At 72.0% G+C, this 57,671-nt stretch carries 9 protein-coding genes and 2 pseudogenes (2 of these 11 running past the window's edge); 7 read left to right on the plus strand and 4 right to left on the minus strand.

The genetic code is table 11. The annotated features are described in order from the left end of the window. Together KQY30_RS34595 and KQY30_RS34600 are read left to right on the plus strand one after the other, a co-directional pair. Positions 1–5,428: the 3' portion of a type I polyketide synthase gene (locus KQY30_RS34595; protein WP_217310438.1), read on the plus strand. It extends 758 nt beyond the left edge of the window; 5,428 of the gene's 6,186 nt are visible here — the last part of the coding sequence; the start codon falls outside the window, past its left edge; the stop codon is at positions 5,426–5,428. A 148-nt stretch (positions 5,429–5,576) separates the two neighbouring features. Beyond that, a complete protein-coding gene (locus KQY30_RS34600) occupies positions 5,577–6,761 on the plus strand; it encodes a cytochrome P450 (protein WP_217310439.1) in 1,185 nt (394 codons plus the stop codon). A 199-nt stretch (positions 6,762–6,960) separates the two neighbouring features. Here KQY30_RS34600 and KQY30_RS34605 read toward each other — a convergent pair whose 3' ends face one another. The 4 genes from KQY30_RS34605 to KQY30_RS34620 form a co-directional block, all read right to left on the minus strand. After that, positions 6,961–7,155 (minus strand): ferredoxin, encoded by a 195-nt coding sequence (locus KQY30_RS34605; RefSeq protein ID WP_198533712.1) that lies wholly within the window; start codon positions 7,153–7,155, stop codon positions 6,961–6,963. Positions 7,156–7,157: 2 nt separating this feature from the next. Next, positions 7,158–8,348, minus strand: coding sequence for a cytochrome P450 (locus KQY30_RS34610; protein ID WP_217310440.1), 1,191 nt, complete (start codon positions 8,346–8,348; stop codon positions 7,158–7,160). Between the two features lie 112 nt (positions 8,349–8,460). Continuing rightward, positions 8,461–9,519: a DegT/DnrJ/EryC1/StrS aminotransferase family protein gene (locus KQY30_RS34615; protein WP_217310441.1), complete on the minus strand. Its 1,059-nt coding sequence runs from the start codon at positions 9,517–9,519 to the stop codon at positions 8,461–8,463. Positions 9,520–9,531: 12 nt separating this feature from the next. Continuing rightward, positions 9,532–10,923 (minus strand): glycosyltransferase, encoded by a 1,392-nt coding sequence (locus tag KQY30_RS34620; RefSeq protein ID WP_217310442.1) that lies wholly within the window; start codon positions 10,921–10,923, stop codon positions 9,532–9,534. A gap of 300 nt (positions 10,924–11,223) precedes the next feature. Between KQY30_RS34620 and KQY30_RS34625 the strand changes: the two are divergent. The 5 genes and pseudogenes from KQY30_RS34625 to KQY30_RS34635 form a co-directional block, all read left to right on the plus strand. Beyond that, a pseudogene (locus KQY30_RS34625) lies at positions 11,224–14,976 on the plus strand (beta-ketoacyl synthase N-terminal-like domain-containing protein); the annotation flags it as partial. Between the two features lie 216 nt (positions 14,977–15,192). After that, positions 15,193–15,645, plus strand: a pseudogene (locus tag KQY30_RS36910) (phosphopantetheine-binding protein); the annotation flags it as partial. 64 nt (positions 15,646–15,709) lie between these two features. Then, positions 15,710–23,860 carry a type I polyketide synthase gene (locus KQY30_RS34630; protein ID WP_254407470.1) on the plus strand — a complete coding sequence of 2,717 codons (8,151 nt, stop codon included), beginning with the start codon at positions 15,710–15,712 and terminating at the stop codon, positions 23,858–23,860. 74 nt (positions 23,861–23,934) lie between these two features. Then, positions 23,935–25,368 (plus strand): beta-ketoacyl reductase, encoded by a 1,434-nt coding sequence (locus tag KQY30_RS36915; protein ID WP_254407741.1) that lies wholly within the window; start codon positions 23,935–23,937, stop codon positions 25,366–25,368. Positions 25,369–25,422: 54 nt separating this feature from the next. Beyond that, a protein-coding gene (locus tag KQY30_RS34635; RefSeq protein WP_217310445.1) for a type I polyketide synthase crosses the window boundary here: on the plus strand, positions 25,423–57,671 show its 5' portion. It continues 844 nt past the right edge of the window; the window shows 32,249 of its 33,093 coding nt (coding positions 1–32,249); it begins with the start codon at positions 25,423–25,425; the stop codon falls past the right edge of the window.

Below are 57,671 nucleotides of genomic sequence, written 5' to 3' on the forward strand. Positions count from 1 at the left end.
CTGCAAGGCGTTCTCCGACGCCGCCGACGGCACCGCCTGGTCCGAGGGCGTCGGCATGCTGGTGGTCGAGCGCCTCTCGGACGCCCAGCGCAACGGACACCCGGTCCTCGCGGTGCTGCGCGGCAGCGCGGTCAACCAGGACGGCGCCTCCAACGGTCTGAGCGCGCCCAACGGCCCCTCCCAGCAGCGGGTGATCCGCCAGGCCCTGGCCGGTGCCGGACTCACCCCGGCCGATGTGGACGCGGTCGAGGCGCACGGTACGGGCACCACCCTGGGCGACCCCATCGAGGCGGGCGCCCTGCTCGCCGCCTACGGCCAGGACCGCGAACCCGGCCGCCCCCTGTGGCTCGGCACGGTCAAGTCGAACATCGGGCACACCCAGGCCGCGGCCGGTGCCGCCGGCGTGATGAAGATCGTGATGGCGCTCCGCAACGGCGTCCTCCCGCCGACCCTCCATGTGGACGCGCCCTCCTCGCACGTGGACTGGTCGTCCGGTGACGTACGGCTGCTCACCAAGGCCGTGGAGTGGCCCGGGGGCGAGCGGGTGCGCCGCGCCGGAGTGTCGTCCTTCGGGATCAGCGGCACCAACGCGCATGTGATCATCGAGCAGGCCCCGCCGACGGCGCCCGAGTTGGAGGACGAGACAGCCCCACGGGTGGCGCTCACCGCCGTACCGTGGCCCGTGTCGGCCAGAAGCGCCGCGGCGCTGGATGCCCAGCTCGACCGGATCCGCTCCTTCGCCGATGCCCCGGCGGCCCCCGGCCCCCTCGACATCGGCCACTCGCTGGCCACCACCCGCTCCGCCTTCGAGCACCGCGCCGTACTCCTCGCCCACACCGACGGCGCGCCGCCCGCCGAGGCGGCCCGCGGGGTGACCGGCAAGGGCCCGCTGGCCGTCCTGTTCACCGGCCAGGGATCCCAGCGCCTCGGAATGGGCCGGGAGCTGTACGCGCGCTTCCCCGTCTTCGCGGAGGCACTGGACTCCGTACTGGCGGAGCTGGACAAGCGGTTGGACCGTCCGCTGCGCGAGGTGATCTGGGGCGACGACGAAAGCCTGCTGAACGAGACCGGGTTCACCCAGCCGGCCCTGTTCGCTGTCGAGGTGGCGCTCTTCCGGCTGGTCGGTTCGTGGGGCGTCAAGGCCGACTTCGTGGCCGGTCACTCCATCGGCGAGATCACCGCCGCCCATGTGGCCGGGGTGTTCTCCCTCGCCGACGCCTGCCGGCTGGTGGCCGCGCGGGCGAAGCTGATGCGTGCGCTGCCGGCCGGTGGCGCCATGGTGGCCGTACGTGCCACCGAGGACGAGGTGACCCCGCTGCTGACCGGCCGGGTCTCCCTCGCCGCTGTCAACGGCCCGGATTCCGTGGTGATCTCGGGAGCCGAGGACGAGGTGAACGGGGTCGCGGAGCGGCTCACGGCCCAGGGGCGCAAGACCACCCGGCTCTCGGTGAGCCATGCCTTCCACTCGCCGCTGATGGAGCCGATGCTCGACGAGTTCCGCGCCGTCGCGGCCTCCCTCGACTACCGGCGCCCGGCGGTACCCGTCGTCTCCAATCTGACCGGGGAGTTCGCCTCGCCGGACGGACTCGGCTCCGCCGACTACTGGGTACGCCATGTCCGCGAGGCCGTGCGGTTCAGTGACGGGGTACGGACGCTCGCCGCGCGCGGCGTGCAGACCTTCCTCGAACTCGGCCCGGACGGCGTGCTCTCCGCCTTCGTGGCGGAATCCCTTCAGGACCCGGCCGTCACCGCCGTGCCCGTACTGCGCAAGGACCGGCCCGAGGAGACCGCGGCCGTCACCGCGCTCGCCGGGCTGTATGTCCGGGGCGCCGCGGTCGACTGGGCGGAATTCTTCTCCGGTACGGGCGCGCGCCGGACGGATCTGCCGACGTACGCGTTCCAGCGCGAGCGGTTCTGGCCCACCCTCGCCGCCGGCAGCGGGGACGCCGCCGGGCTGGGCCTGGCCGCCACCGGGCATCCGCTGCTGGGCGCGGCCATGACGATCGCCGACTCGGACGAGACCGTACTGACCGGCAGCCTGTCCCTGCGCTCGCACCCCTGGCTCGCCCACCACCGGATCGAGGGCCGGACCGTGCTGCCCGGCACCGCCTACGCCGAACTCGCGATCCGCGCGGGCGACCAGACCGGACAGGACCGGGTGGCGGACCTCACGCTGCTCGCCCCGCTCGCACTGCCCGAACGCGGCGCGGTCACCGTACAGGTACGGGTCGGCGCGGCCGACGAACAGGGGCGGCGCCCCGTGACGGTCCACTCGCGGCCCGCCGTCGAGGAGGGCCAGGACGAGCGGCCCTGGACCGCGCACGCACGCGGGGTGCTCTCCCCGGCCGACGACGGATCCACCGCGGACGCGACGGCCTTTGACACCGGCGAGTGGCCGCCGCGCGACGCGAAGCCGGTCGCGTCGGCCGCGCTGCACGAGCGGCTCACCGCCGCCGGACTCGCCCACGGCCCCGCCTTCCAGGGCCTCACCGGACTGTGGCGGCGCGAGGACGAGGTGTTCGCCGAGGCGGCCCTGCCCGCCGAAGCCGGTGACACCGCCGGGTTCGGCATCCACCCCGCGCTGCTGGACGCCGCGCTCCGCGCCGCCGGAGCCCTGGACGCGGAGGGCGCGCCCGCCGCCCCGGTCCCGCTGGCCTGGACCGGACTGACCCTGCACGCCGGGGCGGCCACCGCGCTGCGCGTACGGATCACCCCGGCCGACGAGGACTCGGTGGCCCTGACCGCCGTCGACACGGGCGGCGCCCCCGTCCTCACCGTGGACTCGCTGCGCCTCGGCACGCTCTCCGGACAGCAGCGGCCCGAGTCCGCCGGGGGCGGCGCCGACCAGGGCACGCTCTACGCTCTCGACTGGGTGCCCGCCGCCCTCGCGGCGCCCGCCACCGGCACCCGCTGGGCGGTCGTCGGCGCCGACGAACTCGACCTCGGGTACGCCATGCACCGCGCCGACGAGACCGTCAGCGCCTACGCGGAGTCCCTGACCGGCGCGGTCGGCGACAGCGGAGTCGCGCCCGACGTCTTCCTGGTGCCCGTGGTCGGCGACCCCGCGCTCGACGGGCCCGAGGCGGTGCGGGCACTGACCGCCTCGGTACTGAGCCTGCTTCAGGAGTGGCTCGGCGAACCCCGGCTCGCGGGCTCCCGGATGGTCTTCGTCACGCGTGGTGCCGTCGCCGTCGACGGTGAGCAGATCCAGGACCTGGCCGCGGCCGCCGTATGGGGCCTCGTACGGTCCGCGCAGACCGAGAACCCGGGCAGCTTCCTCCTCGTCGACATGGACGACACGTTCCTGTCGGCCGGGGTCCTGCCCGGTCTGCTCGCCCTCGACGAGCAGCAGATGGTCGTACGTGCCAACACCGTCCGCGTCGGGCGCCTCACCAGGGCGCCCGAGAGCGACCGTGCCGCCACGGCCCCGGGCGCCCCGGCCGCCTGGAACCGCGAGGGCACCGTACTGATCACCGGTGGTACGGGCGGGCTCGGCGGACAGCTCGCCCGGCATCTCGCCGCCCGCCACGGCGTACGGCGTCTGCTGCTGGCGAGCCGTCGCGGCCCCGGCGCGCCCGGCGCGGCGGAACTCCTCGCGGACCTGGCCGAATCGGGCGCCGAGGCCTCCGCCGTCGCCTGCGACCTGGGCGATCCGGACGCGGTCGCCGCGCTGCTCGCCGCCGTGCCCGCCGCGCATCCGCTGACCGCCGTGGTGCACACCGCCGGTGTGCTGGACGACGCGATGACCGGCTCACTGACCGCCGGGGCACTGGAGCGCGTCCTGCGGCCCAAGGCCGACGCCGCCTGGTATCTGCACGAGGCCACTCGCGAACTGGATCTGTCCGCGTTCGTGCTGTACTCCTCGGTCTCCGGTGTCCTGGGCAGCCCCGGACAGGCCAACTACGCCGCCGCCAATGCCTACTTGGACGCCCTGGCCAGGCACCGCAGGGACGAGGGGCTGCCCGCGGTCTCCCTCGACTGGGGTCCCTGGGGCCGGGGCAGCGGGATGACCAGCCATGTCAGCGAGGCCGATCTGGAGCGGATGGCGCGCGGCGGCATGCCGGCCCTCGCCCTCGACGAGGGCCTGGCCCTCTTCGACGCCGCCACCGGGCACGGCGCCGAGGCGCTCGTTCCGGCCAGGATCAATGTCGCGGGGCTCCGCACCCAGCAGGCCCTGCCCGCGCTCTGGCGCGAGCTGGTACCCCGTACCCGGCGCGCCGCGTCGGCCGGTGACCGGTCGCCGGTCACCCTGCGGGAGCGGCTGCGGAATCTCGTACCCGCCGAACAGGAGAGCCTCCTCGTCGAGCTGGTCACCGGCTACACCGCCGGGCTGCTCGGTCACCGTGACGCGAGCGGGGTCGACCCCGAACGCAGCTTCCTGGAGCTGGGGTTCGACTCGCTGGTCTCCGTCTCGCTGCGCAACCAGCTCGCGGAGGCGCTCGGGCTGCGGCTGCCGACCTCGGTGGTGTTCGACAACGAGACGCCCGTCAAGCTCGCCCGGTGGCTGCACGGCGAGATCGCCGGGCAGCTCGCCCCGGTCCCCGGCCCCGGCGCGGGTTCCTCCGGCGCCTCCGCGGCGGCCCGGTCGGCCCAGGACCCGGGCGAGACCCTGGAGGGTCTCTTCCACAGCGCGGTCCAGGGCGGCAAGCTGGTCGAGGCGATGCGGATGCTGGTGGCGGTCGCCAAGACCCGGCCGACCTTCGAGACCCCGGCCGATCTGGAGGAGCTGTCGGTCCCCGTCACCCTCGCCGAGGGCCCGAGCAGCCCCCGTCTGGTCTTCGTCAGCGCGCCCGGTGCCACCGGCGGTGTCCACCAGTACGCCCGTATCGCCGCCCACTTCCGCGGCAAGCGGCATGTCTCCGCCCTGCCGCTCATGGGCTTCGCGCCCGGTGAGCTGCTGCCCGCCACCAGCGAGGCCGCGGCGCGAGTGGTGGCGGAGAGCGTCCTGCACGCCAGCGACGGCGAACCCTTCGTCCTGGCCGGCCACTCGACGGGCGGCTCGCTCGCCTATCTCGCCGCCGGGGTGCTGGAGGAGACCTGGGGGATCAGGCCCGAGGCCGTCGTCCTGCTGGACACCGCGAGCATCCGCTACCGGGTGGGCGAGGGCAACGACCTGGACAGGACCACCCAGTACTACCTCGCCGACATCGACTCGCCGTCGGTCACGCTGAACAGCGCCCGGCTGTCGGCGATGGCGCACTGGTTCATGGCCATGACCGACATCGAGACGGTGCCCACCACCGCCCCGACCCTGCTGGTGCGGTGCACCCGGTCCTTCGGCGGGTTCCTCTTCGACACCGCCTCGGTGCCCGCGGACGAGATCCGGGACATCGACGCGAACCATCTCTCCCTCGCCAAGGAACACTCCGCGCTGACCGCGCGGGCCATGGAGGAGTGGCTCGGCGCCCTCCCCGCCGGCGGCGCGTAGACCCCGGCTCCGCACCGACTCGCCGCGCCGGCTCCACCCGTACACCCCGGGGCGGCCCCCGTACCGTCGTACACGACCACGGCGGGGGCCGCCCCGGGCCCGGGCGCGGCGAGCACCCACAGGCACCCACTGTCCGAGGAGACACCCGATGACCACATCCCCCGAGCTGCCCGCCCTCACCGCACGGCCGCCGTCCGTCCTGCGGCTCAGCCCGCTGCTGCGCGACCTCCAGACCAGGAGCCCCATCTGCAAGGTGCGCACCCCCGCCGGCGACGAAGGCTGGCTGGTGACCCGGCACGCCGAACTCAAGGAACTGCTCCACGACGAGCGTCTCGGCCGCGCCCACCCCACCCCCGCCACCGCTCCCCGCTATGTGCAGAACCCTTTCCTTGACATGCTCGTCACGGACGACTTCGCGCTGGCCCACAAACTGCACACCGAGACCCGCGCGCTGCTCACCCCCAACTTCTCCGCCCGCCGTGTCCTCAACCTGATGCCCAAGGTCGAGGCCATCGCGGAAGGCGTGCTGGAGAGCTTCATCGCCCAGGGGCCGCCCGCCGATCTGCACGGCGGCTTCTCGCTGCCGTTCTCCCTGGCCGTCCTCTGCGAGCTGATCGGCATCCCCGCCGAGGACCAGGGCCTGCTGGTCATGCTGCTCTCCCGGATGGGCGGACTCGACGACCCGGCCGCCGTCCAGGGCGGACAGCAGGACCTCTTCCGCTATCTGGTGGAGCTGGCGGGCCGCAAGCGGGCCGAGCCCGGCGACGACGTCATCTCCCGGCTCTGCGAGAGCGACCCCTCCGACGAGCGCATCGGTCCCATCGCGGCCGGGGTGCTCTTCGCCGGGCTGGAGGCCGTCGCCAGCCATGTCGACCTCGGAATCATCCTGTTCACGCTCCACCCCGACCAGCGCGACGCCGCGCTGGGGGACCCGAAGATGATGGCCGGCGCCGTCGAGGAGATCCTCCGCTCGGCGAAGGGCGGCGGCTCGGTGCTGCCGCGGTACGCGGGCGAGGACGTCGAGATCGGCGGTGTGACGATACGCGCCGGGGACCTGGTGCTGCTGGACTTCACCCTCTCCAACTTCGACCGGCAGGTCTTCGACGAGCCCGAACTCTTCGACATCAACCGCTCGCCCAACCCGCATCTCACCTTCGGCCACGGGATGTGGCACTGCATCGGCGCCCCGCTGGCCCGGATGCAGCTCAGGACCGCGTACACCCTGCTCTTCACCCGTCTGCCCGAACTGCGCCTCGCGCTCCCGGTGGAGCAGCTCCAGGTGCTGGGCGGCCAGCTCTCCGCCGGTCTCACCGAACTGCCGGTCACCTGGTAGCGAGACACCTCCGGCCGGCGGGCACCTCCCGCCAGGAGGGACTCTTCCGCCAGGAGGGACTTCCTCCGGCCGACAGGGACTTCCGGAAACGCGAACGGGCCCTGCTCCCCGAGGCTTCGGGGGCAGGGCCCGTTCCGTGTTCCCGGGCGCCGTACGACGCTGTACGGCGCCCGGTGTCAGGGGCCGGTGCGGAGAACCGTCAGCTCTCCGCGACCGTGATCGCCTGCGACGGGCAGACCAGGCCGGCCTGCCGCGCCGCGTCCCTCGCCGGCTCGTCCGCCGGCTCCTCCAGCACCGTCACGATGCCGTGGTCGTCCTGGTCGAAGACATCGGGAGCCGACAGCACACACTGCCCCGCCCCCACACAGCGTTCGGTGTCCACGCTGATGCGCACCATCACTCCTCCGTCGATGACCAGCGGACGGGCAGCTCGTGCAGCCCGAACAGCACTCCGTCGTACTTCAGCCTCAGCTCCTCGACCGGCACCGCCAGCTCCAGCGTGGGGATACGGGAGAACAGCGTCCGGTACGCGATGTCCATCTCGACCCGGACCAGGTTCTGCCCGAGGCACTGGTGCACCCCGTAGCCGAACGCCACATGCGACCGGGCGGACCGCTCCGGGTCGAACTCGTCGGGCCGGTCGAAGACGGTCCCGTCGTGGTTGGCCGCGGCGACCAGCGGCACGATGCCCTCGCCCGCGGCGATGAGCTGCCCGCCGATCTCCACATCCTCGACGGCCACCCGGAACGCCACCAGATCCGCCACCGAGTAGTAGCGCAGCAGCTCCTCCACCGCGCGCTCGTCACCGATCCACCGCGGATTGCTCAGCAGTGTGACCACACCGAGCCCGATGTTGTTCGCCGTCGTCTCGTGGCCCGCGATCAGCAGCAGCATCGACACCCCGGTCAGCTCCTGCCGGGAGATGGTGCCGTCGGCCAGCAGCCGGCTGATCAGATCGTCGCCGGGCCGCCGCTGCTTGATGGTGATCAGCCGGTTGAGATAGCGCATCAGCGCCTTGGTCGCCGACTCGCGCTCCTCGTCCGTCGAGGTGAGCGTGACCAGGACCCGGGTCTTCGTCTCGAAGAAGTCGCGGTCCACATGGGGCACCCCCAGCAGATCGGAGATCACCAGGGACGGCACGGACAGCGCGAAGTCCGCGATCAGATCGGCCGTGTTCCCCGCGGCGAGCAGGGCGTCGATACGGGCGTCCACGATCTGCTGGATGGCGGGCCGCATCTCCCTGACCTTGCGGACCGTGAACTCCGGGATCAGCGTCTTGCGGAACCGGCCGTGCTCCGGCGGGTCCAGCGCCACGAACCAGCCCGGCACCTGGTCCTGCGAGGGCACCCCGCCCGTCTTCGCCGCCCGGGGAAACCCCGGATGGGACGGGTTGGAGCTGATCCTCGGATCGGTCAGCACGGTCCGTACGTCCTCGTGCCGCGTCACCAGCCAGACCGGGACCCCGCTGGGCAGCGTCGACTTGACCAGCCCCTCCGCGTGCCGGAAGTCCGCGTACTCCACTGGTGGAAAGGGCCGGCCCGGCCGCCGCAGCGGGAAGGCGACCGGGCACCTGTCGGTAGTTGTCATGTCTGGGATTCCCCTGAGGATCGGAACTGCCCGTGCTGGACTCGGAACTGCCCGTGCGGTACGGAGCCGAGCGCGTGCCGTACGGAGACGGGCGCCGTACCCCGCGCGGGCCTCACGCCGCGCCGTAGAACTTGCGGATCCTGCCGGTGATGAACTCCTGGTCCTCAGCGGTCAGTCCGGTGTGCGTCGGCAGATAGAAGCCGTCCTCGCTGAACCGGCTGGCGTTCAGCGACGGCCAGTCGGCGTCGTAGTAGCCGGGCTGCCGGCTCATCGGCTTGAAGAACAGCCGGGTCTCGACGCCCTCGGCCGCGAGGAACTCCCGCAGCTCGTCCCGGCGTTCGGCACGCACGTCGTACATCCACAGCACATCGCGCGGCGGCATCGTGATGATCCCGTCGATGCCCCGCAGCCCCTCGTCGTAGCGGCGCTCGATCTCCCGGCGCATCTCCAGGATCGTGTCGAGCCGCTCGGTCTGCGCCAGCGCCACCGCCGCCTGCATGCTGGTCATACGGAAGTTGTAGGCCAGCTTCTTGTGCAGGAAGCTGTGGTCCTTGGTGAACGCCATCGCGCGCAGATGCGCCATCTGCTCGGCGAGCCGCGGGTCCTCGGTCAGACAGATACCGCCCTCGCCGGCCGTGATGATCTTGTTGGCGAAGAGCGAGAAACACGCGATGTCGGCGACCGGCCGCACGCCGTGCGCCTCGGCGGAGTCCTCCACCACCCGGAGGTTGTACTGCAGGGCGAGATCCATGATCGCGTCCATGTCGCAGCGGCGCCCGTAGATGTGCACCGGAAGGATCACCTTGGTGCGCGGGGTGATCTTCTCCTCGATCAGCGAGACATCGATGTTGAGATCGTCCCCGCAGTCCACGAAGACCGGCGTCGCCCCCGTGTACGTCACCGCCCACGCGCTCGCGATCATCGTGAACTCGGGAACGATCACCTCGTCGCCCGGGCCGACCCCGAGCGCCCGCAGCGCCAGGGTCAGCGCCGTCGTCCCCGAGGAACAGGCGACGCCGTGCGCCACCCCGTTGTACCGGGCGAACTCCTCCTCGAACCGCCGTACATACGGTCCCTGCGACGAGATCCAGCCGTCGCTGACGGCCTCCGTCACATAGTCGAGCTCCCGCCCGCCGAGCCAGGGCCGGGAAACCGGATGGGTGAATGACATGGAATACCCCGATCAGTGGGAGGCGAGTACGGGCAGGCCGAGCAGCAGATCCGCCGCGGCGCCCCGGCCGCCCGCCGCGCGCAGCAGCTCCCCGAAGTGCTCCGCGCGCTCGCTGAAGGAACGGTCGTCGAGCACCCGGGTGAGCTTGTCGAAGACATCGTCGGGATCGACGGTCTCCGGACGGTCGAGGGTCAGGCTGACGCCGAAGTCCTGGCCGCGGACGGCCTGGTCGTCGCAGTCCACCCAGAGCGGGCGCACCACCAGCGGCTTTCCGAAGTACAGCCCCTCGTGATAGCCGTTGCCGCCGGCGTGTGTGAAGAACACCCGGACCTTCGGATGGGCGAGGACGTCGAGCTGCGAGGGAACCCAGCTCTCGATCCGCAGATTCCCGGGCAGCGAGTCCCGCGGCGGCAGCAGCTCCTGCTGCTCCTTGGGGAGTTTCCACAGCACCGAGTGGCGCCCCGCCAGCCGCCGGGTGACCTCCACCAGCGAGCCGACCTGCTCCCGCGTCAGCCGGGTGATCGTACCGAACCCCATGTACACCACCGACTCCTGCGCCGACAGCCAGTCGGACAGACCGTCGTCGTCGGGGGCCTGCGGCAGCGGCGGCACCATGGCGCCGACCAGCCTCATCTTCTCCGGCATGGGGAACGGATAGTCCAGCTCCGGCACCGAGTAGCACAGCACCATCTCGGCATGGTCGATCCGGGCCATCATCTGGCGTGCCTCGGGCGCGATCCCCAGCTCCTCGCGGATCCGGTTGTCCACCTCGACCACCTTCCGCATCGAAGGGGCCAGGAACATCCCCAGCGTCCGCAGCCGGAAGAGCTGGTTGGCCGCCCGCTGGGTGAGGCTCATCTCCAGCGGCAGGCCCGAGTGCGGCACCGGGAAGCCCGCCGGGGTGTACGACTTGGCGAACGGCACATGCGAGGTGAGGACATTGCTGGGTACGAACGGCACACCCAGCACGAACGGAATGTTCTTGGTGATCGCCAGCTCGTACCCGAACTGGCACATGCTCTCTATCACCATCAGCGCCGGCTTGACCTCGTCGACGATCGCTTCGAGCCGCCGGTACTTCTCCACCCGCGCCTCGGGCGCGAACGAATGCCTGATGACCGCGCGATGCGCCTTGAACCGGGAGCGCTGCGTCACCTCGCGGTAGGTCTCGTCGTCCCAGGTGACGGCCGACATCTCGGAGACGACCTCACCGAGTGACGCGAACTCCACGGGAGTTCCCGCTTTGCCCGCCGCCGCAATGTCGTCGCGCGCCTTTTCGTCGGCCGCGAACCACAGATCCTCCACCCCGCGCCGGGACAATTCCTCCGCCAGTACGAGCAGCGGATTGAGAAGACCGCTTTCGGCATAGCTGACAAACAGGATCGGCCGCCGGATCGAGCCCATGGACAACACCCTTCGGAAGTGGCGGTCCGATGGCTCGGCGCCACAAGTACCCACCCGGCGGGTCGCCGGGTGGCCGCGCCGCGCGATCGGGCGGGACAGTTACTTGGTCTCACACCAGGCTCCGGAGAATCCCTAGTCTTCGCCGGACCCCCGCCCACAGGACCTCACCACGGCCCCTGAATTCCTTAGGGAAAAGTACAGCCCCGCCCCCCATACGATCCGGCACGGAGAGGTGTCCGAGGCCCGACTTTCCGAGGGGTGTGCGTCGTCATGACGATCGGAGCAGACGAAGACCCGGTAGTGGTCGTCGGGATGGCATGCCGTTATCCGGGCGGAGTCCGTTCCCCGGAGGAACTGTGGGAACTCGTCCTGGCCGGCCGTGACGCGATCTCCGGATTCCCCGCCGACCGCGGCTGGGACCTGGAGGCGCTCACCGGTGAGGGACCGGGCGCGAGCGTGACCCGCGAAGGCGGATTCCTGCATGACGCCGCCGACTTCGACGCCGGGTTCTTCGGCATGTCACCGCGCGAGGCGGTCTCCACCGACCCCCAGCAGCGGCTGATCCTCGAAACGTCCTGGGAGGCGGTGGAACGGGCCGGGACCGACCCGTACAGCCTGCGCGGCACCCGTACCGGCGTCTTCGTCGGCACCAACGGGCAGGACTACGCCACCGTCACCCAGCGCTCGGCGGAGGACCTCGCGGGCCATGCCGTGACCGGCCTCTCGCCCGGTGTCGCGTCCGGGCGGCTCGCCTACACCCTCGGCCTCGAAGGACCCGCGGTCACCGTCGACACCACGTCCTCCTCGTCGCTGGTCGCGCTGCACTGGGCGGCGCGTTCGCTGCGCGCGGGGGAGTGCTCGACGGCCCTCGCCGGCGGAGTGACCGTCATGTCCACACCGGTCGGCTTCATCGGCTACTCCCGGCAGGGCGGTCTCGCGCCCGACGGCCGCTGCAAGGCTTTCTCCGACGACGCGGACGGCACCGCCTGGGCCGAGGGCGCCGGCATCGTCGTCCTGCGGCGGCTCTCCGACGCGCGGCGCGACGGGCAGCCGGTCCTCGCGGTGGTACGCGGCTCCGCCATCAACCAGGACGGCGCCTCCAACGGGCTGACCTCGCCCAGCGGTCCGGCGCAGGAGCGGGTGATCCGCCAGGCGCTGGCCGACGCGGGACTCTCCCCGGCCGAGGTGGACGCGGTCGAGGCGCACGGTACGGGTACGAAGCTGGGCGACCCCATCGAGGCGCACGCGCTGCTCGCCACCTACGGCAGGGACCGCGACCCCGGGCGCCCGCTGCGGCTCGGCTCCCTCAAGTCGAACATCGGCCACGCGCAGGCGGCGGCCGGTGTCGCCGGGGTCATCAAAATGGTGATGGCGATGCGCGAGGGCGTCCTGCCCGGAACGCTCCACGTCGGGCGGCGGACCTCGCAGGTGGACTGGTCGGACGGGGTGGAACTGCTGACCGAGGCGGCCCCCTGGCCCGGGACGGGCCGGCCGCGGCGCGCGGGAGTGTCGTCCTTCGGCATCAGCGGCACGAACGCGCACCTGATCCTGGAGCAGGCGCCGGCCGAGCCCGCAGACCCCGCGGCGGCGCCGTTCTCCGGCCCTGCGCCGGCCGCGCGGCCCGTACCGGCGCAGCGCGCGGAGTCCGATCGCGCGCGGGCCGCGAGCCCAACTCCCGCTTCGGACCGGGGCGAGGGCCCAACTCCCGCTTCAGACCGGGCCGCGAGCCGGACTCCGGCTTCGGCCCGGGCCGCGAGCCCAACTCCCGCTTCGGACCGGGGCGAGGGCCCCGCACCGGCCTCCGGCGTGGCACCGGCCTCCGGTACGGTCCCGGCCTCCGGCGCGGCCCCGGCCGAGGCCATGGCCTCTGGCTCCGCCCTCGCGCCGGATTCCGGGCCCGCCGCGGTCCCGGACCTCGCGCGGGCCCCGGGCGCGGCCCCAGTGACTGCCGTGCCCGCCGTTGTGCCCTGGCTGGTGTCGGCCAAGTCCGAGGCCGCTCTCGACGCGCAGATCGCCCGCCTCACCGACTTCGTGGCCGCCCGGCCCGGCACCGGGCCCGTCGACATCGGCTACTCGCTCGCGACCGGCCGCGCCGCCATGCGCCACCGGGCCGTCCTGCTGGCCGACGGCGACGGGGTCACCCCGGTCGCCCGGGGCGCCGCAGGCAACGGCACCACCGCCGTGCTCTTCTCCGGACAGGGCAGCCAGCGGCTGGGGATGGGGCGCGGGCTGTACGGGCGGTTCCCGGTCTTCGCGGGCGCCCTCGACACCGTACTGTCCGCGCTGGACCGCCATCTCGACGGTTCCCTGCGCGCGGTCATGTGGGGCGACGACCCCGAGCCGTTGAACCGCACCGGCTGGACCCAGCCCGCTCTCTTCGCCGTTGAAGTCGCTCTCTTCCGGCTGGTGGAGTCGCTGGGCGTACGGCCCGCCGTCGTCGGCGGCCACTCGATCGGCGAGATCGCCGCGGCCCATGTGGCGGGCGTGTTCTCGCTGGAGGACGCCTGCCGGCTGGTCGCGGCCCGCGCGAAGCTGATGCAGGCGCTGCCCTCCGGCGGCGCGATGGCCGCCGTACAGGCCGCGGAGGACGAGGTCGTCCCCCTGCTCGTGGGCCATGGGGACCAGGTGTCCGTCGCCGCCGTCAACGGCCCCGAGTCCGTCGTGGTCGCCGGCGAGGAGAGCGCCGTCCTGGAGATCGTCGCGCACTTCACGGGCCGGGGGCGCAGGACCAGCAGGCTGCCGGTGTCGCACGCCTTCCACTCGCCGCTGATGGACCCGATGCTCGCCGAGTTCCAGGCCGTGGCGGAGTCACTGACGTACCACGAGCCCGCCGTCCCGGTCGTGTCCAACGTCACCGGGGAACTGGCCACCGGACAGCTCGGCACCCCCGGTTACTGGGTACGGCATGTCCGGCAGGCCGTGCGCTTCGCCGACGGCATCCGGGCGCTGCGCGACGAGAACATCGACGTCCTGCTGGAGCTGGGCCCGGGCAGCGTTCTGTCCGCGATGGCCCAGGACGCCCTCGGCGAGGCCGCGCGCCGGATGACCGTCGTACCGGCCCTGCGCAAGGACCGTACGGAGGAAGCCGCCCTCGTCTCCACCCTGGGCCGCCTCCACACCGCCGGTGTCCCGCTCGACTGGCCCGCCTTCTTCGCGGGCACCGGAGCCCGCCGGGTGGACCTGCCGACCTATGCCTTCCAGCGCGAGCGCTACTGGCCGGCCCCGCCGCCCGGCGGCGCGGGGGCGACCGGCGCGGGCGTCACCGGACACCCGCTGCTGGGCCTCGCGCTCGAACTCCCCGCGGGCGAGGGCCTGGTGTTCACCGGCAGCGTCTCCGTCCGCACCCACCCCTGGCTCGCCCAGCACGCCGTGGCCGGACGGATCACCCTGCCCGGAACGGCCCTGGTGGAGCTGGCCGTCCGCGCGGGCGACGAGGCGGGCTGCGACCGCGTCCAGGACCTGGTCCTCGCCGAGCCGCTCGTCCTGCCCGAGCACGGCGCGGTGCGGCTGAACGTACGCCTCTCCGCGCCGGACGGCATCGGCTGGCGCACCGTCACGGTCCACTCCAGGACCGAAGGAGCCGCCCACGGCACCTGGACGCGGCACGCCAGCGGCGTACTGACCCCGGGCTACGGCGAGCCCGGACAGGGTCTGGAGAGCTGGCCGCCCGAGGGCGCCGAGCCCGTCGACCTCGAAGACCACTACGAGCGCCTCGCCGACCAGGGCTTCGACTACGGCCCCGCCTTCCGGGGACTGTGGGCGCTCTGGCGGTACGAGAACGAGCTGTACGCCGAGGCCGCGCTGCCCGCCGACATGACCGACGCGGAGGCGTACGGGCTGCACCCCGCCCTGCTGGACGCCGCCCGGCACGCCGCCATGACCGACGGCGGCACCCTGCCGGCCCGCTGGCGGGGCGTGTCCCTGCACGCCTTCGGCGCCACCGCGCTGCGGATCCGGCTCACCCCGGGCCACGACGGGGCGTTCGCGCTGAAGGCCTTCGACGTCTCCGGGGCACCGGTGCTCACCGCCGAGGAACTGCGTGTACGGCCGCTCAGCCCGGAGGAGACCGCAGCCGCCCCTCGCGGAACCCGCGAGGTCCGGGCCGCCCAGGACTCCCGCGGCCGGACGCCGGCCGCGGAAACGAGGACCGTACGGCCGCCCGCGGCCAGGCCAGGCGCGGCCGGCACCGGAACGCCCACGCTCATCGGGCTGCTGGCGGAGATGCCCGAGGCCAGGCGGGCCCGCCATCTGCTCGATCTCGTACGGACCGAAGCCGCGGCCGTCCTCGGCCATGGCACCCCGGACGCGGTCGGCCCCCATCACGCCTTCAAGGAAATGGGCTTCGACTCGCTGGCCGGGGTCGAACTCCGCGACCGGCTGGGCGCCCTCACCGGCCGCGACTTCCCCAGCACGCTCGTTTTCAACTTCCCGACCCCGTTCCTGGTCGCCGGCCATCTCGCCGCGGTCCTCACCGAACCCGTCACCGCCGCGACGGGTTCCGCGGACGACGAACTCACCCGGTTCGAGTCCGTCATCCAGTCGGTGCCGGCGGACGGTTTCGAACGCCAGGTGATAGCCGACCGCCTGGAGAAAATCATCTCCTCGCTGCGGCGGTCCACGCCCTTCGCCTCAGCGGAAACGGAAACAACCGCCGAGGACATCGAGACGGTGTCGGTCGACCGCCTGCTCGACATCATCGATGAAGAGTTCGAAACCACTTAGAGAATCACTGAGATCCGCTGCTTTCGTTTGTGACCCGACGCGACCCGATGACGAGGACGGACCGGTGCCAGAAGACCAGCAGGAAAAAGTCGTCGATTACCTGAGGCGGGTCACTTCCGATCTCCGCCGCGCGCGCCAGCGCATAGGAGAACTGGAACTCAAGAACAACGAACCCATCGCACTCGTGGGAATGAGCTGCCGCCTCCCCGGCGGAGTCCGCTCCCCGGAGGCCCTGTGGGATCTGGTCGAATCCGGTGGCGACGCCATATCCGGATTCCCCGGCGACCGCGGCTGGAATCTGGAGCGGCTCACCGGCGACGGCGAAGGAAGCAGCGCCACCCACGAAGGCGGCTTTCTCTACGAGGCGGCGGAATTCGACGCCGGATTCTTCGGCATCTCCCCGCGCGAGGCGCTCGCGATGGACCCCCAGCAGCGCATGCTCCTGGAAGTGTCCTGGGAGGCGCTGGAGCGCGCCGGAATCGCCCCCACCTCCCTGCGCGGCAGCCAGACCGGAGTCTTCGTCGGCGCCTACCACTGGGGCCAGCCGTCGGCCGCTGCGGCCGGCGAACTCCAGGGGCACGCACTGACCGGCACCGCCGCCAGCGTGCTGTCCGGGCGGCTCGCCTACACCCTCGGTCTCGAAGGCCCCGCCATCACGGTCGACACCGCCTGCTCCTCCTCGCTGGTGGCGCTGCATGTGGCGGCCCAGTCGCTGCGCAACGGCGAGTCCTCGCTCGCCGTGATCGGCGGTGTCACCGTACTGAGCGAACCCTCCGTCTTCGTCGAGTTCAGCAAGCAGGGCGGTCTCGCCCCCGACGGCCGCTGCAAGGCGTTCTCGGACGACGCCGACGGCACGGGCTGGGGCGAGGGCGTCGGCGTACTCGTCGCGGAACGCCTCTCCGACGCACGGCGCAACGGGCATCGGATCCTGGCGGTGCTGCGCGGCAGCGCGGTCAACCAGGACGGCGCCTCCAATGGGCTGACCGCGCCCAACGGCCCCTCCCAGGAGCGGGTGATCCGCCAGGTCCTGACGACGGCCGGGCTGTCTCCCGCCGATGTGGACGCGGTGGAGGCGCACGGTACGGGTACGAGACTCGGCGACCCGATCGAGGCGCAGGCGCTGCTGGCGACCTATGGCCGGGACCGGGATCCGGAGCGTCCGCTGTGGCTGGGGTCGCTGAAGTCCAACATCGGGCACACGCAGGCCGCCGCCGGTGTGGCCGGTGTGATCAAGATGGTGATGGCGCTGCGGAACGGTGTTCTGCCGCAGACTTTGCATGCGGAGGTTCCGTCGTCGCATGTGGACTGGTCGTCGGGTGCGGTGCGGCTGTTGTCGGAGGCGGTGGAGTGGCCTGATACGGGCCGTCCGCGCCGGTGTGCCGTTTCGTCCTTCGGCATCAGCGGCACCAATTCCCACGCGGTACTGGAACAGGCCCCCGCCGACCAGGAGTCCGGGGCCGAAGAAGTGCCGGAGCCGGGTGTCCCGGCTGCGGGGCCGGTGCCCTGGGTGGTGTCCGGGCGCGGCGCGTCCGCGCTCCGGGACCAGGCCGAGGCACTCGTCTCATGGCTGGGGACCGCGCCGCGGCCCCGGCCCGCCGACACCGGGCTCTCGCTCGTCTCGACCCGCGCGCTCTTCGAGCACCGCGCGGTCGCGGTCGGCACGGACCATGACGAACTCCGCACCGCGGTCGAGGCGTTGGCAGCAGGACGCTCCTCGGCCGAGCTGACCGAAGGGGTCGCCGATGTCGAGGGCAAGACGGTGTTCGTCTTCCCCGGGCAGGGTTCGCAGTGGGCGGGCATGGGTGCCCGACTCCTCGACGAATCACCGGTGTTCGCGGCACGGATCGCCGAATGCGCCGAGGCGCTCGGCGAGTTCGTGGACTGGTCGCTGGTGGACGTATTGCGCGGGGCCGAGGGTGCTCCGACGCTGGAGCGGGTCGATGTGGTGCAGCCGGCGTCGTTCGCGGTGATGGTGTCGCTCGCGGCGGTGTGGCGCTCGTACGGTGTCGAGCCCGATGCCGTGGTGGGCCACTCGCAGGGCGAGATCGCCGCGGCCGTGGTCTCGGGCGCGCTGTCCCTGGAGGACGGTGCGCGGGTGGTGGCGCTGCGGAGCCAGGCGATCGGGCGCCGGCTGGCAGGGCGTGGCGGGATGATGTCGGTTCCGCTGCCGGTGGCCGAGGCCGAGAGCAGGCTGGAGGCCTGGTCCGGCCGGATCTCGATCGCCGCTGTGAACGGCCCGCGTTCGGCGGTGGTCTCGGGTGAACCGGAGGCCCTGGACGAGCTGTTCGCGGAGCTGACCGCTCAGGAGGTACGGGTCCGGCGCATCGCCGTCGATTACGCGTCGCACTCGGCGCAGGTCGAGGATCTGCGGGACGAGCTTCTCGATGTGCTCGGCCCGGTGCGTCCTCGTGCGTCGCAGGTGCCGTTCTTCTCCACGATGACCGGTGGGTGGCTGGACACCGAGGAGATGGACGGCGGCTACTGGTTCCGCAATCTGCGGCAGCGCGTCCTCTTCGCCGACGCCGTGACCGAACTCCTCGCCGCCGAGCACCGCGCCTTCATCGAGATCAGCTCGCACCCCGTACTGGCCATGCCCGTACAGGACATGATCGAGGAGTACGGCGAACCGGCCGTCGTCGCGGGCACCTTGCGGCGCGACCGGGGCGGGCTCGCCCGCTTCCTGCTCTCCGCGGCCGAGGTCTTCGTACGCGGCGTCGAGGTCGACTGGGCCCCGGTGTTCGCGGGTACGGACGCCCGCCGGGTGGATCTGCCCACGTACGCCTTCCAGCGCGAGCGCTTCTGGAACCTCCCCTCCGTCGCCGACGAGACCGTCGCGGCCGATCCGCTGGACGAGGAGTTCTGGGCGGCGGTCGAGCAGGAGGACCTCCCCGCGCTGACCTCGGCGCTCGGTACCGACGAGCATTCGGTGGCGGCGGTGCTGCCCGCGCTGTCGTCCTGGCGCAGGTCGCGCAAGGACCGTACGACCGTCGACTCCTGGCGCTATCGCGTCACCTGGTCCCCGCTGGGCCATGTCCCGCCGGCACGGCTGACCGGCACCTGGCTGGTGGTGTCCGCCGAGGGCACCGACGACAGCGAGACCGTGGCCGCGCTGGGCGGCCGGGGCGCCGAGGTACGGCGGCTCGTCCTCGACGAGGCGTGTGTGGAGCGGGAGGCGCTCACCGGGCGGCTGGCCGGTCTCGACGGGATCACCGGCATCGTGTCGGTGCTCGCCACGGCCGAGGAGCCGGGCGAGCGCTACCCGGGTCTCGCGCTCGGTCTGGCCCTGACCGTCTCTCTCGTCCAGGCGCTGGGCGACGCAGAAGTGGACGCGCCGCTCTGGTTCCTGACCCGGGGCGCGTTCTCTACCGGCCGCTCCGACGAGATCACCTCGCCCGTTCAGGCCCAGGTCGCCGGAGTGGGCTGGACGGCCGCGCTGGAACACCCGCAGCGCTGGGGCGGTGTCGTCGACCTGCCCGGGACCCTGGACGACCGCGCCGCCGGTCGGCTCGCCTCGGTCCTGGCCGGGGCCGCCGGCGAGGAGGACCAGCTCGCCATCCGCTCCTCCGGGGTGCTCACCCGCCGTGTCGTCCGCGCCGGATCCGGCGGCGCGGGCCCCTCCCGTACCTGGACCCCGCGCGGCACCACCCTCGTCACCGGCGGTTCCGGGACGCTCGCCCCCGATCTCGCGCGCTGGCTCGCCGCACAGGGCGCCGGACACGTGGTGCTGGCCAGCCGCCGGGGCATGGACGCGCCGGGCGCGGCCGAACTCGTCGCGGAACTCGCCGAGTCGGGCACCGAAGCCGTCGCCGTCGCCTGCGATGTGACCGACCGGGACGCGGTCGCCGCGCTGCTGGCAGGACTCAAGGCCGAAGGCCGTACCGTACGGACCGTCATCCACACGGCCGCCGTCATCGAGCTGTACACCCTGGCCGAGACCACGATGGAGTCCTTCTCCGACGTCGTGCACGCCAAGGTCGCCGGCGCCCGCCATCTCGACGAGCTGCTCGACAACGACGAACTGGACGACTTCATCCTCTACTCGTCCACGGCTGGCATGTGGGGCAGCGGCCACCACGCGGCCTATGTGGCGGGCAACGCCTATCTCGCCGCGCTCGCCGTCGACCGCCGCGCCCGCGGGCTGCGCGCCACCTCGGTGCACTGGGGCAAGTGGCCCGACGACATCGAGCGCGAGCTGGCCGACCCGCACCACATCCGCCGCAGCGGACTGCGCTACCTGGACCCGAAGCTCGCGCTCAACGGCCTGCGGAAGGTCCTGGACGACGACGAGACCGTCATCGGCCTGACCGACATCGACTGGGACACGTACCACGCCGTCTTCACCGCGGGCCGCCCCACCCGTCTCTTCGACGAGGTGCCCGAGGTGGCGCGCAGGCTCGCCGAGAACGAGGAACGCGCCACCGCCCGGCCGGAGACCAGCGATCTCGCCGCGCGGTTGCGCGACCTGGCCGCCCCCGAGCAGGAGCGCCTTCTGCTGACGCTGGTCCGTACGGAGGCGGCGGCCGTCCTCGGCCATGCCTCGGCCGAGGCGTTCCCCGAGCGGCGCGCCTTCCGCGACATCGGCTTCGACTCGGTCACCGCCGTGGATCTGCGCAACCGCATCGTGTCCGCCACCGGACTGCCGCTGCCGTCGACCATGGTCTTCGACTACCCCAACGCCGTCGCGCTGGCCGGCTTCCTGAAGTCGGCGGCCCTGGGCGGCGACCGTACGGACACGGCCCCGGCACGGTCGGCGGCGGCCGGTGCGGCCGGCATCGACGACGATCCGATCGCCATCATCGGCATGAGCTGCCGCTACCCCGGCGGCGCGGACACGCCCGAGGAGCTGATGCGGCTCGCTCTGGACGGCGCCGACGTGATCTCCGAGTTCCCCGCCGACCGCGGCTGGGACGGGGCGGGCATCTACGACCCGGACCCGGACCGGCAGGGCAGGACGTACTCGCTCCAGGGCGGATTCCTGCACGAGGCCGCGGAGTTCGACCCCGGCTTCTTCGGGATCTCGCCGCGCGAGGCGGTCGCCATGGACCCGCAGCAGCGGCTGCTGCTGGAGACGTCCTGGGAGGCCTTCGAGCGCGCCGGGATCGAACTGGACTCCCTGCGCGGCAGCGCGGCCGGCACCTTCTTCGGCGCCAGCTACCAGGACTACTCGTCGAGTGTGCAGAACGGCACCGAGGGGTCCGAGGTGCACATGGTCACGGGCACGGCGGCCAGTGTGCTGTCCGGGCGGGTGTCGTACCTCTTCGGGTTCGAGGGCCCGGCGGTCACCGTCGACACCGCGTGCTCGTCCTCGCTCGTCGCGATGCATCTCGCCTGCCAGTCGCTGCGCAGCGGTGAGAGTTCCCTGGCCCTCGCGGGCGGCGCGGCCGTGATGGCGACCCCGCATGCCTTCGTGGGCTTCAGCAGGCAGCGGGCCCTCGCGCTCGACGGCCGCTGCAAGCCATTCTCCGAGGCCGCCGACGGGATGACCCTGGCCGAGGGGGTCGGCGTGGTGCTGCTGGAGCGGCTCTCGGACGCGCGGCGCAACGGACACCGGGTCCTCGCGGTCGTACGGGGCTCGGCGATGAACCAGGACGGCGCGTCCAACGGCCTCACCGCCCCCAACGGGCCCTCCCAGCAGCGGGTCATCCGCCAGGCCCTCGCCAACGCCGGTCTGACGTCCGCCGATGTGGACGCGGTGGAGGCGCACGGTACGGGCACGAAGCTGGGTGACCCGATCGAGGCGCAGGCGCTGCTGGCGACGTACGGCCGTGACCGGGATCCGGAGCGTCCGCTGTGGCTGGGATCGCTGAAGTCCAACATCGGGCACACGCAGGCCGCCGCCGGTGTGGCCGGTGTGATCAAGATGGTCATGGCCATGCGCGAGGGCGTCCTGCCCAGGACACTCCACACCGACACTCCGTCGTCGCACGTGGACTGGTCGGCGGGCGCGGTGGAGCTGCTGCGCGAGCAGGCCGAGTGGCCGGACACGGGCCGCCCGAGGCGCGCCGGAGTGTCGTCCTTCGGGATCAGCGGCACCAACGCGCATTTGATCCTGGAACAGGCCCCCGAGCCTGACGAGACCGGGACCGAGACCGCTCAAGCGACCGCGGACGCCACGGACATCACGGACGCAACGGAGGAAGCGGGCGTGGTGCCCTGGCTGATCTCCGCCAAGTCCGCGGCGGCCCTGCGTGAGCAGGCGGCCCGGCTGCTCGCCCGCGCCGACGCCGACCCCGCGCTGTCCCCCGCGCGTGTCGGCTGGTCGCTGGCGACCACCCGGTGCGCCTTCGACCACCGCGCGGTGGTCCTCGGCGAGAGCCGGGACGACCTGCTGCGCTCCCTCGACGCCGTCGTCACCGCGGGCAGCGCGCCCGGTGTGGTGAGCGGCGCCGTCGGCGAGGGCTCCGCGCGGCCGGTGTTCGTCTTCCCCGGCCAGGGCTCCCAGTGGTGGGGCATGGGCCGCGAACTCCTCGGCTCCTCCGAGGTGTTCAGGGAGTCCGTCGACGCCTGCGCCGCCGCCCTCGCCCCGTACACCGACTGGTCCCTGCACGAGGTGCTGGCCGGTGAGGGCGACCCCGCGCTGCTCGAACGGGTCGACGTCGTCCAGCCCGCGCTCTTCTCGATGATGGTGGCGCTGTCCGCGCTCTGGCGCTCGTACGGTGTCGAGCCCGCGGCGGTCGTCGGACACTCCCAGGGCGAGATCGCCGCCGCCCATGTGGCGGGCGCCCTGACCCTGGAGGACGCCGCCGCCGTGGTCGCCCTGCGCAGTCAGGCGCTGCCCAGGCTGTCCGGCCTCGGCGGGATGATGTCGGTGGCCGCGCCGGTCGACAAGGTCGCCGCACTGCTGGAGCCCTGGGCCGAGCAGCTCTCCGTGGCGGCCGTCAACGGCCCCTCCTCGGTGATCGTCTCCGGTGACACGGCGGCGCTCGACGAACTGCTCGCCGTCTGCGAGGAACAGGGAGTCCGGGCCCGCAAGGTGTCCGTGGACTACGCCTCGCACGGCGCGCACGTCGAAGCCGTACGCGACGAACTGGCCCGGGTCCTCGCCCCGGTCACGTCCTCCGCTCCGCGGGTGCCGTTCTACTCGACGGTCACCGGCGGCCGGGTGGAGGACGCGGTCTTCGACGGCGCCTACTGGTACACGAACCTCCGGCAGACCGTACGGATGGAGGAGGCCACCCGGGCGCTGCTGGCCGACGGGCACCGGGTCTTCATCGAGCTGAGCCCGCATCCCGTACTGGCCGCGCCCATCCAGGAGACCCAGGAGAGCCAGGAGACGGCGGCCGGAGCGGTGGTCCTCGGATCGCTGCGCAGGGACGAGGGCGGTCTCAGGCGCTTCCTGACCTCCCTGGCCGAGGCCCATGTCCACGGCACACCCGTCGACTGGCGCACCGCCTTCCCCGAGGGCGGTCACGAACCGGTCGAGCTGCCGACGTACGCATTCCAGCGGCGCCGGTACTGGCCCGAGCCCGCGGCCGGAACGGACAGCACAGGCTCCGGGACCGGCGTGGGCTCCGGCGGCGAGGCCGACGCGGCGTTCTGGCGGCTCGTCGAGAGCCAGGACCTGGAGTCCCTCGCCGGTGAACTCGGCGTCGACGCCCATGGCGAACTGTCCTCGCTGGGCGCGGTCCTGCCCACCCTCTCCGCCTGGCGGGCCAAGGCGCGCGAACGCACCACCGTCAACGCGTGGCGCTACCGCGTCGACTGGACCCGGCTGCCCGACCCCGGCACCACCGCGCGCCCCGCCGGCCGCTGGCTCGCGGTCGTGCCGGCAGGCCACGACGCCGACGACCCCTGGGCCGCCGCCGCGCTCGCCGCGCTCGGCCCCGACACCGTACGGTTCGAGGCGGACCCCGCCGCCGACCGGGCGGCCTGGGCCAAGCGGCTGGCCGAACTGGGCGCCGAAGAAGGGGAGTTCACCGGCGTACTGGCCCTGCTGGCCCCGGCCGAGGAACGGCACACCGCCTTCGGCTCGGTGCCCGTGGGCCTGGCCCTCACCCTCACCCTCGTCCAGGCGCTCGGTGACGCCGGGCTGCGCGCCCCCTGTGGTGCGCCACCCGCGGCGCCGTCTCCGTGGGCCACGACGACCGGCTCGCCCACCCGGTGCAGGGAGCACTGTGGGGCCTCGGCCGGGTCGTCGCCCTGGAACACCCGGACCGCTGGGGCGGTCTTGTCGACCTCCCCGAGACCCCCGACGCCAGGGCCTGCGCCAGGCTGATCTCCGTACTGGCCGGCCCGGACGGCGAGGACCAGCTCGCCGTCCGCACCTCCGGTGTGTACGCCCGGCGCCTGGTGCACGCCGCGCCCGCGGACGCCGCCCCCGACCGCCCCTGGCGGGCCCGTGGCACGGCGCTGATCACCGGCGGTACGGGCGGTATCGGCGGCCGGGTCGCCCGCTGGCTGGCCGAGAGCGGCGCCGCGCATCTGGTGCTCACCAGCCGGCGCGGCGAAGAGGCGCCCGGCGCGGCCGGACTCCGGGCGGAACTGGAGGAGCTGGGCGCCCGGGTCACCATCGCGGCCTGCGACGCCGCCGACCGCGACGCGCTCACCGCCGTACTCGCCGCGATCCCCGCCGACACCCCGCTGACCTCGGTGTTCCATGCCGCGGGAGTTGCCGACGGCGACGACTCCGTGGAGACGCTGACACTGGCACAGCTCGACGCGCTGATGCGTTCCAAGCTGACCGCCGCCCTGCATCTGCACGAACTGACCCGCGACACCGGCCTCGACGCCTTCGTACTCTTCTCGTCGGGCGCGGCGGTCTGGGGCAGCGGCGGCCAGCCCGGTTACGCGGCGGCCAACGCGTTCCTCGACGCCCTGGCCGAGCACCGCAGGGCCGAGGGCCTCCCCGCCTCCTCCGTCGCCTGGGGCACCTGGGCCGAGGTCGGCATGGCCACCGTCGACGAGGTTCACGAGCGGCTCCGCCGCCAGGGCGTCATGCCGATGGAACCGCCACTGGCCATCGCCGCGCTCCAGCGGATGCTGGAGGACGGCGACACACAGCTCACCGTCACCCTCATGGACTGGGACAGGTTCACCCCCAGCTTCACCGCGACCCGCCCCAGCCCGCTGCTCTCCGGGATCCCGGAGGCCGGCCGGGCGCTGGCCGCCGGGGACTCCGTACCCGAGGGCGACGGGGCGACAGCCGCCCCGCCGCTCAGGCAACGGCTCGACACGCTGCCGGCAGCCGAACGCGCCCGCGCCCTGCTCGACGCCGTACGGGCCGACGCCGCCTCGACACTGGGCCACGACTCGGCCGGCGCGATCCCCGCGAGCCGCGCCTTCCGTGACGTCGGATTCGACTCGGTGACCGCCGTCGAACTGCGCAACCGGCTGCGGTCCGCCCTCGGACTGCCGCTGCCCGCCGCCCTGGTCTTCGACCACCCCACCCCGGCGGCCCTCGCGGACCACCTGGGCTCGCTCCTTTTCGGGACCGCCCCCGGTCCGGACGGCACGGACCGCTCCGAACGGGCGGCCCGCGCGGACGACCCGGACGCGCGGATCCGCGACGCCCTCGCCTCCGTTCCCATCAGCCGGCTCCGTACGGCAGGACTCCTGGACACGGTGCTCGAACTCGCCGCCCCCTACACCGACGCCGCGAACGGGACCTCCGCCCCGGCCGCGGCCGACGGGAACGGCTCGCTCGACGGCATCGACGACCTGGACGCCGAAAGCCTCCTGCGGCTCGCCACCGACATCCGGGCCGTGTCCGACACGGACCGGTGACCGCCCGGCGCGGACTGTCCGGCGACGCGAACTGAAAGAGATCTGGAGAGAACGATGAGCACGTCCACCAACAAGTACGTCGAGGCGCTGCGGTCGTCACTGAAGGAGATCGAGCGGCTCCGTCAGCAGAACCAGCGGCTGGTGGCGGCCGCCGAGGAGCCCATCGCCGTCGTCGGGATCGGCTGCCGCTACCCCGGCGGGGTGACCTCCCCCGAGGACCTGTGGGAGCTGGTCACCGAAGGCCGCGACGTCATGGCGGACTTCCCCACCGACCGGGGCTGGGACCTGGACCGCCTGGCCGGCGAAGGACCCGGCCACAGCCTCGCCCAGCAGGGCGGATTCCTCTACGACATGGCGGAGTTCGACCCCGGCTTCTTCGGTGTCTCACCGCGCGAGGCCGTTGCCATGGACCCCCAGCAGCGGCTGTTGCTGGAGGTCGCCTGGGAGGCGCTGGAGCGGGCCGGGATCGACCCGGGCACCCTGCGCGGCAGCCGGGCGGGCGTCTTCGTCGGCACCGCCGGGCAGGACTACGGCACGGTCATCAGGGCGTCCGACGAGGACACCGAGCTGTACGCGATGACCGGGCACGCCGCCAGCGTGATCTCGGGCCGGCTCTCCTACACCCTCGGCGCCGAAGGGCCCGCCGTCACGGTCGACACCGCCTGCTCCTCCTCGCTGGTCGCCCTGCACTGGGCGGCCCAGGCCCTGCGCAACGGCGAGTGCACCATGGCGCTGGCCGGCGGCGCGTCCGTGATGGCCACCCCGGGCCCCTTCGTCTCCTTCACCGCGCAGGGCGGCATGGCCGCCGACGGGCGCTGCAAGTCGTTCGCCGACACCGCCGACGGCACCGGCTGGGGCGAGGGCGCCGCCGTCCTCGTACTGGAACGGCTCTCCGACGCCCGGCGCGCCGGGCACCCGGTGCTGGCGGTCATGCGCGGCAGCGCGATCAACCAGGACGGCGCCTCCAACGGCCTGTCCGCGCCGCACGGCCCCTCCCAGCGCCGGGTCATCCGTGCCGCCCTGGAGAACGCCCGGCTGACGCCCGCCGATGTCGACATCGTCGAGGCGCACGGTACGGGCACGACCCTCGGCGACCCCATCGAGGCGCAGGCGCTGCTCGCCACCTACGGCCAGGAACGCGAACGCCCGCTGCGGCTGGGATCCCTCAAGTCGAACATCGGGCACACGCAGGCCGCTTCCGGCGCCGCCGGCGTAATCAAGATGATCATGGCGATGCGGCACGGGCTGATGCCGCGCACCCTGCACGCGGCAGAGCCGTCCGGCGACGTGGACTGGACGGCCGGCTCCGTGGAACTGCTGCGCGAGCCCCTCGCCTGGCCGGAGACGGGCCGGGCCCGGCGGGCCGCCGTCTCGTCCTTCGGCGTCAGCGGTACGAACGCACACGTCATCCTTGAGCAGGCGCCGGCCGACGACGAACCGGAGAGCGCCTCCGACGACGCGGGCTCCGTGGTGCCGGGGGTCGTTCCCTGGGTGCTCTCGGGCCGGACCGCCGCCGCCCTGGAGGCGCAGCGGGCGCGGCTGCTGTCGTACATCGAGCGCAACCCCGGTGTACGGCCCGTCGATGTGGGCTACTCCCTCGCCACGGGACGCTCGGCGTTCGAGCACCGGGCGGTGCTGTTCCCTCAGGGAAGCGAGCACACCGCCGAGGCCGCCGAGGAGGCGCACGGCGTTGCCGAAGCCGCCGCAGGCGTCACCGAGGCCGCCCGGGGCGTCGTCGACGAAGGGCTGCTCGCCGTCCTGTTCTCCGGCCAGGGCTCCCAGCGCCTCGGCATGGGCCGCGAACTCCATGCCCGTTTCCCGGTGTTCGCCGAAGCCCTGGACTCCGTACTGGCCCTGCTGGACGGCGGGCCGGAGCCGGAGCGCCCGCTGCGCGACATCATCTGGGGAACCGACGCCGCCGAACTCAACCGGACCCGCTGGACCCAGCCCGCGCTCTTCGCGATCGAGGTGGCCCTCTTCCGCCTCGTCGCCTCCCTCGGCGTCACCCCCGACTTCGTCGGCGGCCACTCCATCGGCGAGATCGCCGCGGCCCATGTGGCGGGCGTGTTCTCGCTGGAGGACGCCTGCCGTCTGGTGACCGCGCGCGCCTCACTGATGCAGGACCTGCCGGCCGGCGGCGCCATGATCGCGATCCAGGCCACCGAGGACGAGATCGTCCCGCTCCTCACCGGACAGGTGTCGGTCGCCGCGGTCAACGGCCCCCGGTCCACGGTGATCGCGGGCGACGAGAGCGCCGCACTGGAGATCGCCGCGCACTTCACGGAACTCGGCCGCAGGACCAGCCGCCTCCGCGTCTCGCACGCCTTCCACTCCCCGCTGATGCGGCCCATGCTGGCGGACTTCCGCGCCGTGGCCGAGAGCCTCACCTACCACGAACCCCGGATCCCGGTCGTCTCCCATCTCACCGGCCGGATCGCCGCCGTCGAGGAGCTGTGCTCGGCCGACTACTGGGTACGGCATGTCGCCGAGCCCGTACGGTTCGCCGACGGCGTCCGCACCCTCTCCGGCCGGGGCGTCACCACCCTGCTGGAACTGGGCCCCGACGGAGTGCTCTCCGCCATGGCACAGGAATCACTCCCGGACGGCGCGCTGACCGTACCGCTGCTCCGCAAGGACCGCCCCGAGGAAGCCGCCGCCGTCACCGCCCTCGCGCAGGCGCACGTCCGGGGCGCGACCGTACGCTGGGCCGCCCTGTACGAGGGCTGCGGCGCCCGGCGGGTGGACCTGCCCACCTACCCGTTCCAGAAGCAGCGCTACTGGCCCGCCGCCTCCCTCAACAAGGCCGGCGACATGCGGGCCGCCGGGCTCGGCTCGGCCGAGCACCCGCTGCTCGGCGCGGCTGTCGAACTCGCCGACGGCGAAGGCGCCCTGTTCACCAGCAGACTGTCCGTCCAGACCCACCCCTGGCTCGCGGACCACGGAGTCGGCGGCCGGGTGCTCCTGCCGGGCACCGCCTTCGTCGAACTCGCCGTCCGCGCCGGGGACCAGGTCGACTGCGACCGTATCGACGAACTCACCCTCGCCGCGCCGCTGGCCCTGCCCGAGCACGGCGCCGTACAGCTCCAGGTCCGCGTCGGCGCCGCCGATGCCGCCGGCCGCCGCCCACTGGGCATCCACTCGCGTGCCGAGGACGGCCTCGACCTGCCCTGGACACAGCACGCCAGTGGCTTCCTCGCCCCCGGTGCAGGGGCCCCCGCCGCTGATTTCGACGCGACCGTATGGCCCCCGGCCGGCGCCGAACCCGTCGACCTGGACGGCTGCTACGAGCGGCTCGCCGGGCTCGGCTTCGACTACGGCCCGGTGTTCCAGGGCCTGCGGGCCGCCTGGCGGCGCGGCGACGAGGTGTACGCCGAGGTCGCCCTGCCCGACGGCACGGGCCCCGACGCCGGCGCCTTCGGCCTGCACCCCGCGCTGCTCGACGCCGCCCAGCACGCCGCGGCCTACACCGACCTCGGCGCCATCAGCACAGGCGGACTGCCCTTCGCCTGGGAAGGCGTGTCACTGACCGCCTCCGGCGCCTCCTCGGTCCGCGCCCGGATCGCGCCGGCCGGCGACGACACCGTCTCCATCGCGGTGTACGACATGGCCGGCGGCCCGCTCCTCTCCGTGGACTCCCTGGTCTCCCGCCCGGTCCCCACCGGACCGCAGCACGGCAGCGGCGCCGTGCACCCGGACTCGCTGTTCCGCGTGGAGTGGACCCGGCTCAGGGGCGCGGCCCCCGTGGGACCCGGCGGGGCGGTGGCCGTGGTCGGCGCGGACACCTTCGGTGTCGCCGATGCGCTGCGCGCCGGTGGCACGACCGTGACGGCCCACCCCGGCCTGGCGTCGCTCGCCGCGGCGGACGGCCCGGTGCCCGACGTGGTCCTGATGGCCGTCTCCGGCGGGCCGGAGGACGACGACCGTACCGCCGCGGCTCCGGTCGTCGAGGCGACCCACAGCCTCGGCGCCCTCGTCCTCGGCCATGTCCAACAGTGGCTGGACGAGGACCGGTTCGCCGGCTCCCGCCTGGTCTTCGTGACCCGCGGCGCCGTCGGCGGCGCGGACCTGGCCGCCGCCTCCGTGCACGGACTCGTACGGACGGCCCGCACCGAGAACCCGGGGCGCTTCGGCCTCCTGGACCTGGACCCCGGCACGGCCTCACTCCCCCCGGAGGCCGTGCCGGCCGCCGTCGCCTCCGCAGTGGCGTCCGCTGTGGCGTCCGCTCCCGACGAGCCGGACCTCGTGGTCCGCGACGGCACCCCGCTCGCCGCCCGGCTGACCCGCGTTCCCGCGCCCGCCGGCCCCCCCGAGCGCACTGAATGGAACACCGACGGTACGGTGCTGATCACCGGCGGCACCGGCGGCCTCGGCGGCGCCCTCGCCCGGCACCTCGTCACCGAACGCGGCGTACGGCACCTCCTGCTCGTCAGCCGCAGCGGCCTCGCCGCCGAGGGAGCCGGCGCCCTGGCCGCCGAACTGATCGGCCTGGGCGCCGAGGTGACCGTCGCCCCCTGCGATGTCACCGACCGCCGCGCACTCGCCGAACTCCTGACGACCGTCCCCGCCGCCCATCCGCTGACCGCCGTCATCCACACCGCGGGCGTGGTCGACGACGGTGTGATCGGCTCGCTGACACCGGAACGGCTGTCCGGTGTGCTCCGCCCCAAGACCGACGCCGCCTGGCATCTGCACGAGCTGACCCGCGAACTGGACCTCGCCGCCTTCGTCCTGTTCTCCTCCGTCGCCGCCACCCTCGGCAGCCCCGGACAGGCCAACTACGCGGCGGGCAACGCCTTCCTCGACGCCCTGGCCCAGCACCGGCGGGCGGCGGGACTGCCCGGACTGGCCCTCGCCTGGGGACCGTGGACCCAGAGCGTCGGCATGACCAGCACACTCACCGACATCGACGTCGAGCGCATCGCACGCTCCGGCATGCCCCCGCTCTCCCTCACCCAGGGCATGGCCCTCTTCGACGCCGCTCTCGCCACCGGCGAGGCCGCTCTCGCACCCGTACGGCTCGACCTCCCGGTCCTGCGCGCCAAGGGCGACATCGCGCCGCTGCTGCGCGGCCTGATACGAGCACCTGCCCGCCGCGCCGCCGCCCTGGCCGCCGTCTCCGAGACGGCCGGGGGTCTGGCCCAGCGCCTCGCGGGACTCAACGCCGCCGAACGCCGCGAGCTGCTGCTCGATCTCGTACGCGGCCAAGTCGCCCGTGTCCTGGGGCACACCGACCCGGCGGCGGTCGAGGCCTCCCGCCAGTTCCAGGACCTCGGCTTCGACTCCCTCACGGCCGTCGAACTGCGCAACGGCCTCAACACCGTCACCGGCCTGCGCCTCCCCGCCACCATGGTCTTCGACCATCCGACCCCGAGCGCGCTCGCCGACCATATGCGCGACGAACTCCTCGGCGAGGAAACGGACTTGGGGACCGGCACGGCGGTGACTCCGGTCGCCGCCCTGCCCCCGGCGGGCGACGACCCCGTGGTGATCGTCGGCATGGCCTGCCGCTACCCGGGCGGTGTGACCTCCCCCGAGGACCTGTGGCGCCTGGTCACCGAGGGCACGGACGCCATCACCCCGTTCCCGGTCAACCGGGGCTGGGACATCGACGGACTGTACGACGCGGACCCCGACCGCCCTGGCAGGACCTATGTCCGCGACGGCGGATTCCTGCACACGGCAGGCGAGTTCGACCCCGGCTTCTTCGGGATGAGTCCGCGGGAGGCCATGGCGACGGACTCGCAGCAGCGGTTGCTGCTGGAGACGTCGTGGGAGGCGATCGAGCGGGCGGGCATCGACCCGCTGTCCCTGCGCGACAGCCGCACCGGTGTGTTCGCCGGTGTGATGTACAACGACTACGGTCCCATGCTCACGGGCGAGGAGTACGAAGCCTTCCGCGGCAACGGCAGCGCACCGAGCATCGCCTCGGGCCGGGTCTCGTACACACTGGGCCTCGAAGGCCCGGCCGTGACCGTCGACACCGCCTGCTCCTCCTCCCTGGTCGGTATGCACCTCGCCGCGCAGGCGCTGCGCGGTGGCGAATGCTCGCTGGCGCTGGCCGGCGGTGTGACGGTCATGTCCACCCCGAGCACCTTTGTGGAGTTCTCGCGGCAGCGCGGTCTCGCGCCCGACGGCCGCTCCAAGGCGTTCTCCGAGTCGGCCGACGGTGTCGGCTGGTCGGAGGGCGTGGGCGTGGTGGTGCTGGAGCGCCTCTCGGACGCCCGGCGCAACGGGCACCAGGTGCTGGCCGTACTGCGTGGGTCGGCGGTCAACCAGGACGGCGCCTCGAATGGTTTGACGGCGCCGAATGGTCCTTCGCAGCAGCGGGTGATCCGGCAGGCGTTGGCCAGTGGCGGGTTGTCGGCCGATGACGTCGATGTGGTGGAGGCGCATGGTACGGGTACGACGCTGGGTGACCCGATCGAGGCGCAGGCACTGCTTGCCACGTACGGGCGTGATCGCGCCCCGGAGCGTCCGCTGCTGCTGGGGTCGGTGAAGTCGAACATCGGGCACACTCAGGCCGCCGCGGGTGTGGCCGGTGTGATCAAGATGGTGCTGGCGATGCGGCATGGAGTGCTGCCGCGGACGCTGCATGTGACCGTGCCGTCCTCGCATGTGGACTGGTCGGCGGGCGCGGTGGAGCTGCTGACGGAGCAGACCCAGTGGCCGGAGGTCGACCGCGCGCGACGGGCGGGGGTGTCGTCGTTCGGTATCAGCGGTACGAACGCGCACATCATCCTGGAGCAGCCGCCGACCGGTACCGCCGAGCCGCAGATCTCTTCGGAGCCGTCGGCCGGTGTGGCTGAGCCCACGGTGGTGCCGTGGGTGCTGTCGGGTAAGTCGCCGGAGGCGCTGCGGGATCAGGCGGCGCGGCTGCTGTCGCTGATCGAGTCACGGCCGTCCGGGCTGCGTCCGGTGGATGTCGGCTTCTCGTTGGCGACGGGCCGGTCGGCATTCGACCACCGCGCGGTGATCCTGACGGGCGGTGGATCCACGGGTGCGGTGGACGCCCTGACCGCGCTGGTGTCCGGTGAGCCGGATCCGCTGGCGGTGTCGGGTGCGGTGGTCGGTGGTAAGTCGGCGGTGCTGTTCTCGGGGCAGGGTTCGCAGCGGCTGGGCATGGGCCGTGAGCTGTACGAGCGGTTCCCCGTCTTCGCCGATGCACTGGACTCCGTACTCGTCCTGCTGGACGGGGAGTTGGGTGGTTCGCTGCGGGATGTCATCTGGGGTGACGATGCCGAGCTGCTGAACGATACGGGCTTTACTCAGCCCGCGTTGTTCGCGGTGGAGGTGGCGCTGTTCCGGCTGGTGGAGTCGTGGGGTGTGCGGCCCGATTTCGTTGCCGGGCATTCGATTGGTGAGATCGCGGCGGCTCATGTGGCGGGTGTGTTCTCGTTGGAGGATGCGTGCCGGTTGGTGGTGGCGCGGGGTTCGCTGATGCAGGGGCTTCCGGCCGGTGGTGCGATGGTGGCGGTGCGGGCGACGGAGGACGAGGTCACTCCGTACCTGTCCGACCAGGTCTCGATCGCGGCTGTCAACGGCCCGTCCTCGGTGGTGTTGTCCGGCGCCGAGAGCGCGGTCGTGGAGGCTGCGGCAGCGCTGGAGGCACTGGGCCGCAAGACCAGCCGGCTGCGGGTCTCGCACGCCTTCCACTCGCCCCTGATGGATCCGATGCTGGACGACTTCCGGGCGGTGGCCGAGGGCCTGGCCTTCGAGGCGCCGCGTATTCCGGTGATCTCGAATGTGAGCGGTGCTCTCGCATCGGCCGAGGAGCTGTGCTCGCCCGAGTACTGGGTACGGCATGTCCGCGAAGCCGTCCGCTTCGCCGACGGCGTACGGGCGCTGGGGGAGCGGGGCGTACGGACGTTCCTGGAGCTGGGCCCCGACGGTGTGCTGTCGGCGATGGCGCAGGAGTCGGCGCCGGACGGCTCGATGACCATTCCGGTACTGCGCAAGGACCGCCCGGAGGAGAACGCGGCCCTCACGGCCCTCGCCCAACTCCATGTGCGCGGCACGGGTATTGAATGGCCGGCCTTCTTCCAGGGCACGGGCGCCCGGCGGGTGGATCTGCCGACGTACGCCTTCCAGCACCGCTGGTTCTGGCCGTCAGGGCAGCTCGGTGGCATGGGCGACATGCGCGCGGCCGGACTCGGCTTCGCCGGGCATCCGCTGCTGGGTGCCGCCGTCGAACTGGCCGAGGACGAAGGGGTGTTGTTCACCGGTCGGCTCTCGGTCGGTACCCACCCCTGGCTCGTCGACCACACCGTCATGGGCCGGGTGCTGCTGCCCGGGACCGGGCTGCTGGAGCTGGCGTTCCGGGCGGGTGACGAGGTGGGTTGTGACCGGGTCGAGGAGCTGACCCTTGCCGCCCCGCTGGTCCTGCCCGAGCAGGGCGCGGTCCAGGTGCAGGTACGGGTCGGAGTCGCCGACGACACCGGCCGCCGCGCGATGGTGGTCCATTCCCGCCCCGACGGAGCCGACGAACGGCCCTGGACCCAGCATGCGACAGGTGTGCTGACTCTGGGCACCCAGGAGCCCGCCACCGGTTTCGACGCCACCCAGTGGCCGCCAACAGGCGCCGAATCACTGACGGTTGAGGGCTGCTACGAGCGGTTCGCGGAGATCGGGTTCTCGTACGGTCCGGTGTTCCAGGGGCTGCGGGCCGCCTGGCGCCGTGATGGTGAGATCTTCGCCGAGGTGAGCCTTCCCGAGGGCACCGAGCCCGACGCGTTCGGTCTGCACCCCGCCCTGCTCGACTCCGCGTTGCACGCCTCCCTCCTCGCGGCGCAGGACGGACAAGGCGGCGGCCTGCCCTTCTCCTGGGAAGGCGTCTCGCTCCACGCGACCGGCGCCGCGGCCCTGCGCGTACGGATCGCCCCCGCCGACGGCAAGGACGCCGTATCGATCGCCGTCGCCGACACGACCGGTGCGCCCGTCGCCTCGGTCGACGCGCTCCTCGTACGGGCCGTGTCCGGCGAACAGCTCAGCGGCGCCGCCGAGTCGGCACGCGACGCGCTGTTCGCGCTGGAGTGGGTACCGGTTCCCGAGGCCGCCCGGCCCGGGGTGGACCGGCTCGCACTGGTCGGCCCCGATGTCATCGGGCTGGCCGGAGGCCTGGACGGCACGGGCATCGCGGTCGAGGCGTACGCCGATCTGGCGTCGCTGGCGGCGGACGAGTCCCCGGTGCCCGGCACCGTACTGGTCGGCATCGACGGTACGCACAACGCCGGAGCGGCACAGTCGGCCCACACCGTGACCGCCGAAGCCCTGGCACTGGTCCAGGAGTGGCTGTCCGGGGAGCGGTTCGCCGGCTCCCGGCTGATGTTCGTGACACGGGGCGCGGTGGCGGCCGGCGACGAGGAGGTCACTGATGTGGCCGCCGCGGCGGTCTGGGGCCTGGTCCGCTCGGCCCAGACGGAGAACCCCGGCTGCTTCGGTCTGCTCGACCTGGGCTTCGAGGCCGACGGCCTCGCCCGGCTCGCGGACTCGCTCGGTACGGACGAGGCGCAGGTGGCCGTCCGCGACGGAGGGGTCCGGGCCGGGCGGCTCGCGCGCCTTGAGTCCGGTACGGGACTGGTCCCGCCGGCCGGAGTGCCCTGGCGGCTCGACAGCCGGAAGAAGGGCAGTCTGGACGGTCTGGCCCTGGAGCCCTTCCCCGAGGTGCTCGATCCGCTGACCGGTCACGAGGTACGGGTCGAGGTCCGTGCCGCCGGAGTGAACTTCCGCGATGTCCTCAAGGCGCTCGACATGTATCCCGGCGACGCCGGGCGCATGGGGCGCGAGGCCTCCGGCGTGGTCGTCGAGGTCGGTCCCGAGGTGACCGGACTGCGCCCCGGCGACCGGGTCACCGGCCTGGTCTCGGGCGGTTTCGGCTCACTGGTGGTGGGCGACGCGCGGCTTCTCGCCCCGCTGCCCGAGGAGTGGTCGTGGGAGACGGCGGCCTCGATGCCGCTGGTGTTCCTGACGGCCTATCACGCCCTCATCGAACTGGCGGGCTTGAGCCGGGGCGAGCGGGTACTGATCCACGCGGGTGCCGGTGGTGTGGGTATGGCTGCCGTTCAACTGGCCCACCATCTGGGTGCTGAGGTGTTCGCGACGGCGAGCGAGGGCAAGTGGGACGTCCTGCGCGGGCTGGGTGTGGCGGAGGACCACATCGCGTCGTCCCGTACCACCGACTTCGAAGCGGCCTTCTCCCGGGTCACCGATGGTGAGGGGGTCGATGTCGTTCTGAACTCGCTGGCCGGTGAGTTCGTCGACGCGTCGCTGCGGCTGATGAGCCCCGGCGGCCGGTTCCTGGAGATGGGCAAGACGGACATCCGCGAGGCCGCCGGCCTGCCCGAAGGCGTGGACTACCAGGCCTTCGACCTCGGCTGGGTGGAGCCCGAGGGCATTCAGCGGATGCTTGTCTCCCTGATGGGCCTGTTCGACCGGGGCGTACTGGAGCCGTTGCCGGTGCGCTCGTGGGATGTACGCCGGGCGCGGGACGCGTTCCGTTTCATGAGTATGGCCAGGCATGTGGGCAAGATCGTGCTGACCATGCCGCGGGTGTGGGATCCGGAGGGTACGGTCCTGATCACCGGCGGTACGGGTGGCCTGGGCGGTCTGCTGGCCCGGCACCTGGTGCGGGAGCGCGGTGTCCGGCATCTGTTGCTGACCAGCCGTCGTGGCCCGGCGGCCGAGGGTGCTGAGGAACTGGCCTCCGGGCTGCGGGAGTTGGGGGCTGATGTCTCGATCGCCGCGTGTGATGTGGCAGACCGGGAAGCGCTGGCCGGACTGTTGGCGTCGGTGCCCGCTGAGCATCCGCTGACGGCCGTGGTGCATACGGCCGGTGTGCTGGACGACGGTGTGATCGGTTCTCTGACGCCCGAGCGGCTCGCCTCCGTACTCCGTCCCAAGGCCGACGCCGCCTGGCACCTTCATGAACTGACCCGGGATCTCGACCTGGCCGGGTTTGTGGTGTTCTCGTCGGTCGCCGGTACGTTCGGCGGGCCCGGGCAGGCCAACTACGCGGCGGGCAACGCCTTCTTGGATGCCCTGGCCGCCCGCCGACAGGCCGAGGGCCTGCCCGGTCTCTCGCTGGCCTGGGGGCCCTGGGGCCAGGGCGCGGGCATGACGAGTGGTCTCGACGAGCGCGATGTACGCAGGGCCGCCGAGTCGGGCATGCCGCTGCTGTCGGTGGAGCAGGGGCTCGCCCTGTTCGACGCGGCGCTCGCGACCGGCGAGGCCGCTGTCGTACCCGTACGGCTCGACCTGCCCGTCCTGCGGGCCAAGGGCTCCGTACCCGAGGTCCTGCGCGGGCTGGTCCGTACGGGCACCCGGCGGACCGTGGCCACCGGCACCGGAGCGGCCGGAGCGGGCGCGGACGGCGCTCTGGCCGAGCGCCTCAGCCGGCTGGAACGAGCCGAACGGCACACCGCACTGCTCACTCTGGTGCGCGACCAGGCGGCGATGGTGCTGGGCCACGCGAGCGGCGACGGGGTCGACCCGGCGCGCGCCTTCCGCGATCTGGGCTTCGACTCGCTCACAGCGGTGGAACTGCGCAACCGGCTCAACACCGCGACCGGGCTGCGGCTGCCGGCCACCATGGTCTTCGACTATCCGACGGTCGTGGCCCTGGCCGATCACCTCCTCGAAGAACTCCTCGGCCCGGACGCCGACTTGGCTGCGGCCGCCCCCGAACTCTCCCCGGCCCTGCTCGACGACGACCCGGTTGTGGTGGTCGGTATGGCCTGCCGCTTCCCCGGTGGCATCGGTTCGCCGGAGGATCTGTGGCGCGTGGTGTCCGAGGGTGCGGATGTGGTGTCGGACTTCCCGGTGAACCGTGGCTGGGACGTGGAGGCGCTCTACGATCCGGACCCGGAGCACACCGGTACGTCGTACACGAACCGGGGTGGATTCCTGCATGACGCGGGGGAGTTCGATCCGGCGTTCTTCGGGATGAGTCCGCGGGAGGCGATGGCGACGGACTCGCAGCAGCGGTTGTTGCTGGAGACGTCGTGGGAGGCCATCGAGCGAGCCGGAATCGACCCGCTGTCCCTGCGCGACAGCCAGACCGGTGTCTTCGCCGGTGTGATGTACAGCGGCTACAACACCACCTTGAACGGCAAGGAGTTCGAAGGGTTCCAGGGCCAGGGCAGCGCACTGAGTGTGGCCTCGGGCCGTGTCTCGTACACCTTCGGCTTTGAAGGCCCCGCGATGACGGTGGACACGGCGTGTTCGTCGTCGCTCGTCGCGATGCATCTCGCGGCCCAAGCGCTGCGGAGCGGTGAATGCTCGCTGGCGCTGGCCGGCGGTGTCACCGTGATGTCCGTCCCGGACACCTTTGTGGAGTTCTCGCGGCAGCGCGGTCTCGCGCCCGACGGCCGTTCGAAGCCCTTCTCCGAGTCGGCCGACGGCGTCGGCTGGTCCGAGGGCATCGGCATGCTCCTCCTGGAACGCATGTCGGACGCGCGTCGCAACGGCCACGAGATTCTGGCGGTGGTGCGTGGCAGTGCGGTGAACCAGGATGGCGCTTCCAATGGTCTGACGGCTCCGAATGGTCCTTCGCAGCAGCGGGTGATCCGGCAGGCGCTGGCCAGCGGTGGTCTGTCGTCGGTGGATGTGGACGCGGTGGAGGCGCACGGTACGGGTACGACGCTGGGTGACCCGATCGAGGCGCAGGCCCTGCTTGCCACATACGGGCGGGACCGTGACCCCGAGCGTCCGCTGCTGCTGGGCTCGGTGAAGTCCAACCTCGGTCACACCCAGGCCGCCGCCGGCGCCGCGGGCGTGATCAAGATGGTCATGGCGATGCGGTACGGCACCTTCCCGCGCACACTCAATGTCACCGAACCCTCCTCCCACGTCGACTGGTCGGCGGGCGCGGTGGAACTGGTCACCGAGCCGACCGAGTGGCCGGAGGCCGACCGCGTACGGCGGGCCGGTGTGTCGTCCTTCGGGATCAGCGGTACCAACGCCCACATCATCCTTGAGCAGCCGCCCACGGTGATCCGGGGCACGGTGGCCGGTGGCGCCGAAACGCCGGTGGCCGAGCCCGGCGCGGTGGCCCAGCCTGGTGTGGTGGCCGAGCCCGGTGTGGTGCCATGGGTCCTCTCGGGCAAGACGCCCGAGGCGCTGCGCGGCCAGGCCGCCCGGCTCCTCTCGTATCTCCAGGCCCGGCCCGGACTGCGGCCGGTGGACATCGGTTTCTCGCTCGCCACGGGCCGGTCGAGTTTTGAGCACCGCGCGGTGGTGCCGGCCGGTGAACCCACGGACACGGTACGGGCGTTGGCGGCGCTCGCGGTGGGCGAGCCGGATCCGCTGGCGGTGTCGGGCCCGGTCGTCGGCGGGAAGACGGCGTTCCTGTTCACCGGCCAGGGTTCGCAGCGGCTGGGCATGGGCCGGGAGTTGTACGGGCGGTTCCCGGTGTTCGCGAAGGCACTGGACTCCGTACTCGCCGTACTGGACCAGGAGTTGGGGCTCGCGCTGCGGGAAGTGATCTGGGGCGAGGACGCCGAGTCGCTGAACGACACGGGGTTCACCCAGCCCGCGTTGTTCGCGATCGAGGTGGCGCTGTTCCGGCTGGTGGAGTCGTGGGGCGTGGCTCCGGACTTTGTGGCGGGGCACTCGATCGGTGAGATCGCCGCTGCTCATGTGGCCGGGGTGTTCTCGCTGGAGGACGCCTGTGCGCTGGTGGTGGCGAGGGCCTCGCTGATGCGGGCACTCCCGGCCGGCGGCGCGATGGTCGCGGTGCAGGCGACCGAGGAGGAGGTCACGCCGTACCTGTCCGACCGGGTCTCCATCGCGGCCGTCAACGGCCCGTCCTCGGTGGTGATCTCCGGTGACGAGGACGTTGTACGGGAGGTCGCGGCACGTCTGGAGCAGCAGGGCCGTAAGACCAGCCGGCTGCGGGTCTCGCATGCCTTCCACTCGCCGCTGATGGACCCGATGCTGGACGACTTCCGGGCGGTGGCCGAGGGACTGGCCTTCACCGAGCCGTCCATCCCGGTGATCTCGAATGTGAGCGGTGCTCTCGCTTCGACCGATGAGCTGTGCTCTCCCGAGTACTGGGTACGGCACGTCCGCGAAGCGGTCCGGTTCGCGGACGGCGTCCGTACCCTCACCGGCCAAGGCGTCACCGTACTGCTGGAGTTGGGCCCCGACGGAGTCCTCTCCGCGATGGCCCGTGAGTCGTTGCCCGACGGTGCGATCACGGTGCCGCTGCTTCGTAAGAACCGTCCCGAGGAACTGTCGGCGGTCACGGCACTCGCTCAGCTCCATGTGAGCGGTACCGCCGTCGACTGGCACCGGTACTTCGCCGGGACCGGCGCCTCCCGCGTGGAGCTGCCCACCTACGCCTTCGAGCACCAGCCCTTCTGGCCGGACGGAGCGCGCGGCACCGCCGACGCGGCTGCGGTCGGCCTGGTGTCCGCGGGGCACCCACTGCTCAACGGCGTGGTCGAACTGGCTGAGGACGAAGGCGTGTTGTTCACCGGCCGCCTCTCCGTACGATCGCACCCCTGGCTGGCCGACCACGCGGTCATGGGCAGGATCCTGCTGCCCGGAACCGCCCTGCTGGAACTGGCGATCCGCGCCGGTGACGAGGTCGGCAGCGACCGTGTCGAAGAGCTGACCCTCGCTGCCCCGCTGGTCCTGCCCGAGCGCGGCGCCACACAGACACAGGTACGTGTCGGTGTCGCCGACGAGCGCGGCCGGCGTACGGTCACCATCCACTCGCGGCCCGAAGACGCGGCCGAGGAACCGTGGACCCAGCACGCCACGGGCGTACTGGCCGCCGACCCGCACACCGCCGCCACCGACTTCGACGCCACGGTCTGGCCGCCGACGGGCGCCGAACCCGTCGATCTGGACGGCTTCTACGAAGCCCGCGCCGAGCACGGTTTCGCGTACGGTCCGGTCTTCCAAGGCCTGCGCGCCGCCTGGCGGCTCGACGGCGAAGTCTTCGCCGAACTGCGCCTGCCCGAAGGTGACATGGCGGACGCCGACGCGTTCGGACTGCACCCCGCGCTGCTGGACGCGGGCCTCCACGCGGCCTGGTTCATCGACGCGCCCGCCGAAGGGGCGGAGCGGCAGGGCGGCGGCCGCATCCCCTTCTCCTGGAGCGGTGTGTCCCTGCGGGCTTCGGGGGCGTCCGCCGTACGGGTCAGGCTGTCCCGTACCGGCGATGGAGCGGTGTCCATCGCCGTCGCCGACACCACGGGGGCGCCGGTCGCGTCCGTGGATTCGCTGGCGATGCGGGCGCTGTCCACCGACACCCTCGACGACTCCGCGGCCCTGACACGGGACGCGCTGTTCCGGCTGGACTGGACACCGGTCGCGGCTCCGTCGTCCGGGACGGTTGCGGGATCCGGCCGTACGGTGGCGGTGACCGGCCCGGACACCCTGGGGCTGGCCGGTGCCCTGGCCGATGTCCTGGCCGGCGCGTCGGCCGAGGTGCTGGCCGACTCTCCGCACGACACGGCCGCCGATGTGGTGCTGATCCCGGTGGCGGGAACGCCCGACACCGACACCGCCGACTCCGCGCACGCCCTCACCCACCAGGTCCTGGCGCGGATCCAGGAGCGCCTGACCGAGGAACGCTTCACCGGCTCCCGTTTTGTCTTCGTCACACGCGGCGCCGTGGGCGGGCACGATCCGGCGGCGGCCACGGCCAGGGGCCTCGTACGGTCCGCGCAGTCCGAGAACCCCGGCTGCTTCGGCCTGATCGACCTCGACCCCGGCGTCGTTCCTGGCGTCGGCCCCGGCGTCGACTCCGCTGTCGTTCCCGGCCTCGCACACCATGAGGCGGCGGCGGATCTACCACTGTGGGCACTGGACCTGGACGAACCACAACTGCTCGTACGAGGCGGCGAGGTCCGTGCCGGACGGCTGGTGCGCAGGCCGACCGCCGAGCACGACGCACGCCCCGTCTGGGACACCGACGGCGGCAGCGTACTGATCACGGGTGGTACGGGCGGTCTGGGCGCCCTGCTGGCACGTCACCTGGTGGCAGAACACAACGTACGACGGCTCCTGCTGGTCAGCAGGCGGGGTCCGGCCGCCGAGGGCGCCCCGGAACTCGTCGCCGAGCTGGAATCGCAAGGCGTCGACGCCACCGCGGAAGCCTGCGATGTGACGGACCGCGACGCACTCGCGGAACTGCTCGACCGGCACCGTATCTCGGCCGTCGTACACGCCGCGGGTGTCCTGGACGACGGTCTGGTCGGCTCGCTCACCCCGGAACGGCTCGACCATGTGCTGCGGCCCAAGGTCGACGCGGCCTGGCATCTGCACGAACTGACCCGCGAACTCGACCTCACCGCGTTTGTCGTCTTCTCCTCGGCGGCGGCCATGTTCGGCAGCCCGGGTCAGGGCAACTACGCGGCAGGCAACGCCTTCCTGGACGCGCTCGTCGAACGCCGTCGGGCCGAGGGGCTGCCGGGCGTCTCGCTGGCCTGGGGCCCGTGGGACCAGTCCGGCGGTATGACCGGCACACTGACGGACGCCGACACCGACCGGATGGCGCGCTCGGGCGTGCCGCCGCTGCCGGTGGCCCAGGGCCTCGCGCTGTTCGAAGCGGCACTGGCCACCGGGGACGCCGTACTGGCGCCGGTACGACTGGACCTGCCGGCACTCCGCGCACAGGGCGAAGTCCCGCCGCTGCTACGGGCGTTGATCCGCACCCGCTCCCGGCGCGCGGCGGTGGCCGGATCGGCCGCGGCGACAGGACTGGTGGAACGCCTGACCGGTCTCACCGCCGTCGAGCGTCAAGAGGTGCTGCTGGATCTGGTACGCGGGCAGGTCGCCCTCGTCCTGGGCCACGCCGACGCAGCGGCCGTCCATCCGGGGCGCGCCTTCCGCGAGCTGGGCTTCGACTCCCTGACGGCCGTCGAACTGCGGAACCGGCTCAACACAGTCACCGGGCTCCGGCTGCCCGCCACAATGGCCTTCGACTACCCGACCGTCCAGACACTGGTCGATCACCTTCTCGATGAACTGCTCGGCTCCGAAGCCGAGTTGACGGCACCCGTCGTGGCTGTACGGTCGGCTGCGCTGGCCGATGATCCGATCGTGGTCGTCGGGATGAGCTGCCGGTATCCGGGCGGTGTGACCTCGCCCGAGGATCTGTGGCAGCTTGTCACGGAGGGCGGGGACGCCATCTCGGGCTTCCCGACCAACCGCGGCTGGGATGTCGACGGGCTGTTCCACCCGGACCCCGACCACCTGGGCACCTCCTACACCCGCGAAGGCGGATTCCTGCACCAGGCCGGCGAGTTCGACCCGGACTTCTTCGGGATGTCACCACGCGAGGCGCTCGCCACGGACTCACAGCAGCGGTTGCTCCTGGAAGCGTCCTGGGAGGCCATCGAGCGGGCGGGTATTGACCCGGTCTCGCTGCGGGGCACGGCGACCGGTGTGTTCGCCGGTGTGATGTACAGCGACTACACCGCGGTCCTGGCCAGCCCCGAGTTCGAGGGCTTCCAGGGCGGAGGCAGCACCAGCCTGGCGTCCGGCCGGGTGTCGTACACCTTGGGTCTTGAGGGCCCGGCGGTGACGGTGGATACGGCGTGTTCGTCGTCGTTGGTGGCGATGCACTGGGCGATGCAGGCGCTGCGGAGTGGTGAGTGCTCGTTGGCGCTGGCCGGCGGTGTGACGGTCATGTCGACACCGACGGTGTTCGTGGACTTCTCCCGCCAGCGGGGCCTGGCCCCCGACGGGCGGTGCAAGGCGTTCTCCGAGTCGGCTGATGGTGTGGGCTGGTCAGAGGGTGTGGGCATGCTGGTGCTGGAGCGTCTTTCGGATGCCCGGCGCAATGGGCATGAGGTGCTGGCGGTGGTGCGTGGGTCGGCGGTGAATCAGGACGGTGCGTCGAATGGTCTGACGGCTCCGAATGGTCCTTCGCAGCAGCGGGTGATCCGGCAGGCGTTGGCCAGTGGCGGGTTGTCGGCGGATGACGTCGATGTGGTGGAGGCGCATGGTACGGGTACGACGCTGGGTGACCCGATCGAGGCGCAGGCGCTGCTTGCCACGTACGGGCGTGATCGCGACCCGGAGCGTCCGCTGCTGCTCGGCTCGGTGAAGTCCAACATCGGGCACACTCAGGCGGCTGCCGGTGTCGCGGGCGTCATCAAGATGGTCATGGCGATGCGCCACGGGCTGCTGCCGCAGTCGCTGCATGCCGATGTGCCGTCCTCGCATGTCGACTGGTCGGAAGGCGCGGTGGAACTGCTGTCCGAGCAGACCGCCTGGCCGGAGGTCGACCGGTCACGGCGCGCGGCGGTGTCGTCCTTCGGTATCAGCGGTACGAACGCGCATGTGATCCTGGAGCAGCCGCCCACGGTGATCCAGGGGACGATGGTCGGCGGGGCGGATCCCACGGCGGTTTCGGGGGCTTCAGCGGCTTCGGCGGTTTCGGTGACTGAGCCTGCGGTGGTGCCGTGGGTGCTGTCGGGGAAGTCGCCGGAGGCGCTGCGGGATCAGGCGGCGCGGCTGCTGTCGCTGATCGAGTCGCGTCCGTCCGGGCTGCGTCCGGTGGATGTCGGTTTCTCGCTGGCGACGGGCCGGTCGGTGTTCGATCAGCGTGCGGTGGTGCTGGCGGGTGATCGGGCGGAGGCGGTACGGGCTCTGTCGGCGCTGGTGTCCGGTGAGCCGGATCCGTTGGCGGTGTCGGGTTCGGTGGTCGGTGGTAAGTCGGCGGTGTTGTTCTCGGGTCAGGGTTCCCAGCGGCTCGGTATGGGCCGGGAGTTGTACGGGCGGTTCCCGGTGTTCGCCGAAGCGCTGGACTCCGTACTGGCCCTGCTGGACGGGGAGTTGGGTGGTTCGCTGCGGGAGGTGATCTGGGGTGAGGACGCGGATCGGCTGAATGAGACTGGTTTCACTCAGCCGGCGCTCTTCGCTATCGAGGTGGCGTTGTTCCGGTTGGTGGAGTCATGGGGAGTGCGGCCCGATTTCGTGGCCGGTCATTCGATCGGTGAGATCGCCGCCGCCCATGTGGCCGGGGTGTTCTCGCTGGCGGACGCGTGCCGGCTGGTGGTGGCACGGGGCTCGCTGATGCAGGCGCTGCCGGCCGGTGGTGCGATGGTCGCGGTCCAGGCAACGGAGGACGAAGTCACTCCGTACCTGTCCGAGTGGGTGTCGATCGCCGCGGTCAACGGTCCGACCTCGGTGGTGTTGTCCGGCGCTGAGGACGCGGTAGTGGAGGCTGCCGCAGCGCTGGAGGCTCTCGGCCGCAAGACCAGCCGGCTGCGGGTCTCGCACGCCTTCCACTCGCCCCTGATGGATCCGATGCTGGACGGCTTCCGGGCGGTGGCCGAGCGCCTGGCCTTCGAGGCGCCGCGTATTCCGGTGATCTCGAATGTGAGCGGTGCTCTCGCTTCGGCCGAGGAGCTGTGCTCGCCCGAATACTGGGTACGCCATGTCCGCGAAGCCGTCCGCTTCGCCGACGGAGTCCGGGCCTTGGAGGCCGCGGGCGTACGGACGTATCTGGAGCTCGGGCCCGACGGAGTTCTCTCCGCCCTGGCGCGCGAGTCCGCCGGGGACGACGCGGTCATGGTCCCGGTCCTCCGCAAGGACCGGCCGGAGGAACTGACCGCCGTCACCGCCTGGGCGTCCCTCCATGTGCAGGGCATGCCCCTGGACCGGGCCGCGGTGTTCGCCGGTACCGGTGCCCGCCGGGTGGATCTGCCGACGTACGCCTTCCAGCACCGCTGGTTCTGGCCCGTGGGCGCGCTCGGCGGCGGCACGGGAGACATGCGGGCCGCGGGCCTTGGTCCGGCCGGGCATCCGCTCCTTGGAGCCGCAGTCGAACTGGCCGAGGGCGAAGGGGTGTTGTTCACCGGTCGGCTGTCGGTCCAGTCGCATCCCTGGCTGGCCGACCATGCGGTGATGGGCCGGGTGCTGGTGCCTGGGACCGGGCTGCTGGAGTTGGCGTTCCGGGCGGGTGACGAGGTGGGTTGTGACCGGGTCGAGGAGCTGACCCTTGCCGCTCCGCTGGTCCTGCCCGAGCAGGGCGCGGTCCAGGTGCAGGTACGGGTCGGAGTCGCCGACGACTCCGGCCGCCGCGCGATGGTGGTCCATTCCCGCCCGGACGGAGCCGACGAGCGGCCGTGGACCCAGCATGCCGTGGGTGTGCTGCTGACCGCCGGTGTCCGCACCGGGTCCACCGGTTTCGATGCCACGGTGTGGCCGCCGACGAACGCCGAAGCCCTGGATGTCGAGGGCTGCTACGAGCGGTTCGCGGAGATCGGGTTCTCGTACGGTCCGGTGTTCCAGGGGCTGCGGGCCGCCTGGCGCCGTGACGGTGAGATCTTCGCCGAGGTGAGTCTCCCCGAGGGCACCGAGCCGGGTGCGTTCGGTCTGCATCCCGCCCTGCTCGATGCGGCGTTGCATGCCTCCCTCCTCGCGGGCCAGGACGGACAAGGCGGCGGCCTGCCGTTCTCCTGGGAAGGCGTCTCGCTGTACGCCACCGGCGCTTCGGCGCTGCGCGTACGCATCGCCCCGGCCGGCAACGAAGCCTTCTCGGTCGCTGTCGCTGATACGGCCGGTGCACCCGTTGCCTCGGTCGACTCGCTCCTCGTACGGGCTGTGTCAGGCGAGCAGTTGAGCGGTGCCGCCGGACAGGTCCAGGACGCGCTGTTCGGGGTCGGCTGGGTGCCGGTCGCGTTGCCGTCCGAAGCGCTTCCCGGCACGGTCGCGCTGGTCGGGCCGGATGTCGTCGGACTGGCCGACGGACTGGAACGTACGGGCACCGAGGTCACCCGGCGCACCGATCTGGCCTCGCTCGCGGCGGAGGATTCCCCGGTGCCGGGCGCTGTGCTGGTGGGCGTGGCCAGTGCGTACGGAGCCGAAGTCGTCGACTCGGTCCATGCGTTGACGACGGACACCCTCGCCCTGGTGCGGGAATGGCTCGCCGAGGACCGGTTCGCCGGCTCCCGGCTGGTGTTCGTCACCACGGGCGCGGTCGCGGGCGGTGGCGAGGAGGTCGCCGATGTGGCCGCGGCCTCTGTCTGGGGCCTGGTGCGCTCCGCGCAGACGGAGAACCCGGGCAGCTTCGGACTGATCGACCTGGACTCCGACGAATCTTCAGTTGCCTTGCTCCCCAGGGCACTTGGCGTTGAGGAGCCACAACTGCTCGTCCGCGACGGCGGCACCCGCGCCGGGCGCCTCACCCGGATGACCGTGACCGAGCCCGCCACGGACAGCCCGGTATGGGACCCCGAGGGCACGGTACTGATCACGGGCGGTACCGGCGGTCTCGGTGGTGTGCTGGCACGCCACCTCGTCGCTGAGCGAGGCGTACGGCATCTGCTGCTGACCAGTCGTCGTGGCCCGGCAGCCGAGGGCGCTGAGGAACTGGCTTCCGGGCTCCGGGAGTTGGGGGCTGATGTCTCGATCGCCGCGTGTGATGTGGCGGACCGGGAGGCGCTGGCCGGACTGCTGGAGTCGGTGCCCGCTGAGCATCCGCTGACCGCTGTCGTGCATACGGCCGGTGTGCTGGACGACGGTGTGGTCGGGTCCTTGTCGCCGGAGCGGCTGGCGCGGGTGCTGCGGCCGAAGGCCGACGCGGCCTGGCATCTGCATGAGCTGACCCGGGATCTCGACCTGGCCGGGTTTGTGGTGTTCTCCTCGGTCGCCGGTACGTTCGGTGGCGCGGGGCAGGCCAACTACGCGGCGGGCAATGCCTTCCTGGATGCCCTGGCCGCCCGCCGACAGGCCGAGGGGCTGCCTGGGCTGTCACTCGCCTGGGGTCCCTGGGGCCGGGGCGCGGGCATGACCAGCACTCTCGACGAGCGCGATGTACGGCGGGCCGCGGACGCGGGCATGCCGCTGCTGTCGGTGGAGCAGGGCCTGGCCCTGTTCGACGTGGCGCTCGCGACCGGTGAGGCCGCTGTCGTACCCGTACGGCTTGACCTGCCCGTGCTGCGGGCCCTGGGCACCGTACCGGCGCTCCTGCGCGGGCTGATCCGGACACCGTCGCGCCGTGCGGCGACGGCGGGTCCGGGTGTGGACGGCGGCCTGGTCCAGCGGCTGGGCCGGCTGGAGACGGCGGACCAGAAGGAAGTGGTGCTGGACCTCGTACGGGCCCAGGCGGCCCTGGTACTGGGGCATGCCAGCGGCGCCGACATCGACTCGGGGCGGGCGTTCCGCGACCTCGGCTTCGACTCGCTCACAGCGGTGGAACTGCGCAACCGGCTCAACACCGCGACCGGCCTGCGGCTGCCCGCCACGATGGTGTTCGACTACCCGACACTGTCGGCGCTGGCGGACCATCTCCTCGATGAACTGCTCGGCACCGAGGCCGAGGTGGCGATCCCGGTGTCCGCGCTGCCGCCGATGGGCGACGATCCGGTTGTGGTGGTCGGTATGGCCTGCCGCTTCCCGGGTGGTGTGGCGTCGCCGGAGGATTTGTGGCGTGTGGTGTCCGAGGGCGCGGATGTGGTGTCGGACTTCCCGGTGAACCGTGGCTGGGACGTCGAGGCGCTCTACGATCCGGATCCGGAGCACACCGGTACGTCGTACACGCGTCGCGGTGGGTTCCTGCACGATGCGGGGGAGTTCGATCCGGCGTTCTTCGGGATGAGCCCGCGGGAGGCGATGGCGACGGACTCGCAGCAGCGGTTGCTGCTGGAGACCTCGTGGGAGGCGATCGAGCGAGCCGGAATCGACCCGCTCTCGCTACGCGACAGTCAGACCGGTGTCTTCGCTGGTGTGATGTACAACGACTACGGGACGACGCTCAACGGCGAGGAGTTCGAAGGGTTCCAGGGCCAGGGCAGCGCGGGCAGCGTCGCCTCGGGCCGGGTGTCGTACACCTTGGGTCTTGAGGGTCCGGCGGTGACGGTGGATACGGCGTGTTCGTCGTCGTTGGTGGCGATGCACTGGGCGATGCAGGCGCTGCGGAGTGGTGAGTGCTCGTTGGCGCTGGCCGGTGGTGTGACGGTGATGTCGACTCCGGGCACGTTTGTGGAGTTCTCGCGGCAGCGCGGGCTTTCGCCTGACGGGCGGTGTAAGGCGTTCTCGGATGCGGCTGATGGTGTGGGCTGGTCGGAGGGTGTGGGCATGCTGGTGCTGGAGCGTCTTTCGGATGCTCGGCGCAATGGGCATGAGGTGCTGGCTGTGGTGCGGGGCAGTGCGGTGAATCAGGATGGTGCGTCGAATGGTCTGACGGCGCCGAATGGTCCTTCGCAGCAGCGGGTGATCCGGCAGGCGCTGGCCAGTGGCGGGTTGTCGGCCGATGACGTCGATGTGGTGGAGGCGCATGGTACGGGTACGACGCTGGGTGACCCGATCGAGGCGCAGGCGCTGCTTGCCACGTACGGGCGGGACCGGGATCCGGAGCGTCCGCTGTGGCTGGGGTCGCTGAAGTCCAACATCGGGCACACACAGGCCGCCGCGGGTGTGGCCGGTGTGATCAAGATGGTGCTGGCGATGCGCCACGGCGTGCTGCCGCAGACGCTCCACGTTGACGCTCCTTCGTCGCATGTGGATTGGTCGGAAGGGGCGGTCGAACTGCTCACCGAGCAGACCGCCTGGCCGGAGGCGGGACGTGCACGGCGAGCCGGTGTGTCGTCGTTCGGGATCAGTGGTACGAACGCGCACATCATCCTGGAGCAGCCGACGGCTGTGGCTGAGCCGGTGACCTCTTCCGAGGAACCGGTTGATGCGGGCGTGGTGCCGTGGGTGCTGTCGGGCAAGTCGCCGGATGCGCTGCGGGATCAGGCGGTGCGGCTGCTGGCTCTGGTGGAGGGGACCGGGTCTCGGTCGCTGGATCTTGGTTTCTCGTTGGCGACGGGCCGGTCGGTGTTCGATCACCGTGCGGTGGTGCTGGCGGGGGATGGGTCGGAGGCGGTACGGGCGTTGTCGGCGCTGGCGTCTGGTGAGCCGGATCCGCTGGCGGTGTCGGGTGCGGTGGTCGGCGGTAAGTCGGCGGTGCTGTTCTCGGGTCAGGGTTCGCAGCGGCTTGGGATGGGCCGGGAGTTGCACGGGCGGTTCCCTGCCTTCGCCGATGCGCTGGACTCCGTACTCGCCCTCCTGGACGGGGAGTTGGGTGGTTCGCTGCGGGATGTCGTCTGGGGTGAGGACGCGGACCGGCTGAATGAGACTGGCTTTACTCAGCCCGCGTTGTTTGCGGTTGAGGTGGCGTTGTTCCGGTTGGTGGAGTCGTGGGGTGTGCGGCCCGATTTCGTTGCCGGGCATTCGATCGGTGAGATCGCGGCGGCTCATGTGGCGGGTGTGTTCTCGGTGGAGGACGCGTGCCGGCTGGTGGTGGCACGGGGTTCGCTGATGCAGGCGCTGCCGGCCGGTGGTGCGATGGTCGCCGTCCAGGCAACGGAGGACGAGGTCACCCCGTATCTCTCCGGCCAGGTCTCGATCGCAGCCGTCAACGGTCCGACTTCGGTCGTGATCTCCGGTGACGAGGATGTTGTACGACAGGTCGCGGGGGAGCTGGAGGCGCTGGGCCGCAAGACCAGTCGGCTGCGGGTCTCGCACGCCTTCCACTCGCCGCTGATGGATCCGATGCTGGATGACTTCCGGGCGGTGGCGGAGGGCTTGGTCTTCCAGGCTCCGTCCATCCCGGTGATCTCGAATGTGAGCGGTGCTCTCGCATCGGCCGAGGAGCTGTGCTCGCCCGAGTACTGGGTACGGCATGTCCGCGAAGCTGTCCGCTTCGCCGACGGCATCGGCACCCTCGCCAACCAAGGCGTAACGAAGTTCGTGGAGTTGGGCCCGGACGGGGTGCTCTCCGCCATGGCCCAGGAGTCCGTGCCGGGCGGAGCGGTCACCGTACCGGTTCTGCGCAAGGGCAGGCCGGAGGAGCTGACCGCCCTCACCGCGCTGGCACAGATGCATGCGCACGGTGTGTCGATCGACTGGGCCCGGTTCTTCGCCGGAACAGGTGCTCAGCGCGTGGATCTGCCGACGTACGCCTTCCAGCACCAGTGGTTCTGGCCGGCCGGTCAGCCCGGCGGTGGCGTCGGTACGGGTGATGTGCGCGCGGCCGGACTCGGCGCCGCCGGGCATCCGCTGCTGGGCGCCGCCGTCGAACTGGCCGAGGGCGAAGGGATGTTGTTCACCGGTCGGCTCTCGGTCGGTACCCACCCCTGGCTCGTCGACCACACCGTCATGGGGCGGATCCTGCTGCCCGGAACCGCCCTGCTCGAACTGGCCTTCCGGGCCGGTGACGAGGTGGGCTGTGACCGGGTCGAGGAGCTGACCCTCGCAGCCCCGCTCATCCTGCCGGAGCGTGGAGCCATCCAGACGCAGGTACGGGTCGGAGTCGCCGATGACACCGGTCGGCGCACCGTCACCATTCACTCCCACCCCGAAGGCGCCACGGATGTCCCATGGACCCAGCACGCCACCGGTATTCTGACGGCCGACACGGTCGGCTCCCGCACGCAAGCCTCTGCTGGGTTCGATGCGGTGCAATGGCCGCCGGCGAACGCTGAAGCCCTGGATGTCGAGGGCTGCTACGAGCGGTTCGCGGAGATCGGGTTCTTGTACGGTCCGGTGTTCCAGGGGTTGCGGGCCGCCTGGCGCCGTGATGGTGAGATCTTCGCCGAGGTGAGCCTTCCCGAGGGCACCGAGCCGGGTGCGTTCGGTCTGCACCCCGCCCTGCTCGACTCCGCGTTGCATGCCTCCCTCCTCGCGGGGGAGAGCACGGAGAACAGCGGCGGCGGACTGCCCTTCTCCTGGCAAGGTGTCTCGCTGCATGCCACCGGCGCCTCGGCGCTCCGTGTACGGATCGCCCCGGCCGGCAATGAGGCACTCTCGATCGGCGTCGCGGACACAACCGGTGCGCCGGTCGCCTCCGTCGACTCGCTCCTCGTACGAGCCGTGTCGGGCGACGGACTCGGTGACACCCGAGCTGCTGCCGCCGCCGTGAACTCTCTGTTCCGGCTCACCTGGACTGCGGTGCCTGCCGTCGGCGCGGATGCCCTGCCCTCGATCGCCGTTCTCGGCACCGACGTACTGGACCTCGCCGCAGGGCTGGCGCGGCCGGAAACTCCCGTCGAGACAGCCGAGCCAGCCGCGACAGCCGCGACAGCCGAGCCAGCCCGGACATTTGCCGACCTCGCCGCTCTGGCAGCGGGGGAGGGCCCGGTGCCGGACACCGTCCTGGTGGGTATGGCCGCTGAGCCTGATGGGCAAGTGGCGGAATCCGCCCACACGTTGACCGCACAGGCGCTCGCGCTGATCCACGAATGGCTCGCCGAAGAGCGGTTCGGCGACTCCCGGCTGGTGTTTGTGACACGTGGCGCGGTCGCGGGCGGGGGCCAGGAGGTCACCGATGTGGCCGCCGCCTCGGTCTGGGGCCTGGTGCGCTCCGCCCAGACCGAACACCCGGGCAGCTTCGGGCTGCTGGACCTCGGCTCCGACAAGCCGTCGCCCGCTGCCCTGCCGCAGGCACTCGCGCTCGGTACGGCTGAGCCTCAACTCCTCATCCGCGAAGGCGAGTTCCTCGCGGGCCGACTGACCCGTACAACCAGCACCGACACCCACAGCGACACCCGCACCGACACCGACACGGCTCGTCTCTGGGGCCCCGACGGTACGGTCCTGATCACCGGCGGTACGGGCGGCCTGGGCGCGGTCTTCGCCCGGCATCTCGTGACCCAGCGAGGAGTACGGCATCTCCTGCTGGCGAGCCGGCGGGGCGCCGAGGCGCCCGGCGCGTCCGAACTGGTCACCGAACTCACCGCGTACGGCGCCGAGATCACCTTGGCCGCCTGCGATCTCGCCGACCGGTCCGCGACTTCGGACCTGCTTGCTTCTGTGCCGTCCGAGCACCCGCTGACGGCCGTGGTCCATACGGCGGGCGTGCTGGACGACGGGACCGTCGGTTCGCTGACCGCGGAGCGGCTGGACACCGTACTGCGCCCGAAGACGGACGCGGCCTGGCATCTGCACGAACTGACCAAGGACCTCGACCTCGCCGCCTTTGTTGTCTTCTCCTCCGTCGCCGGACTGCTCGGCGGGGCGGGACAGGCCAACTACGCCGCCGCGAACGCCTTCCTGGACGCGCTGGCCGCGCACCGCAGGGCCGAAGGGCTGCCGGGGCTGTCACTAGCCTGGGGTCCCTGGGACCAGACGGGAGGCATGACCGGCAGCGTCACCGAGGCCGATATGCGGCGCATGGCCCGCTCGGGTATGCCGCCGCTCTCCATTGACCAGGGCGTGGCGCTCTTCGACATCGCACTCGCCGACTCCGAGGCGGCGCTCGTACCCGTACGACTGGATCTTCCGACGCTTCGAGCACAGGGGGGCGAAGTGCCGCCGCTGCTGCGGGCGTTGGTCCGCAGTCGCGCCCGCCGGAACGCCACCGCAGGATCGGCCGCCGCCACCGGACTGCTGAGCCGACTGGAGGGACTGACCTCCGCCGAGCGGCGTGCGGAACTGCTGGACCTCGTACGGAGTCAGGTCGCCCTGGTGCTCGGCCACGCCGATGGGCAAGCGGTCGACGCGGCCGCCCCGTTCCGCGACCTGGGCTTCGACTCGCTGACTGCGGTCGAACTGCGGAACCGGCTGAGTACGGTGACCGGGCTGCGGCTCACCGCGACACTGATCTTCGACTACCCGACCGCGGCGGCGCTGGCGGACCATCTCCGCGACGAGCTGTTCGGCACGGAGCCCGAGGCGTCGGTCCCGGTCCGGCTGCTGCCGCCGACGGCCGACGATCCGATCGTGGTCGTGGGAATGAGCTGCCGGTTCCCGGGCGGGGTGGCCTCGCCGGAGGATCTGTGGCGGCTGGTCACCGAGGGCACGGACGCGATCTCCGGGTTCCCCGCCAACCGCGGCTGGGACATCGAGTCGCTGTACCACCCCGACCCGGACCACGCCGGAACCGCCTACACCCGCTCCGGCGGCTTCCTTGAGAACGCGGGGGAGTTCGACGCCGCGTTCTTCGGGATGAGTCCGCGGGAGGCGATGGCGACGGACTCGCAGCAGCGACTTCTGCTGGAAGCTTCGTGGGAGGCGGTCGAGCGAGCCGGAATCGACCCGGTGTCGTTGCGGGACAGCCAGACCGGTGTGTTCGCCGGTGTGATGTACAACGACTACGGGACGACACTCAACGGCAAGGAGTTCGAAGGCCATCAGGGCCAGGGCAGCGCGGGCAGCGTGGCCTCGGGCCGGGTCTCCTACACACTGGGCCTCGAAGGTCCCGCGATGACCGTGGACACGGCATGCTCGTCGTCGCTCGTGGCAATGCATCTCGCGGCCCAGGCCCTGCGGGGCGGTGAGTGCTCGTTGGCGCTGGCCGGTGGTGTGACGGTGATGTCGACTCCGGGCACGTTTGTGGAGTTCTCGCGGCAGCGCGGGCTTTCGCCTGACGGGAGGTGCAAGGCGTTCTCGGATACGGCTGATGGTGTGGGCTGGTCGGAGGGTGTCGGCATGCTGGTGCTGGAGCGTCTTTCGGACGCGCGCCGCAATGGGCATGAGGTGCTGGCGGTGCTCCGTGGGTCGGCGGTGAATCAGGATGGTGCGTCGAATGGTCTGACGGCGCCGAATGGTCCTTCGCAGCAGCGGGTGATCCGGCAGGCGCTGGCCAGTGGCGGGTTGTCGGCCGACGATGTGGACGCGGTCGAGGCGCACGGTACGGGTACGACGCTGGGTGACCCGATCGAGGCCCAGGCGCTGCTTGCCACATACGGGCGGGACCGTGATCCCGAGCGTCCGCTGCTGCTGGGCTCGGTGAAGTCCAATATCGGCCATGCCCAGGCTGCCGCCGGTGTGGCCGGTGTGATCAAGATGGTCATGGCGATGCGGCACGGAATGCTGCCCAGGACACTGCATGTGACCGAGCCGTCGTCGCATGTCGACTGGTCGGCGGGCGCCGTCGAGCTGCTGACCGAGCAGACCGCCTGGCCCGAGACCGAGCGGGTCCGGCGAGCAGGCGTGTCGTCCTTCGGGATCAGTGGTACGAACGCGCACATCATCCTGGAGCAGCCGACGGCTGTGCCTGAGCCGGTGACCTCTTCCCAGGAACCGGTTGATGCGGGCGTGGTGCCGTGGGTGCTGTCGGGGAAGTCGCCGGAGGCGTTGCGCGACCAGGCGGCGCGGCTGGTGGCTCTGGTGGAGGGGACCGGGTCTCGGTCGCTGGATCTTGGTTTCTCGTTGGCGACGGGCCGGTCGGTGTTCGATCAGCGTGCGGTGGTGCTGGCGGGTGATCGGGCGGAGGCGGTACGGGCGTTGTCGGCGCTGGGGGCCGGTGAGCCGGATCCGCTGGCGGTGTCGGGTTCGGTGCTCGGTGGTAAGTCGGCGGTGCTGTTCTCGGGTCAGGGTTCGCAGCGGCTCGGTATGGGCCGTGAGCTGTACGGGCGGTTCTCGGTGTTCGCGGCGGCGCTGGACTCCGTACTCGCCCTGTTGGACGGGGAGTTGGGTGGTTCGCTGCGGGAGGTGATCTGGGGTGAGGACGCGGATCGGCTGAATGAGACTGGTTTCACTCAGCCGGCGCTTTTCGCCATTGAGGTGGCGTTGTTCCGGTTGGTGGAGTCGTGGGGTGTGCGGCCCGATTTCGTGGCCGGTCATTCGATCGGTGAGATCGCCGCTGCCCATGTGGCCGGGGTGTTCTCGCTGGAGGACGCGTGTCGGCTGGTGGTGGCGCGGGGTTCGCTGATGCAGGCGCTGCCAGCAGGTGGTGCGATGGTCGCGGTCCAGGCAACGGAGGACGAGGTCACCCCGTATCTCTCCGACCAGGTCTCGATCGCAGCCGTCAACGGTCCCTCCTCGGTGGTGCTTTCCGGTGCCGAGAACGCGGTCGTGGAGGCCGCGGCGCAACTGGAAGCCCTCGGCCGCAAGACCAGCCGACTGCGGGTCTCGCACGCCTTCCACTCGCCGCTGATGGACCCGATGCTCGATGACTTCCGATCGGTCGCCGAAGGCGTGGTCTTCCAGGCTCCGTCCATCCCGGTGATCTCGAATGTGAGCGGTGCTCTCGCATCGGCCGAGGAGCTGTGCTCGCCCGAGTACTGGGTACGGCATGTCCGCGAAGCCGTCCGCTTCGCCGACAGCGTCCGCGCCCTCACCGACCAGGGCGTGACCACCCTCCTGGAGTTGGGCCCGGACGGGGTGCTCTCCGCCATGGCCCAGGAGTCCGCGCCCGAAGGGACGGTCACCGTACCGGTTCTGCGCAAGGGCAGGCCGGAGGAGCTGACCGCCCTCACCGCGCTGGCCCAAGTCCATGCGCACGGTGTATCGGTCGACTGGGCCCGGTTCTTCGCCGGGACAGGTGCTCAGCGCGTGGATCTGCCGACGTACGCCTTCCAGCACCAGTGGTTCTGGCCGGCCGGCCGGCCCGGCGGTGGCTTCGGTACGGGTGATGTGCGCGCGGCCGGCCTCGGCTCCGCCGGGCATCCGCTGCTCGGCGCCGCAGTCGAACTGGCCGCCGGACAAGGCGTGTTGTTCACCGGACGGCTCTCCGTACAGTCCCATCCCTGGCTCGCCGACCACGCGGTCATGGACCGGATCCTGCTGCCCGGAACCGCCCTGCTCGAACTGGCCCTGCGCGCCGGCGACGAGGTCGGCGCCGACCGCGTCGACGAACTGACCCTTGCCGCCCCGCTGGTCCTGCCCGAGCGCGGCGCCGTACAGGTGCAGGTCGCGGTGGGCAACCCCGATGAGTCGGACCGCCGCACGGTGGGCGTCTACTCGCGGCCCGAGGACGCCGCCGACGCCCCCTGGGCCCAGCACGCCACCGGCACCCTCACCAGCCGTACCCACTCGTCGGACATCGACTTCGACGCCGCGCAATGGCCGCCGAAGGGCGCCGAGGCGCTTGAACTCGACGGCTGCTACGAGCGGTTCGCGGAGATCGGGTTCTCGTACGGTCCGGTGTTCCAGGGTCTGCGGGCCGCCTGGCGCCGCGACGGTGAGATCTTCGCCGAGGTGAGCCTCCCCGAGGGCGCCGAGCCCGACGCGTTCGGTCTGCACCCTGCCCTCCTCGACTCCGCCCTGCATGCCTCCCTCCTCGCGGGGGAGAGCACGGAGAACAGCGGCGGCGGACTGCCCTTCTCGTGGGAAGGCGTCTCGCTGTACGCGACCGGCGCCGCCTCGCTGCGCGTGCGGATCACGCCCTCCGGCGGCAAGGACGCCGTCGCGATCGCCGTCGCGGACAGTTCCGGCGCGCCGGTCGCCACGGTCGACTCGCTGCTCGTACGGGCCGTGTCCAGCGAGCAGTTGAACCAGTCGGCGGGCACCGCCCATGACGCGCTGTTCGGGGTGGAGTGGATCACCGTACCGGCGGCACCGGCCGTTCCCGAATCGGTCGCCCTGGTGGGGCCGGATCCGTTCGGGCTCGCCGAGACCGTCGTCGAGTCGGGGGTCCGGGCCGAGGCGTACGACGATCTCGCCTCGCTGGCCTCGGCCACGGAAGGCGGCCCGGTGCCGGATGCCGTGCTGGTGACCGTTCGCGGTGACTCGGCGGCCGGTGCCATGCCCGGATCCGTACGGGCGGTCCTGGACCGGACACTGGAGCAGGTGCGGCGGTGGTCGGCCGAGGAGCGGTTCGCCGGATCGCGCCTGGTGTTCGTCACCCGGGGCGCCGTGGCCGTGGACGGCGGAGGAGTGCCCGATCTGGCCGCCGCGGCCGTCCGGGGTCTGGTGCGCTCCGCGCAGTCCGAGAATCCGGGCAACTTCGGCCTGCTGGATCTCGACCCGGCGACGCACCCGGCGACGCCGTCGGCAGCGGACGCCGAAGCCCCCGGAGTCCCGGGTGCCCTCGGCTCCGACGAACCCCAACTCGCCCTGCGCGCAGGGGAGATCAGGGCCGCGCGGCTCGACCGGATCTCCCGGCCCGAACCGGCCACGGCCGACGGCCGGCCCGGCCGGGCCGACGAAGATCCGTGGGAGCGCGGCGGCACCGTACTGATCACCGGCGGAACCGGCGGTCTGGGCGGAGTCCTGGCCCGGCATCTCGTCGCCGACCACGGAGTACGGCGTCTCCTTCTGCTCAGCCGCCGCGGCCCGGGCGCCGAAGGCGCCGCGCACCTCGTCGGCGCGCTCGAAGAACTCGGTGCCGAAGAAGTCACACTCGCGGCCTGCGACGTCGCCGACCGCGCGGCGCTCGCCGAGGTGCTGGCCGCCGTGCCCGCCGAGCACCCGCTGACCGCCGTGGTGCACACCGCGGGTGTGCTGGACGACGGCACCATCGGTTCGCTGACGCCCGACCGGCTCGACACCGTACTGCGGCCCAAGGCCGATGCCGCCTGGCATCTGCACGAACTGACCCGGGATCTCGACCTCGGCGCATTCGTGGTCTTCTCCTCCGTGGCAGGCGTGTTCGGCGGCGCCGGACAGGCCAACTACGCCGCCGCCAACACCTTCCT

Source organism: Streptomyces sp. GMY02 (genome assembly GCF_019056675.1).
Classification (GTDB): Bacteria; Actinomycetota; Actinomycetes; order Streptomycetales; family Streptomycetaceae; genus Streptomyces; species Streptomyces odonnellii.

What these genes read in the sequence shown, in the direction of transcription:
- KQY30_RS34600 (WP_217310439.1), top strand. Translation starts at nt 5,577, where the DNA reads ATGACCACATCCCCCGAGCTGCCCGCCCTCACCGCACGGCCGCCGTCC.
- KQY30_RS34610 (WP_217310440.1), bottom strand. Translation starts at nt 8,348, where the DNA reads ATGACAACTACCGACAGGTGCCCGGTCGCCTTCCCGCTGCGGCGGCCG.
- KQY30_RS34615 (WP_217310441.1), bottom strand. Translation starts at nt 9,519, where the DNA reads ATGTCATTCACCCATCCGGTTTCCCGGCCCTGGCTCGGCGGGCGGGAG.
- KQY30_RS34620 (WP_217310442.1), bottom strand. Translation starts at nt 10,923, where the DNA reads ATGGGCTCGATCCGGCGGCCGATCCTGTTTGTCAGCTATGCCGAAAGC.